The sequence below is a fragment of the Rhodothermaceae bacterium genome, assembly GCA_009838195.1.
Lineage (GTDB): Bacteria > Bacteroidota > Rhodothermia > Rhodothermales > Bin80 > Bin80.
The window spans coordinates 57,672-115,342 of the sequence record VXSC01000032.1; the positions used below are offsets into that span (position 1 = coordinate 57,672).

Below are 57,671 nucleotides of genomic sequence, written 5' to 3' on the forward strand. Positions count from 1 at the left end.
GGGTATTCCAGCTCAATCATCGCAGGAATCGGATACCCCTCGTCTCTGATCAGTTGCAGTACTTCGGCAATCGGAGTATCTCCCATACCCCAGGAAACATTGTCCTGCCCGTTTTCAGGGCTTTTTCGATCCTTGAGATGTAAATGGGCAATTCGATCGTGGTATTGCTGGATAACTGGGATCGGAGATGTCCCCAATGCAGCGACATAGTGGCCGATATCTAGATTGAGCATATTGTTTGGCGAATGTGCCAAATACTCATCAAAACTAAAATCTTCGTTGGCTACCTGCAGATGATTATGCATGCTATTAAGCAAACCATGTTTGGATGCAATGGGGGCCATTCGCTCGGATGAACTGGCGGAGATTTCGAAGGAGATTCCACGAGCCCCAATTGCTTTTGCGGCACGGTACGCATAATCAATATCTTCGTCCGACCAGTTGGGGTTGCCCAATTTCAAGATATCAACCTCAACACCTGCATCCCTATACATTTCTCCTAACTCTGTAAATTTTTCGATCGGAGCGCTGCGACGCCACTTCTGGAGTTCCAACTCGGCTTCTCTCCTTGCATCCATATAGGCAGTCCTTTCCTCCGATGTCATGGAGTCGAGACGACGCCAAGGCGAGCCTCCTGACGGGGCACCGGCATATCTCTCGGCGGGGGTCCCCATTAACTCTACCGTATCGAGTCCGAGCGTTTTCATATATCCAAGAATTTCTTCCGCACTATCAGGAATCTGGCGAAAGCTATAGGATATCGCGCCGATCTTTACAGCAGAAGGAGTTGCCAATAGCTGACGTGGAGCAACCGCGATTCCGGTAACTGCCGTGGCAATTTTCAGAAAATCACGGCGGTTAAATATCGTATTCATGGTGGGACAGAGTTTGTTATTGAGTTAGGAGAGAAGTTACTGAATCTATTGGCAAACAGCAACGACGGACTCATGAGTATGTATGATTAACGCCCCCTCCCGTTGGCATGACCAATTCGTTCAGGCTGAAGCGTGTGGGCTGAAGTAATGTATTAGGAAAAGACTATCCCCTGTGAGTTCCATCAATTCAGCGAAGAGTAAAGCAAACCATTAGAATATTGTTGAAGTTACTCACCAACAGGACTGTAGCTGCGAACTGAAATTTGAGGATATGGTGAGATGCGAGTAGTATACAAATGATCTTTTGAGATCGCCCTAATTATCGGCAATGAATCACCGATATACACTGCCTCCCCGGTGTGAGATAGCATGATATAAGACCGAAGTGCCGCGTATCTCTCTCCTCCCCCGTGAATACTCTCAGGCGTGAAAGAGGCGACCTGAACAATCACATATTTTTCAGGCAAAGAGACAACTCCGACTACCTGATCATACGTGCTGGAAAGTATACCCACTGATATTTGAGATCGTCCTGAGTTTCCACGTTTGTTTTCTTCAACCTCAAGTGGCTCAAAATTTGAGACTCTTGCTACCCATTGAATGTCCCCTTCAAGTGAATAGCCATAGATCATTGGAAGCAACCGAGGAGCATATATGATCCTTCTAGGTTGTCTCGAACATGCTATGTGTCCTTCACCGAAGGTAAGTTGCACCGCAGTAGATGGGGAATTGTATATGGTACCAAAAGAGCCTGAGCGATTTCCATCCGATGAATAAGAAAAGATCGAATTGGAAGATTCTCCAAGAAAAGTGCCATGAACGTAGACAATCCCATCCTGCTTGCAAAGTCCAACTGGAGAAACAGATAGGGTCATTGTCTGTCCCAACTGATGTGCATTACCAACTCGATTGAAAATTGTCTTGCGGTAAGCTTTATCGACTACATAAATTCGTCCTGTAGAGTCAACTTCCATACCCCGAGGCTTGAAAAACTCACCCGGACCTCTACCCTCACTCCCCACTGAATAGAGAAATACACCCTCCGGGTTAAATATTCTCACCTCACTGTATTGCGCATCCAGTATATATACATTCCCATTGGAATCCAATTTGATATCGGAAATCTGGCTGAACATCTCGTATGGTTCTCCATTCTCTACTCCAAGTGTCAGGATCTCTGTTGATGACAGCAGATTCTGACCTAATTCTCTGGCATCTTGGAGATCTTTGGAATCATAGTCGCGTGAATCAAGATCATGACTATCCTCAATACCAGGAATCAGGCTTGGAATTGGATGAATGATTTTCTGAGTTTCCGCAGAAGCTCTAGATGAGCTCAGAAGAATCAGTAATGCACCAAAGAGAAATGACGTTGAGTAGTGAATTTTTTCCATTAAAACCATCGTTATTGGAGAGTTAACATGACATTGACCCTTGGTTGACTTTGAAGATCCCTCTTTCTTGTGTGAGAGATTTTACCCGTTCTTCAAGAGCGAATAGCACCCGGTCCGCTACCCGTTTAAAGGCAACGAGGTTTCACACAGGTCCATAGCCTCAATCAGGTGACAGACCATCCCATTGCTGCTTGATCAGTCATTCGCCGGCTCAGCACTCTTTAGATAGTACAGTGCAGGCAATTCGCGAAGTTCCTGAGCGATATCCAAACCGTACCCCACGATAAATTCCCCGCTGGAAATAAAGCCCACATGATCCACTTCAATTGGACTCCCTTTTACCTTCACAAGGGAAACGATGGTAACGGACTTTGGCCCATACTTGGAAAGTTGCTGGCGTACATATGTCAGCGTTCGACCTGAGTCGACAACATCTTCAACCAGAATTACATGTTGATCGTGAAGGGGCACTGTCGGGGGCATGATCTCTTGTATGGACTGGTTGCTTGTCATTCGGTCACCATAGGAACTCAAGCGCCAGAAGTCAACGACGCAGGGAAGTTTTATGGCGCGTACCAAGTCTGCTGTAAAGATGAATGCTCCCTGCATTAAGCCGATCACAATCGGGCGGTGTCCCCGATGCGTACGGGTTAATATTTGTCCGATTTCCCGAACACGCACTGCAATAGCATCGGCATCCTTGAACAGCTTCAGACGCCGGCCATGAATGATTTCAGTTTCGTTCAAAATAGAGTCTAGCATAGTTTCGAGTTGCATCCATGATCCGAAATGTATGCGAGAGGCGATATCCAACAACCCATACAATTTCGCCCTTACTGCACACCACAATTGTGTCTTTTCGCTTGGAGGCTGGAACACCTATATCCGTTAACAGGTCGCTAACCTTTTTTGTACCCTCCATTCCCAGGGGGCGGATTCGATCCCCCGGTCTCCAGTTACGAACCGTCAAAGGTACAGTTAGTCGATCTGCGTCAAGCCAGGCTTCATCCGAACCGCGGAGATTGCCTGGTTTAGTGTGAGACAGATCAAGTCCAATCTGTCCTTCGGGAATGGCTACGGAGCTGGAATCCCCAAAGAGCTTTAATCTTTCCATTGGCTTGTGGTCAATGGAGTCCGAAAATGTGAGATAGTTTCGATCCCTCCATATCGCTCCCCCACCTACCTCAACCCGCTTCCCTGACTGCATGTGAATCAGAGCCATGACTCTCTGCGCCATTGCTTCATCGGCCGGAGCCCGTGGGATCCAATGACGCAGTCCTTCAATCACCAATCGCTGCGCTAATACATTGGGAATTTGCTCCAGATAGGTAATATCTAGCGATTGTCCCTCGGAGGCAGCATCAAAGTTCTCCGCAATTGCCGGAGCAATGAACTCGTCAACCCATTGTCCGACGAGATTAGCGCTGCGAGCAAGTGCCTCGGCATTCAAATGCGGCATCACCTTGGTGCGCAACCTAGACCGCAGATACTTTTCATCCTGGTTGCTCATATCTTCGCGCCACTCAAGATGCCGGGCCTCGGCATAAGCACGAATGGAGTCTCTGGTTTCAGTAAGTAATGGTCGAATCAGATTGCATGATGCTTCCAAACACCGTACTGGACGCATTCCCACCATCCCTTCCAAGCCTGTGCCACGATTGAGGTTGATGAGTAAGGATTCGGCCTGATCGTCACAATGATGCCCTACCGCAACACTTGTGATCTGCCGCTCAGAAGCTGTTTTTGTAAATAGAGAATACCGTATCTCGCGGGCGGCCATTTGCACCGAGCGCTTGGTACCGGCAGCATGAGAACGTGCAGGAACTTGACGGACGTGGAGTTTCAGCCTCCGCTGAGCACATAGGTCACGTACAAATTTTTCATCCTCATCTGAGTCAGAACCACGTAATTGAAAATTTACGTGAATAACTTCACACCCGAATCCGAGGCCATTCAACACATCCAGAAGCACAACCGAATCAACTCCTCCGCTGACTCCAATCAGGATCCGCTCGCCAGCCGCCACCTGACAGGTATGCTTCATATAAGCTGCGACCCGATCACGGAATGATTTCATCAGGCTCCCCATGATCTGCCATTCGCTGGTCGAACCGTCTGTTCAACTCTTCAAGTGTAACTCGAATAAGCGTTGGCTTTCCCCCCGGAGTACGGTAGGGTTCGTTACATTCAAAAAGACGGTCAATCAGTGTCCTCATCTCCTCATCACTCAACTTTACTCCTGGCTGTATCGCACCGCGTGTGGCGAGACTACGGGCCATTTTCTCCTCTGCCGGAAGAGGGGCTAACTCCGTCTCAGAACTCTCCTTATATCCATCAAGAATAGACTGAAGAAGCTCTTTTTCCGCCCCGACTCGTATGTGTGAGGGTACTCCACGGACGGTCACCGTACGGTTTTCAGAGATTGAATAATCAAACCCAAGTGCTTTTGCCAGTGGATCCAGTTCACGTAAGAGCTGACAGTCCTGCTGCGTCAAACAGATCAAGTGATGAAACAGGAGTTGTTGTGACAAACCTGCCCCCGAGCGTAGATCTTCTAAAGCATTCTCAAAGAGGATCCGTTGATGGGCAGCATACTGATCTACCACCAGGATCCCATTACTGAGTTGCGTGAGAATGTAAGAATCCTGTAGCTGCCATAAAAACCCAGACGGCTTGGGGTCCGCTCCGCTGGGCAACCGGCTCGGCTCCACTTCATAGACAATTGAAGTCTGATGACCATGCAAGGCTGGCAACTCATCCGCACGGGCCGGTGGACTCCAAGAACTGGATGAATCTGATCGTTCCTGCTGAAAACTCAACGAGGAAACTGCACCGGGGTGCTGAGGAATCAACTCAGCGACCCCCAAGGCTCTCCTGCAGATCGCCTGTATAAAATTATAGACTCCCCGGTCATCATCAAATCGAACCTCAATCTTTGAAGGGTGCACATTCACATCAACATTCCGGGGATCAACATTTAGGAATAGTGCATACGCAGGCTTTTGCCCCTCTGGAAGAATCGCATCATACGCTGACCTGATTGCATGATTTAAGCTGGGGCTTTTGATCGGCCTCCCATTCACAAATAGATATTGATTTTTCCGGGATTTTCGCGCATGCTCAGGATGTGTCAGAAATCCCGATGCAGAGATATAGCTGGTTCCTTCATCGACCTGCACAAGGTGTCGAGCCACTTTAGATCCGAGGACCACACGGAGACGTTCCCGGAGTGCATCCAGAAAATTCTCGGCGCGTGATCCGGCAAGCCGATACACCTCTTGTTTTTCATGCTCTAATCTAAATGCAGTCCATGGGTTTGCCAAGGCGCAGGTAACAAAAACTTCCGATATATGCCGGAATTCTGTGGTTGGTGCTTTTAGGAAACTCCGCCGCGCCGGGACATTGAAGAAGAGATTCCGAACATTAATCGTTGTCCCCACAGCTGTGGCACACGGAGAGGTTTCAATGACTTCCCCCCCTTCAATGCGCACATGAGTCCCCTCCGTGCCTTCCTGCCTCTTTGTCTTCAATGATACTTGGGCAATCGCGGCGATTGATGCTAAAGCTTCGCCTCGAAAACCCAGCGTTCGGATATTTTCTAAATCCTCAGCCTGCGCAATCTTACTGGTTGCATGACGCTCAAAGCACTGAGCAGCATCCTGTGAGCTCATCCCGGTCCCGTTATCTCTGACCTGGATCAGGTTACTCCCAGATGCTTTGATCAAGACAGAAATGTCTGTCGCACCTGCATCAATTGCATTCTCAAGCAATTCCTTGACCGCCGATGCAGGGCGCTGAACAACCTCACCAGCTGCAATCTTATTGGCCAGCTCAATAGGCATTCGCCTGATTTGCGCCGCTTGCTCCATGAATGCTGATCTAACGTCCGAGTGCGTTGTAGATATAAAAGGCAGTAAGCAATAGTGCCAAGAGATAAAAAAGAGCGATCGGACTGCGTCGACGACGGACACGACTCTGAATTCTCATGCGCCGCTTCAAACTATCATCCTTCCTAGGATCATAATAACGAGGCGTATAATCAAATTTTCTCGGTCGTACTTTACGCCCAAATAAGAGGCCCATATTAGAATTGGCTAGCGATGAAAACAATATACATATACGCTAAGGGAGCCGCTACGATCATACCATCAAAGCGATCCAGAATCCCTCCATGGCCCGGCAAGATAACGCCGGAATCTTTTACTCCTGCTACCCGCTTAAACCGGCTTTCAGCCAGGTCTCCAACCGCACCGGAGAGGGTACAAACCATCCCCAGAATAATCAAATGAGCGATACTCAGCGGCATTTCAACGGTTGCATTCAAAATAAACACTGCCAGGATAGCTCCTCCGATTCCACCGAGGAACCCTTCCCAGGTTTTGCCAGGAGAAATCGTTGGTGCTAATGGGTTTTTACCAAAAAAAGATCCTGCAAAGAATGCGAAAATATCACTCGCCCACACAAGCATCAGCACAGTGACGGTAAGCACTAACGCTTCCTGTTCAGTATACCCTGGGATTGTACGTAGATCGGTTAAAAATGCTAACAGAGTAGTCGGGTAGACTGCACCGGAAAGTGTTGCCCCCAAACGCATCAGGGGTTGCCGGGTTTTGGTGAAGGTGCACCACAAAACCAGGCCGACAACAGGGACCGCACTAAGCAGGAATATATTGGGAACTAAAGCCCGCAGTGACAGACCCGCACCTAGCAATAACCCTGTAATGATCCACGCCTGGACCCCGCATCGCTCATAGAGTTGATATAATTCAACCTGCCCCACAAGTGCTATCACCAACACCGCAATTCCAAAGTACCATGGCCCAAGCCATGCAGAGCCAACCAATAAGAATGCCCCAATCGAACCGGTAAACAAACGAGTCAATATCTGTGACATTCGTCCCCCTCCCCCCTACTTGTTCTTTAGTGCTTCCTGGGTCAATTCTTCATCAGTGAGCGATTGTTTGGAAAGGATCTCCAATGCTGAGTTCTCCATGGATTTTGGCACCAACACTCTTACCTTCGCCAAGTAGCCGTGGGTTAAATTGAACGCATGGTCCCGCTGGTTCAATATGACCGATGGGATGTCTGCATCTTCCAGACGGGCATGCACTAAAGCGGCTTCGTAGTCCGTACCACTACGAAAGACCTCCGTCCAGTCATCTAAATGGCTCTGCCTCTGCCCATGGCTTTGATGAATGAATCTGATACAGATTAAAAAAGCAAGCGCACCACCCACAATCAATGACCACGGAATGCTCTCTGGATCAGAAATGGATGTTGATCCCCACTCAGATACAACCAGCGACAACCCGTTGTTCAGAAAATGCAGAACCACCGGAATCAATAAGCTCCCCGTACGCCAGGTAACATATGCGAGATAACAGCCCAATAGAGCAAGTGGTAGCACTTGCGTAAGTCTTAAATGAAACAAACCAAAAAGGAAACCGGTGAATAGTATTCCTCCGACAATTCCCATTCCCCGCTCCGCACGCCTTTGGACAAACCCTCGGAAAAATACTTCTTCAAAAATCGCAGGCGTTGCCGCAACAAAAACCAGGTTCAGGTAGAAGTTTCCACCTCCGGAAGCAAGCCAATCCACGATTTCCATTTGCTGCTCTTCCAATGTCTGAAGAAATTCGGGTAATGGAAGCTGCTCGTTGAAGATCCCAAGACCCAGAACAATCGGAAGCAGGCAGAAAAAGCCCACGATACACAGTACTAACTCTTTCACCGTACACCGGGAAATACGCAAATAACTTGTCAGCTGGGAAGAATCCAGCCAACTTGCAAGGATTGCGATCCCGCCAAGCCCCAATGCCAACCCAATTGCATTCGCCCCGAGTAGAGCACTCCCATATTCGGCGAGTACAGCCTGTTGATTCGCAACTAGGTCCTGGAGTTCAACCCCTCCCAATGCGAGAAGAATGACGGAAGCGAGGTTGCCGATGAACAGATATGCAATCAGTCCAACGAACACCCATAGTGCTAGGACTGCAAACGTGGGCCATTTACCCGATACGCCATCAAAAAGAATCGGGCCACTCGGAGAATCTGCTTGGTCTAATTCTGCATCCACAAGGGGACGGTTCGATTTATCGAAAAATTTATCGGCCATTGAAACGTTTCAGGCTAATTGTACATTAGAGAGGCATGCGCCCGTAGCTCAGCTGGATAGAGCGTCTGCCTCCGGAGCAGAAGGCCAGAGGTTCGAATCCTCTCGGGCGTACCCTCCCGGTCTGAATTTACGTCTCAATTTGTCCTTCCGAGGATGCAACCAAGGTTGCCACCGTTGCATCTCCTGTTACATTACATACAGTTCGACACATATCAAGTATTCGGTCAACTCCCAGAATCAAAGCAATTCCCGCCGCAGGAACCCCGACCGATTGCAATATGATAATCAGCATAATAATCCCAGCACTTGGCACTGCTGCAGTCCCAATTGAGGCAAGAACGGCCAGTAGAATAATTTCAATCTGATCCATAAACCCTAATGCAATACCCAGCGTCTGGGCGATAAACACAGCGGCGACTGCCTGATAAAGGGCCGTACCATCCATATTGATTGTAGCTCCAAGTGGCAACACAAACGAAGATACCTCCTCACTGACCCCCAGATTATTCTCAACGCGGTCCATCGTTACAGGAAGCGTTGCCCCACTTGAGGAGGTACTGAAAGCAACCAACTGCGCGGGAGCAATCCCCTTGACGAATTTCTTGATCCCCAATGGGGTGAAGAACTTGATCAGGGATCCATAAGTGATCACTACCTGCAGAATAAGACCGGCCAACACGACCAGCATGTAGAAACCGAGTGCTCCCAGGAGGCTCCACAGCTCGCTCAGGTTATCACCCGAAATCAAACTGACGGTGTCTGCAAGAAGAGCAAACACACCAAGCGGTGCGATCCACATGATGATTTCCACAAGCTTAATGACGGCTGCGGTCAGGCTCTCAAAGAAGCCCAGTAGCGGCCGTGCTTTCTCCTGTGGAACCAAGAGTAATGCGATCCCGAACAACACGGAAATCAAAACTATTTGCAGCATGTTGCGATTATTCGAGGCCGCTGCTGCAATATTTCGGGGTACCATGTCTACAAACGCCTGAAGCGGGCCACGTTCCTCGGCTGAAGCAGCACTCTCCTGACGCTCTTCTGCCATATCGCTCCATTCGGCTTGCAATTCGGTACGTACATCTTCGGGAACAGTATCACCGGGACGTACGATATTGACAAGAATTAAGCCAATAATCAGCGCAAAAACGGTCGTACCGATGTAGATTGCAATCGTCTTGCCACCGATACGCGCAAGCTTACGTGTGTCTGAAAGTGAGGAGATCCCAGTGATGATGGATCCCAAAACAAGTGGCACCGCAATCATAAACAGGGAATTCAAAAATATATCCCCGAATGGGCTGATCCAATTTTGCGTGAATTCTCCCCATCCCATCGCGGCGGAAAGAATCCCATACCCCAATCCCAATACAAGACCGAGGATAATCCAGATGTGCAACTGTTTTTGCCAATTCATAATGTCAGATAAATTGCTGTGGTTGGTCTAATATAACAACGCAGGGTCAACCTACTTTTAGTCTGGAAGGTTTTTAGAGATTCATCATCGAGTGACGTCACTATTGGTCAAGAATAAAACTCAGACGGGGCGCAATGTACGTTCTACCTTGCATATCGTCCAGCAACCCGAGACTCATTTGTACACGACGGTTGTGTAACCGGGCGAAGATAGCTGCATCCACCGCAGCAATCACATGATTCGCGATCAGTAATGTGGTAATTCGGGAGGCTCGTCGCAGGTATGTATTTGCATCCGCATGATTGTCCGCATAACGATAAAACCGGGAAGATACATGCACCTTGGCATCTCCCGACTCACCCGTTTCCGGTTCAATGGAGGGAATGAACTCTCCATTCTCATCAATCCAAGTCACCTGACCATCCCGCATGAGGGCAACATAATCATCCCATCCTGGAGCATACTGGAAATATTTGCCGATTAATTCATAATACTGCTGCTCCCCAAAAAACGGTAATACATGCGAAAACGCAGCTCCCGTACTCCCGTTATACACAACGCCCTCCACTCGTCGAATTTCCTGAATAAGGGAGCGGATCGCCAACTGTTCCGATTGAGACCAGATATCTGGATTCGCAAGATTAATGCTTGAGAGTAGCGGAGAAATTTCTATTGGTGCAGCGGTGACAGGCTGTCCGCCTGGCAAGTGATTCAAGTATTGCATGTAATCATTCAACCAGGATGCATATCGGACCGGGCTCCAGTGGGCGTGCGCTTCCATTTGATAAGCATCTCTGCCATCTGTGCCTTTCTGACGCCAAGATCTATATAAAAGAAGCACTGTAGCTTCTCCAGCAACAGCAACGGCCGCCTTGATCCAGCTGCGGTTATAGGCTTGACCTGCACCGGGAACGATCGCAGACATGCCAAACGCGAGGGGAACACTTTTTCGTGAACTTGAAAACAATGCCTCCAAACTATCGGCCGTCGGCTGTGCCTGCACATTGGTACTGACGCAACCGCCAAATACAAGCACAAATAAAATATATCGCATGGCGTTATGACTCAAGAGCGGCCAGCCATGGAGTAACCAAATTTTCGAAATATGCAAAGTTGCCCGCACCACGAATGCGTTCCCGAATCATCCCCGTGCCATCAATCACGTACGAGACCGGACGTCCAAACGCAAGCTCATTTTGGAACGATTCCGGCAAATCTTCCAGCTTCACATAGCCTGACACGGTCTCCTCTGGTAACAGATCCGTGTACAACTGGAGTTCTTCTAAGGCTTCATCTGATATGGTTAAAACCACCAGCCCCTTGTCATGATAGGCAACCTGAAGTGCATCAAGTTCAGGCAACTCGGTGATACAAGGCTGACACCAGGTTGCCCAGAAATTCAGTAGAACTACACGGCCACTGTAATCGGCGATGTTCCTCTTTTCCTGGTTGGAGACCAACTGGAATTCAAAGGGTTCGGCATAGGTGGACGGGAGTGCGGTGCTGGAATGTTCTTGGTGGGTCCAGACAAGCGCAATGGTCAGGCCCGACAAGCACACAAGCAAGACGCACATGATCGTGACCATCCACTGCACCGCCCCTTGAGGGATCGGGTATGGGTTTTTGCGCAGGGCAAAATAAATGATCCCAACGCCGACTGCAATAAACAGAAAAGAAAAAACAAGTATGAGCGTCATGTGATTTTACCTAGCCTCAAAAATCAAACCCGAATAGAACCCCAAAGTGCCATTGAACCTGCTTTCCATAATTCACGCTTGGCTGTGAGGTGATGAATGCATCATCCAACTGAACCTCAAATGAATCTGCTCCGTACGTCGCACTCACAAACAGCGCCGTAGGCAAGAGATAGTAACTTCCCATCATCAAGCGAAGTTCGGCTCCAATATCTTTGCGAAGTGCGCGGCTTTCTGGTTGAACCCGTGCCCCATCCGCATAGAGCCGCAGGAATGCTTTATCCAAATAAATCGGCCCAATTTGGCGCTTGATATCTGGTAAGAGCGGCAAGAGCCACGATGCTTGCAACCACAGAGTTTCCGTTCCTCCCAATCCATAAAAAGGATAACCCCGGGCTCCTGAAAGCCCCCCTACATACTCGAAATAAAATGAATCTGCACGCCTGCCAAACAACGTTGATGCGTGCATTTTCATGTTCAGTCCATGTGATGTGCCATAAATTTGTCCAGGTAAGCGGATGCCACCTTCCAGATCCACTCTCAGGCGGTGAAGAATACTGGTATTGTACACGGGAACCAGCTGGCCATCTCGAATATCGAATCGATCCAGAAGACGCCCGGTTTCCCGATGATAGGATGCGGTCATGCGGATCCCAGTTCGCATGATATCGGATTCACGATGTGCACGCTGCAATTCGAAATACACATTCGCCATGTAGCTGCGCCCAATATAGTAGCGCGACGAAGTGCTCGGGATCCAGTCCGCTAATTCTTTCGAGTAAAACCGGTTGGTGGTCACGCGGTAAGGACTGTAGCGGTATCCCACTTCCAATAAGGTACTCCGATGGACCTTGCTGCGCAAATAGACATTGCCTTCCCATAGACCATAGGTTAAGTCTGCATTGGTGGTTTCCTGCAGGCATGCGGTACAGGGATGCTCCTCAATTGACAACCCGTTTTCTACGCTACGCTGAATATTATAAAGCTGAATAGATACCTGGGGAGACCATCGTTTGGGGATGAGCCGGAACCCTCTGGCATAATCAAACTGAAGGAATGCATCCCGTTCTAGTGCCAATAAATTGGCGGGTGCAAAAAATTGGCCGTCTCCATGGGATCCCGGGCCAATCAACAACCCGCCAAATAGACTCATGCCCTCTAGAATTTCCCTGGAAGAGAGATAGGTGCCAAACTTGAGATTTCGCCAGAAGGTCTCCGCTCTACCCCGAATGCGTCCTTCCAGTTCACGCTCTACATATTGGTCCAGCCGGATGACCGGCGAAATCGCGAAATCTGTGAACGCAGCCCCGTACGGTGAAACGTGCAATGAATCGGCTCCCAGGTAAATGTCCTCAGCCATTGCACTGGCAAGCTCATCCATCGTCAGTGCCCTTACATCTGCGTCGCTTGCCGGGTCATGGGACGAGGGCATCTTCGTGATAAATTCTGGGGGTGTATAGGAGGCTGTAGAGTTTGGGATGCCGGGATTTTCTAGCAGAGCAATTTTGTATCCATCCCACTCGTATGTGGCGTAGACAAGTGTGCCATCTGGCCTCATATCCGGCATAAATGCTCCACCGATCACCTGGGTCAACTGCCCAGACGTATCTCCATCCATCTGATAGATATTATAGATTCCATTCGCATCCGAGGCATAGTACAGAATCCCGTTGGCCACCATAGGTGAGCGTTCGTCTGCGATGGTTTGTACGACGGGGACAGAGTCGGAACCATCCACTCTAATACGCCACAAGTCGTTGCCATGCTTGCCTGGCTCAAGCCTTGCAAAATAGATCCAGTCACCATCCCATGTCGGGCCGGTCACCTGCGTGCCATTGGCAAATTGTGTAACCGGCATGGTCTCACCCGTGTCGACATCAAGAAGCCATACATTGCTCGTTCCGTCATTGGAGGTGACATAAGCAATTCTGGTTCCAGTAGAGTCCCAAGCGGGCTGCGACGCCCGTGCATCGCGTGTGAGTTGCGTGGATGTCTCTGTATCCAGTTCGATCACATGAAGGTCTGTATAGAGAAAACCCTCCGCGGTGATTCGCTGTTTTGCGTAGGCAAGTGCATTGCCATCTGGTCTCCATGCCGCTGCACCCGTGACTCCAGATTTGACCCGATGCCCTAGAGAGCAGATATAATCACCGACCATGCTCCCCAGATCATGGGCAAGAACCGAATCCGTGCTTAAATCCCGTACATACAGAGTTACCCGGCTGAAGTGTTCGCCCTTATTGGAGATGTATGCAAGTTTGGAACCGTCTGGAGAAAATCGCGGAAAGTAATTCGCAAATCCATCCGGCTCAATGATCGTTCCCTCCACGGGAGACGCTTCAATCGGCGTGATTGCTTTACGATATGCCTGCTCCAACTCCTGAAGCCACTGATCATAAACCTCTTTCCCCTTCACTCCTGTTGCCAACTCAATCGCTTCCTCTACACGCCAAGTACCCCACCGGCGCAAGTTATTGGTGATTTCAGATAAGACCTCATCCCCATATTTGTTCGCCAGGTAGAGGGTAAAGGCAAAACCATAGTTATAGACGCCCTCACGCATGAGACTGCTTTTGGAATAAAAACTGCCGAGTTCACTCAGACTGAGTGTTTTATTCTCCAGGACCCGGGTCCGCAGCAACATATCTCTATGCGAATCCCACTGATCATAGTGCGCGTGATCGTGCTGATACTGTGCGGTCCCTTCTGCCAACCATGCTGGATTACTTAGCCCGACAACGGGATAACTTACAAGTACATTGGGGTAACCATACAAGACATCCGGGCGACGCACATTTTCGTAATCCAGGACCTGGAGATAACCAAATGGTATCGCCCGGGGTAGTTTCATTGCTGCCTGGACTTGTACAATGTGCGTGAACTCGTGCGTGATCACATTGCGCATCCAGTCATGTGCCCCACGCAATGATGAGTTAAGTGCCGGTGCCCAAATTTCAATTTTATTGTCAAAAAAGAACGCCGCACCGTTCGAATAATCCTCATAGTCTTTAAGGATGATGTGCACTTTCTCATCCGGCTCATACCCGTACATCTTCGTGATCGGCCCATAAACTTCCTCCGCCACACGTGCAGCAACCTGCGCCGACCGACTTGATCCCCTGCCTTCTTCATCCAGGTGAAACAGTACTACAAAATTCTCGGTCTCAATCTGGTACCAGTCAAGAGTTGGCCGGCTAAAATCCACAAGAGACGGTGAAACCTGTGCATGCACTTGTGCAAGGAATCCTAGCGCTACAATCATGACTGCACACCACTTCATCGAATAATCGCAAGCTTAATCAAGCGTGAATCCGTCGCCCCTGAGATGGATCGTGCCTTCACCCTGGCATAGTATATACCACTCGCTGCATCGGTCGTCCAAAGGGTTTCATACGGAACACCTGCTGAAGTAGTGAAGGTGATTGAATCAATCAATGATCCCGCCGCATCTACAACTGTAACTGATACATCGGAGGATTCCTTGGTCATGCACCGAAAAAACGTAGATCCGTCCCGAATTGGGTTCGGCCAGTTATAAGTTTCCGTTGCACTGAGGAGCGATGTGGTTTCAGCAATCTGTCTGTCTAAAGCAACAAAGCTTGTATTTTGCGGTCCACCGTATTTCTCCGACCAAAGCACACGGTCAATGTCGTTGAGTCTATAGCTGCGCAGCACGCCTGCGTTAGTAACAACCGTTAAGCTGTCTCCAGAAAGCAGGGGCACCGCTTCCAAGGAAAATCCAGCAGACAAGGGGAAACCCGAGACCATCTCTCCATCCTTCCCCAGGTCCATTGCATAGATATTGCCATCCGTGGCGGTAACGATAAGCACAACCGATTCACCCGATTCGTAAACAAGCGGAGAGCTGGTTGCCCGGGCACCAATCTGAATGGGAAATGGAGGCAGTAAAGCACCTCCCTGAGAAAACGCAACCACTTTGTTGCCTACCGTGGTGACAATGTCAAGTACTCCGTCTTGATTAAGATCTGCCATGGCGACTGCCTTGGAAAAAAGATCTTCTCCGAAGTAAGCAGCAGCGGCAATTCGGATTACAATACCGTCGGGCTGCAAGAAGAGCAAATCCCTAGAACGTGGAATCGCCCCCCAAAGCCCCGTTCGATCCCGTCCCATCACTGGAGCCCCTGCATCATGATCAAGCTGATATGTCCATACTGGAGGCGCGTCAAGTGGTCCTGCCTGTGACTGCCCAAAAACATAAATACCCTCATCTGTTGCGGCGATACCCAAGGCTGGGTCATTGAGGCTGTAGGATTGGATGCTCTCCGTGATTCGAAGAACTTCGGAGCGATCCGAACCCGTGAATTGAACATAGTGTGCATCCGCATGATATACGACAGGGCTAAACGCTACAAGCTGTGTCGGAAGCACGATTGACTGAGCAAGTTCCAGCCCCTGATTCGTGATTGCATAGCGCTTGAATGTCGAACCTGCGCCGCCTTCTTTGTCAATAGTGGCAATATTTGTGGCACTAAATGCTGGTCGCACCTGTGCATTCATACGACCTATGCCTGGAACCACAACCTCACTCCCTGTAAAGACTACACCATAATTTGCAATTGAACTGACACTACCTTCTGCGTCAGCTTGCACTTCCAAAAAAGTAGATCCCAGGTCCGTTACGGATCCGTCATGGCTCTTTCGGAATGAAAAGGACATGATGGAGCCTGATTCCGAAAAGTCTTCGATAATCAGGAAGCTGTCTCCTCCCCCATTCGTTCGACTGTCAGGATTCGTATCTGGCCCAAACCGATTCTCATAGAGGGGAATGATTCGCCCGGAAGGAAGTGACACGCTCGAGGGATTGCCTTCAAAATAAAAGTCAAACGGAGCCCCTACGTTTCCATCAAATCCAATATCCTGAGCTCCATCGGCCTCTTCTATATCTACTGCCAATCTGCTACGATTATTGTTGCCCGCATGTGCAAACTGACGCTCATCAACATGCCAGATCAGAATTCCCCCATTGTACTGCTCTTGATCGGAGTCCCAACCAGGCAGAGCAAAATCGTACGAATTTGCCTGGGTCACGACTCCACCCTGAAATCCCTCTATGTTGAACCGATTAAAATCATCCCGTACTTCGGGAATGGTTTGTGTCGAAAATGCTCCGTCTTTAAATACTTGTAACGTAAGTCCCCGATTGCCCGGATCACGAACACGGTTTTCTAGGAGGAAGTATTCGGCTCTAGAAATCTCTATCCTAGCGACCTCCCCGGCCATCAATTCATATGACCCTGGATTTTGAATTTCCTTTGGATCTACCCACCCCAATGCCGTACGTGTCCATGCACTGGGCAGTGGCGGGAATAACCCACCATATGCAAAAATTCCCAAAGGATCCATCAGCCCAAACGGGCCAATCACAGATTCTCCTGTATCCGTGTTAAATAGGTCTGGCACTCCCAGATAGCTCATAAAGCTTGCCGCCAAAAGTCCATTGATGGACAGCTCCAGTAAGAAAGCTTCATCGGTGATTGCATTCAACCCTGAACGCGTTTCTGTGCGTGGGATAATCATTGAATGATTTACTGGAATTCCCTTAAAGCTTACTTCACCGGCTCCCAGCCTAGCAAGTAATTCGGAACCCATGAAGATTGACGGTAGATCCTGCGGAGTTTTGTCCAGCGTGGTCCCAATCAGCTCAATGTCACGCCCAACCCCCGCATGAAACAAGATGAAGGCCGTCTTTCCATGCTCAAGTTGCATGGGATCAAACGCGCTTATCTGATCTGCCTCATTCCAGGAATCACGGACCAGTGCAGCCAACTTGACAATCTCCGCATCACTTTCCGATTCCTCTCCAATCGGGCTGTAACTTGCCATTTGATGCTCCAACCGGATAATTTCTGGTACCAGATAAGTAGAAATCGTGGTATTGCCTGCGCTGGCAATGCCGACGTAATGCTCCAGAAAATCAAGATGAGCCTGAAAATAGGCCGCATCGTGTGGGAGCGGATCCACCTTGGGTTCAAGAGGAAACTGAAGCCCGGAAAATGTCCCATCACCCGTGGTAAAGCGCGAGGTATCGGGAGCAAACTCAACGCGAAGAGCGACCACATTGTAATGTGGATCGGCTGGTTGAACAATCTGAGCCTGGACCTGAGGCAAAGATAAGAGGCCAAACACCCAGGTAAGGAGCCACCTCATCCCGCTGCGGCCTTGATCCGTGCTAACGCGCAAAGTTCAGAAGGAGTGAGAAACGCATGGTATCCGAAAGCGGATGATTTTCCTTCATCGCATATACGTACGAAAAATCAACCCCGACAATATTATACCGGATCCCGGCCCCAAAAGTCAGAAACTCTCTGTTTCCGTTGTAAGGATTTTCGTAAAAATATCCGCCACGGGCAGCGAACAAGTTATTATACCAGTATTCAAAGCCAACCGACAATAGCAGTTGGTCAATCACCGATAAGCTACGGAACTCCTGCTCTTCACTGTTTACAGCAGACGTCAGGATTTCAATGGGAGTCCATGCAGAGAAAATTGCGCGATAAAATGGATCCGAGGAAAAGGTTGGGATACAGGTTTCTGGATCGGACGGGTCAATACATTCCTCAGAAACTCGCTGCCGAACAAGAATTTTTGAAGCATCCGTCGCCAGCGTGATCTTGTTATAGGCATCAAACTCCAGCGTCAAGGCCTGCCCAAAGCGCAGCAGGGTCGGAATCGGGTCCGCCTGTTCACTGTCCGAATACTGAATCTTGGGCCCCATATTGGCAAGGTTGAACCCGAGATTATATTGTCCAGCTACGGTACCGAGATAGAACTCTGGAAATTTGTACAACGCAGCAATGTCCACTCCTACGGAAACACCCGGACGTGACTGCTGTGCGCCAACGCTGACACTGGCCAGATTCGATCTGATCCAACGCACACCGGTACCAAGCGAAAGATTCTCGGTTACCTTGAACCCATACGAAACCCCTACAGACAGATCATACGAGCGAAATGTCCCCAGCGGGGTATTGATTTCATCTCGATGTTCGTGCTCCCCAAGATTGAGGAAAGTGACATGGGCACCAACGGTCCCCCAGTTTTTGATATGATGCTTCGCAACCAGGTACTCGAAAAAGAGATCGGAGGTGAGCTCGGGCAACCAGTTACTGTGTGTCAGTGCAACCTCGGTACCTACCTGATCGGCCAATCCGGCAGGATTCCAGAACAAAGCGTTCGCATTGTCTGCAACCGCCACACCTGCATTCCCCATGCCGGCAGCCCTGCTATCGGGCTCGATCATGAGAAATACGACCGCTGCCGCCCCTGTCTGGGCACTGGCGTTCTGAGCCAAGCTGCTACCAGCAACCAGAATCAAAAGTGTGAGAATATGAATAGATCTGAATGTGTGGCTTTTCATACCGTTAAATCTTGTGAGGAAAAAGTTCTGTCGACTGTCTTTAGCGCACGACGGCTAATTTTTCAATGATCTCAGCAACATGCCGCGCCTCAGCTCCCATCGTCTCTGCTCTCAACTTGTATAAGTACACGCCGGGAGAGAGTCTTGCATAATCGTTATCCAATCCATCCCATAAAATTTGCATTGGTCCTGCAGGCAACAACTCTTCCGTTTCCAAGGTTCGTATGGGTCTTCCTGCAAGAGTATACACCCGAACGCGTACTTTAACCGGCGTACCCGGCACTTGGTTGTGTTCAAACACAAAACGTGTTGGTCCGGTCGTTGGATTCGGGTAATTAAATACGTTTCTGATCACCAGTTCTTCCGTATCCGTAACAACAAAGTCCAACGTGGACTCTCCTGAGTTGTTGAGCACATCCCATGCCCGAAGACTGAGCGTGTGTGGTCCTGGGGGAAGTGCTTCCTCAAATGAATAAGAAACAGATCCGCTCTGAAAAGAATCTTCGTCACTCTCATAACGGTTCCCAATATTGATTGCATCTAGTTCATTCTCATCAAGAACAAGCAACATCTCGTGACCGACCCCTGCTCCTACGGTGTTGATTCCACTTTCATCGTAGATACGCGCAAAAAGTTGGGGTTGGGTAGGTGCCAATCCTCCACTAGTAAACGTTTCATCACCAAGAAATAGGTCAATCTCGGGTCCTTCCACATCATGCGCTGTATCGTCTGAAGTCCCACCAACAATAAATTGTTCCGAATAGCCATTTACATGCTCCGAGGCACCCTGTGCATAGAGCGTGATTTTTCCAGGCTTATTTGCGTACGATATATCTTTAGGAACCACAAATCGTGCCATGAACTCACCATTGACGACTCTTGTCCTACCTCGCCAAATGAGATCTTCCCGCACCTCGTAGTATGGCTGTGGCATATACCAGAACAGTTCTCGCGGGATTAGCACCTGTCTCAATGCATCAAACACGATTAGTGACACCGTACCGTCAAAGGATGTATCCCTTGTACCATCCGGCTTGCGGACTTCACCTTTTAGTTCAATCCGCTCCAAAGCACGCATTTTTCCCGTCGTAGTATGGAGATCTTCTCCATTGATGTGAGTAATTGTGGCATGATCAGCCGGTAGCCCCAATCGCAGAGTCGGGTCGCCAAGAAGGTTGAATTTACGGTTATTGCCCTCGTATCCTACCCGTCTGTTCTTGGTTCGTCGCAATGCATCTCCCAGGCGGGGAAGCAAATGATCCGGTTCACGCTGAAAGAGTTCCTCGTTGAGGGCTACATTCATTCCTACATTGAGCGTCGTTTCAGTTCCCGATGTATACACCGTGCGTACTGTAGTCAAGAGCGCAATGGCACCACCCGCAGGATTTAGAAGCAATTCCTCTGCGCCTGTTTGCTCATTTCCCAAATCCCATCTCCCAAAGGAACAGGTTGCCGTAATGAATACGGGGAGAGCATCATAATTCTGAAGACTGCGAGAATCCTCAACGGTAAATAAATTTTCCTGTGCGAGTGCCCGCTCTCCCCCATGTCCACTGAAATTTACCACCAATGTACCTTCATCAATGGAAGACAGTAAATCTTGACGCGCCTTGGGGATGCGCCAGGTATTCAAGAACTCCCGGTTGTACGAGATCGCGTAGATCTTCTGCTGGTTGATCTCTGGAGCCAACTTTTTTACTGCAACCGCAACCACATCAGTATTTTGTGTATGTAGATCACGGTCGTTCTGAAGTCCCGCCGTTCCCGTGGGGCCATCATCTGCCAAAAATAGATAGCGGTTCCGCCATTGACCGTAGGTCGCAGGATTCTCATAGTGAATAATCTTGTCGATCATTAACTGGGCTTCATCCACCGTATGTACAGTAAAGCGCCCGATCCCCACATCAACACGTTCATTCAGATGGGCATTCACACCGTCGAATGTATACTGCACATATGGCCACAGCCCTTCATTATCGTCTAACAGTCCGAAATAATCATCGGTCGTATAGGACGTTTGGGGATTCCATGACTCCTCGGTTTCGAACGGTGGAATCAGATTCGGAAATGTTGTCGATGCGTCCAGATTTCGATAGTCAAAATGTCCGTCGCCAAACAGGAGTACATATTTAAGGAGCCGCTCCTCATCGGGACTCCTGTCATAAATGAATTTCAAGTAATCTCTAAGCCCGCGTATATCTTGTTGACCACCCGAGAACTCATTGTAGATTTGATTGATATCAACGACCTCAACAGTCATTCCCTCTGCTCTACGGCGATCCGCCAACGCTCTTGCTTGATCGAAAAACTGGCTTGGAGAAACAATGACAAAATCCGGCCAAGACTGAATCCCATGAAGGTTCTGAGCTGCCACATTGCATGCGGAACCACACACTTCAACCGCATTCAGCGATTGAACCTGATCGGATGTGAACGCAATCAACTCCCGGGGTTGATCAGGAGACATGGCAGTTGCCTGGACTAGGAAAGTACTCCCTTGCGGCTCAACGCCCAGCCAGTGATAGCCTCCGGGTTCGGTGACATCAAGAACAATCGGGGTTGAATTGAACCCTTGCAGGACGAATGTAAAGGTTCCTACTTCGGCCAGAGGGGTATTGAATTGGAGTGGGGCTTCTCCCGCCTGTAATACTTTTGGGTAGAATATGCGTACCCAATCGAGAGCAGCCTGAGGCCCCCCTATCTGTTCCTCAAGATCAGCCGTCAGGGTGATGGCCTGGTTCGCCGTCACCGTTTGCTCAAACTCCGTAATTCCTGAACGGGCAATTGAATTGGTTGCGACGTTGCCAACTGGCCCGTAATTGACACTGTGGAGAATACGGCTCTCATCTCTATAATGCAGACTAGCCGCAGGGTTGCTCTGTATGGCTGCCCGAATCTGGTATCTTAATATGCCACTGCCCAATCCGGGTAGTTGGCTATCTTGAAGTATGGTACGCCCTGGACCTGCCCCTGGTATAAGTGCACTCACCCAAGTATGACCGGAATGCCCCCCTTCCCGCCCCCACAGGTACTCATCCAGATCTACAAAAAAGCGCCCATTTACTTCTGAAAGTACGGCCATAACGGGGCTGTCCGTATAGTTCTCCTGTACGTAGGCCTGACTTTCAGCGGTCCCAATATCCAAGAAGTAATAATTGGTGGAGTCAAACGGATGTACATAGTGAGTCCATTCCCGAATGAGTTCTCCGTTCTGGTCCAAAATCGGTCGTCCCCTGGGGTCCGTCAACTGTTTGCTGTACCACCCTCTTGGCCCTTTGCCGTAGAACCATACCGCATCCCCTTCATCAAAACTCCCATCTCCTCCCCCCTGTACAAAAACCTGATTCTCCGCCAAATCTGCAATCCGGGGTGCACTGTTTAGAGCAGGAACCGGCGCCCCTCCATTCCCAAATACTCGGATCTGATCTGGATCAATGTTTCCCACGGAAGCCCCCAGCCCTGGCAAGGACTCAAGAAACGTACGGTCAATCCGATACATTCCTGTCTCGGAGATGGCAATCTTGAAAAATCCCCCATCCGCCAGAACGCTCCGATTTACGTCAAGATGTGGGTTGTCCGATGCGTCATAGCGCCGAATTGGTTCCTGCGAAACAGGATAGGTGACCTCAATGCGCATTCGTCTATAACGTCGCAATCGCTCTGAGGCCAAATCATATGTCACGAGCCGAGCGAGCAAGGTAGCCACCGGCCGTTTTCGAGAAAGCCCCAATCCAACAATTGTCGCCGCCTCGCCGCCAACCCCTTCAATCGGGTCAAACGGGTATTCATCGTACTCTGCCCCCAGCACGCGAACCGAAGGCTGCACCAGAGAGGGAAGATCCATCGCCTCCGAAATCTCTAAGAGCCCACCTACAGATGGCTCCGCATCTCCCCATTCCGCATTCAATTCATAAAGGCTGCGGCCCGGCTCAGATTCAATAAGGCGCAGAGACGCATCCTGTGCTGCAACTGGTATGGAGTTCCCAGTTACTAACAGGAATAAAACGGCAATTATCTTTACCCGATACACCAGTCTAGAAAAACGCCTAAAGGCACTTAATTAAGCTATTGATTCGCACGACTGCAGGTCGCACCTATACACTGGGTAGCTTTTTTCAGGTAATAAAAAATCTTGGGTGAGAGACCAAGTTTACTCGCGCATCCTCTGAGTGTTCCTCAAATCAGAATATCTCCGCCAGCGATCTAGGCATGCAGGTAGCAATGCCTTTCTCCGTTTCATGTAAGCTGGCGACAGTAACTTCGAGATCGTGCTCAAAAAATAGTTGCCATTGATGTTCCAGTGCCTCGCGAAGAAACACCTCCTTTTCCTTCATCGTGATCAGCGGTTGAACATCATAAGCCATAACCCAGGGACCTCGCAAATGATGAACCGTTGGTAAAAGGTCGGCACAAAATACAAGGGAACCCTCCCTTCCACTGACCTTGACCAACTGCTGCGCGGTCGTGTGTCCATTCATCACTAAAAGATCTATCCCTGGAAAAATACTCCCTCCACCAGGATGTGTTTTTAGCTGTCCTGATGCAGCCAACGGCTCAAAATTATGGACGAAAAAAGACGCTCTTTCACGGATATTGGGGTTTCTAGCTACCTCTAGGTGATGCTGCTGCAAATGATAGATGGCATTTTTGAATTTGGGGACGATTCGGGAACCCCTGCGATCTGTACTTCCACCCGCGTGATCAAAGTGCAGATGTGTCAAAATGACATCTGTAACATCATCAACACTAAACCCTGCCTTTTTGAGAGAGGCTTCCAATAAGCATCCCTCCAATGCATAGATATCTCTAAACCGCTGGTCATACTTGTTACCAGCACCATTATCAATGAGAACGAGGCGTCCATCCCCTTCAAGAAGGAGCGATCTCATTGACATCCGGATACGATTGCGATCATCCGGTGGGATCCGGCGCTCCCATAGTACGCGTGGAATAATCCCAAACATTGCGCCCCCATCAAGTCTGAAGCGACCGCACTCAATCGTGTGCAGAGTATAGGGTCCAATCTGTGACATTAACGCTAACTTTTTTCGGGAGGGAAGTCCTTGAAATGTCCATTTGACATTACCCGCTGACGGATTTCCCATTTTTCAACAACCTTGGGGATCAACTCCGCAAGGTATTCACTTAAGAACTGAACCCGCTCGCTCTCGCACTGTACTTCGAGTAAGCCCTGACGTTGATCAAGTGACAATCCACAATTTCGCCCGATTAGCCATGAGACTGAATGCTCGGATTGGTAGTATTGAGGATCTACCGTTCGACCAGCAATTTCCAAAAGTTTAATATGCTGTGCAATCAGTTGCTCTTTTTTGATCAGAGATACCACTTCGGTTGTATCATTGTACTGCTCTACAACTCCCTGCTGATATGCCTTGGCTCTATCTATTCGGATAATTTGAACTCGATGAATTCCTTCAGCTTGGATATCAACTCGGCCATCAGCATATTGCGCGAGAACATGTTCAATATGAGCGACACAGCCAATTTCACTTATCTGTCTGTCATTACCACGTACAATCACAAACGGCACATCCTTAGCCAAGCAGCTGGCGACCATCTCCTTGTAGCGCGGCTCAAATATATGCAGATTTTTCCGCTCGCCTGGATACAATACGGTTTCCAGAAGAAAAAGCCCCAGCTTTTTTGGTATATCGGCGCTCATAGTGAGTTCGTATGAGGGTATCGCGTGTGTGTTTCCTTTCTATGATCTGCTGAATCATGTATCGGCTTCTATTTCTTGGCCTTCTTATTGCACCAATCTCGCTTGCGGATTGTATAGCACAAAGTGGGTTTGGAGGCATGAACCAACTGTCAGAAAAGCTTGTGGAGCAGCGCTGGCAGACTCATAGACAGCTTGATGTTATGGGTGGAGTATCGCTAATTGGTGCGCAGTGGAGAGGTCTTGCGTTACTGAACTTGGAGGCAGCCAATTACCCTTTTGCACTGCGACTGCGTGGAAGTGCGAGACAGGGACCTCTTGGACGTTATGTCCCCGACTGGGACGAAGCCTATGATTTCTTGCGTCTCATTCAGTTTGCCCGCGTTCAGGCAGATAACCATTATGCCCGTATCGGCCCGATTCGAGATATGCGCCACGGGATCGGACATGTGGTCAATCATTTTAGTTCATCTGTCTCCTGGGATGCAAGAACTATTGGAGCTGAACTGGCGTGGACTAGAGGGATCTTTGAATTCAGTGGTTTCACGGCAGACGTACTATTTAACAACTTGGTTGGTGCAAGAGCAAGTCTTGACCTCCCGTATACCAGTGAATTGGGAATTAACTATTCCAATCATCATCCTACCAATTTGACAGCATGGAGTATCGATTTACAGAGCGAACTGTTTGAGACAGGGCGTATCGCCTTTGCTCCCTATGTCAGCTACGCATGGTATACACGATATGGGGATGGGTTGGCATTTGGTGCTGATGTAAGAAGCTTGGGTTTTCTGGATATATTAAGCTTTCGGATAAGAGTCGGGGCTTTCTACAACAGTCGCCATTTCATCCCGGGCTATATAGGAACTCTGTTTAGTGTGAACAACTCCCAGAATCGCATCATCCGTAGTGGAGCAGATTTACAGAGAATCGCATCGGGAGATTTTGCAGGTTTACTTCTTCAGGAAGCTCGCGGCGTCAACGATCTACTCACAGAATTTGAGCTCCAGATCAGGGATACATTCTGGATTGCCTATAGCTGGCGGCGGCATTATGGCGCCCAGCGGCTTAGCGAACTTTACTTCCGACTATTCATGAAGGCGGGTGACTATTTTAATCTTGAGGTTGGCGTTGATCGCTTGGGAGAACGTACATTCGCAGATGTATTCACGGCTTTTTCTGAACAAAGCGCGCTCATTTTTGCCACCGTCCTCCGTATTAGAGGATCAATCTTCCTTCGCACAGAGGCCCGATACACCTTTGAACCTATTGATCCTGTACCCCATTATTTGGTTCAGAGACGCTTTGAACCGACCTTGGGAATTCGTGTGAGTCTTTAGGGAATATGAAGTATAAAGCTTCGTGATCTTCGAAAACCTTGGATCCACAACATTGTGGGGGTTATTGCAACTTCCGCCTAGTCCAAGAATTCCTCGCCCAGTTCCGGTACGTCACTGAAATCGATGTTCTCGCTCTTAGCGACCATGATCTACTCCAGCGTGAGGAGCACTTCGCGGCGCTCATCGACCCACAGGAGTTGATATGCAAGCTCACGCTTGCATATTCTGAGGAATTATATTATATTGGGTCATGTGGACATCTATCGCGCAATCGCTGACCGAACTAGGCGGGCCATCCTGGATGAGCTCGTGAATCGGTCGGGTCAATCGCTTTTCGAGCTTTGTGCACGCCTGATCATGAAACACGGCATTAGTTCCTCGCGACAGGCGGTCTCGCAACACCTAGATGTCCTGGAAGCCGTCGGGCTCATTCGCACGAGACGCGTGGGGAGGTCGAAGCTCCACTGGTTCGTGGGCGCCCCACTCAAGGCAATCAGGAAGCGATGGCCGATTTCAACGGACGAGGACACTTCACACTCAGCAGACGAAAACATCAAGAAATGAGAATCAACCTAGCTGGCGTCTTTGTGGACGACCAACAGAAGGCACTTAGTTTCTACACAGAAACACTTGGCTTTCGGCTCAAACACAACATCCCCCTGGGAGAATACGCATGGATCACCGTGGTATCCGAGGAGGCTCCAGAGGGGACCGAATTGGTGCTTGAGCCTGCTGAACACCCCGCAGTTGGCCCGTTCAGGAAGGCGCTCGTGGAGGACGGGATCCCCTACACCGCCTTCGCGGTCGACGATGTCAGAGCCGAGCACGACCGTCTCGTGGCGAAAGATGTGCGATTCGTGCAGCCGCCAACCGACCTAGGGAATGTCATAATCGCAGTCTTCGACGATACATGCGGCAACCTGATCCAGATCATGGAGGAGAAGACTCAACCGTGACGCTCGTGAGATTAACCACGAATGACCTCTCACGAGTTTGTAGATAGCGGACTACGAAACACCTTCACTCATTTCAATCATACGCTCAATTGGTCTGAGCGCACGTTTGCGGATAGATTCTTCCATGCGAATTTCGGGCAATTCGTAATGCATACAGGTGTATAGTTTCTCGAGCGTGTTCAGACGCATATGTGGACACTGGCTGCAGTTACATCCGCTTTCAGGGGGGGCGGGAATAAAATGTTTGTGGGGGGAATCTTTTCGCATCTGATGCAGAATTCCCTCTTCCGTGGCGATGATAAAGGAATCTCCCTCATCCTCGCGTGCAAAACGGCGGATTGCGCTGGTCGAACCAACAAAATCAGCATGCCGGAGGACCGCCTCCTCGCATTCTGGATGGGCCAATACCTTGGCTGCAGGAAATTCAATTTTCAACGCAAGCAGTTTCCGCTCACTGAAGGTCTCATGAACAATGCAAACCCCATCCCAGATTTTTAATTTGCGCCCTGTCTTCCGTTCAAGCCAGCGACCCAGGTTTCGGTCAGGAGCAAAAATGACCGGCTGAGATTCCGGTATCATTCGTAGTAAGTGCTCTGCATTGGTCGATGTGCAGATAATGTCACTTCTGGCCTTCACTGCAGCGGAACAGTTGATGTAGGACATAACCAGATGATCTGAGTACTGATCACAAAAAACTTGGAATTCATCCGCCGGACACGTATCTGCCAAGGAGCAGCCCGCATTCAGATCTGGAAGTAAAACCTTCTTTTCAGGGCTTAGAATTTTTGCGGTCTCGGCCATAAAATGAACCCCAGCAAACACAATAATATCCGCCGAAGTTGCCGCTGCCTGCCGGGAAAGACCTAATGAATCTCCAATAAAATCAGCGACATCCTGAATTGCAGGCTCCTGATAATAATGCGCAAGCAGGATAGCATTCTTCTCCTTCTTGAGGGCCTCAATCTCCTCATAGAGATCCAGAGCTTGATCCACAGGGTCATCAATGAACCCGATCTGCTCCAATCGACTATCCAGAATATCTTGTGGTACAGGCATGATTCTAAGCTAACATGACACCGCCTGCATCTGCGTATCCACTCTGGCTAACGATCCAAGTGTATTTTTGTGCCGAAATACAACTCAACCATCAGTCATATCCGTACAATAGCAACTGGGGCTCAGTTTTCGTGGAGCCGGCCATCCTGCAATACCAGGATACGGTCACACAATTCACTCAGAGCAGGATTATGGGTGGCGATCACAAAAGCCTGGTTATGAGTCCGGCTCAGGTTGAGTAATTCTTCGTGGAGCATACCAGCGGTTTTTGTATCTAAACTGCCGGTGGGCTCGTCCGCAAGAACCAGTGCTGGCTGATTCATTAATGCACGTGCAACAGCTACGCGCTGCTGCTCTCCGCCCGAAAGCTCTGACGGACGATGGTTTAGACGCGACTGAAGCCCTAATTGCTCAAGAAGAATTGTCGCCCTCTGCTGAGCCTTTTGCAGTGCTTCGCCACCAATCAGTGCTGGCATTGCCACGTTCTCCAGCGCACTGAACTCGGGAAGTAAATGGTGGAATTGAAAGATGAAACCAACCGACTGATTTCTCCAGCGGCTAAGTAGATCATCATTCTGTTGAAAAATATCCTGTCCACCATATGATATGGTCCCTTGATCTGGTCGGTCCAGAGCACCCAACAAATGGAGTAATGTCGTTTTGCCCGTTCCGCTGTCTCCAATGACCGCAACCACTTCACCAGCATTCACCGTCAGAGATACTCCTTGTAACACTTCTAGTCTCCCCCCAGAGCCCGTCTCGAACCCTTTATGCAAATTTATTGCGATTAAGCGGGGCGACATTAAAAAAATCGCGTATTAACTACGTTGGCAAACTTTGAACCAAACGTATACGTGAAGGCAATACTGGTACTGACATAATAGTCAGTAGCAAGTTCACGCTGCTGCAAGAGAATGTCTTCCAGCAACAGCTCTCCTCTTGGCAGAGAGAGTTGATCCTGAATCATTTCAAAACTTCCCTCAAGCTCCAGAGAAAATCCCTGAAAAAGACGTACGGAAATATTCGCAAAAAACTCCGCCCGTCGTTTTGATGGATCATGTAGATATTGAGAGCCCTCCAGTCCGCTGAAAATATCTCCCCAGGGGCGACGAATTGCAACCGTAGCATCCAACTCATGACGGGGCAACCATTCCTGTGTCTTGCCGAAAATCGTTGTCTCAAAATAATCTACGTACTGTATGCCAATTCGGTAAACAAATGTAATGGCGCGACGTGTTGCAACCTCGTATGGGAATAAACTGTACTCGATCCCCGGAACGAAATAAACCCAATGCTTCAGATTTCGATCATCGCGAGTCACATAGTCTAGAAAGACTCCTGTTGACCAATGCGGTCCCAGACTGCGGATCAAATAGCTATCCAGTCCATGTCGGGTGATACTTCTACGCACCGCCGCTCTGCCCTCCCGTTGAATCCGTACCAGATCATAATTGAAATATGGCCGAATTCGCGCCTTCCACTCCTCACTTCGATGATCGGCGAAAAAACCCCACCGCGAATCAAACACCGTACGATTAGATTCTAAATCTAATTCAAAATCTCCACCATACAGATTAAAGACCCAGTGTCTCCACGGATCCTGGCTTAATAATTCCTCCGCTTCAGACTCCCCTCTCGTTACATAGGCAAGTGAAAAAATATCTGTACTCGCCCCTTGACCAAGAAAGGGTGCCAAACCCAGTCGAAGAGCTTCATTGATAATTGCCCTCCTCTCTTCTCGTGATGTATCCTGGTCAAAAACTCGGACTAGGTTCAATTCTGACCCCTCTAATGATCCAAGGCCGATGAAGGACAAGTCGTACTGCCGACCACTAAGCACAGTAAAACTGCTGGTTACAAAGATATGTACGTCGGCTTGATTGGGGTCTCGAACATAGTTGACAAAATCCAATTCTGTACGGATATGAGTTTCTTCACATCGATCACAATCAAGAAAGACACTCAGTCTCTCGCCAACGCCGTTCTGGCCCATAACTTCAGCCGGAATCAACATCAGGAATCCAAGCACAGTGAGTAGATAAACCTTAAGCATCCCGTTCAAGATTGTAATGTTTTATTCTCGTGTGCAGATGTGAGCGTTGAATCCCAATTTTTTTTGCTGTCTGGCTCACATTCCAATTGTTTTCCTCCAGCTTCTGCTGAAGGAACAGACGTTCTGTGTGATCACGGAAGTCCGCAAGTTTACCATAATGCTTAGCCATTGTATGAATCTGATCTTCCTCAGAAGATGCGGGCACGACCAAGTTCTCCACGTCCGACAGGGTTACGGTATCCGTTTCACTCAGAATCATTAGACGTTCAACCACATTGCTGACTTCCCGGACATTCCCGCGCCATGACAACGACGCGAGTTTGTTGATTGCCTCGCTGGTAAAGATTTTAGGTGGAAGTCCATTTCGTTTTGACAGCCGGGAAGCGAAATGGTCAATTAGCATCGACACATCCCCGGTCCGCTCTCTAATTGGAGGCATATTCAGAAGGATCACACTCAGTCTGTGATATAAATCTTCCCGAAATTTCCCCTCGTCAATAGCGACGCGTAGATCCTTGTTCGTCGCAGCAACCACACGGACATCTACATTGATCGTACGCTCCCCACCTACCCTGGTAAGTTTGTTTTCCTGCAGAACCCTCAGAACTTTTGCCTGAGCGGGCATGCTCATGTCACCAATCTCATCAAGAAATAGTGTGCCACTGTGTGCTTGTTCAAATTTTCCGATTCGCTGGCGGTTCGCACCTGTAAACGAGCCTTTTTCATGACCAAACAACTCACTTTCGATAAGTTCTGAGGGGATTGCGGCGCAATTCACTGCGACCATTGGCCCTTCCCTGCGGAGACTTTGAGTATGGATCCAGCGCGCTGCCAATTCTTTTCCTGTACCAGGCTCCCCGGTGATGAGTACCCGGGCCTCGGTAGGACCAACACGTTCGATCAATTCTTTCACCGCATGCATGGCCCGACTATCACCCAACATAGGCACAAGAACACTCCCCTGTTGCTGCTTCAAGGCTTGTCGCAACCGCCGATTCTCAATCACCAGCTTTCCTCGCTCAACCGCAGAACGAACGGTAACCAAAAGATGTTGTAGGTCTGGCGGCTTTTCGATGAAATGGAACGCCCCAGATTGCGTGGCTTCTACAGCGGTCTTGATATCTGCATGACCACTGATCATAATTACAGGTAACTCCGGCCATGTCTCCACACATGTAGCCAGAACCTGCAACCCATCCTGCTTTGGCATTTTAATGTCCAGAAGAACCACATCAAATGTGGATTTTCTGAGCTTATTTAACGCTTCTTCGCCATCCGTTGCTTCTTCAACCACAAGGTCTTCGTACTCCAGGATCTCCCGAAGTGTCCTTCGAATACTTACCTCGTCATCGACAACCAGCACACGGGATGCAGACATTCCTATTTACTGAAGAGCCAGCACAAGACCTAACATATAGTCAAATTCATCGACTAGATCTGTTTCCGGGTATCGCTCTTTCGCTTCAAGAATTATCTCTTCTGCGGTATCCAATTCGCCGGATTCCACATAAGCCCGCGCGGCTGAGCGCAGATAATACGGGCTCTGCACTTGATTATCGTCCATCTCAGCGGCACGTTTGAAGAGGTCTGCTGCAAGTGAATAATCCCCCTGCATCTCATGAATTGCGGCACGGCCGGCCGTTGCACTGGCTCCGAGAAAATCGTCACTCGCGTTGAAATTTTCAAACTGCTCCAAGGCCTGCTCGTACTCTTCTAATTCAAAAAGGGCGTTGCCTGCATAAAATCTGGCAGTATTCCCGGCAGGGCTACTTCCATAGCGATCAATAATATCCAGAAGCCCTAGCGTTTCGCCACTACCATCCAAAGCCACCTGATATTCTCCCCTTTCGTACTCAAGAATAATGGCTCCCAGGCGTTCCTGAGCCTGCGTATTCCGCTCACCCTGGATGTAATTAAATCCAAATATTCCCGCGATAACCGCAATAACACCAATAGCGATGCCAGTAAAGACATTCCGGTTTCCATAATAGGCCGCCAATATGGGAGTGTACCAGCTTTTGCTTGATTCAGCCCGTTGACTGCCTCTTTGTCCTGTCACTCCTTTCGGAGCTTTCATTTTTGCCATTCTACAATTCTACGTTTGAGTGACTCAAGGAAGTATCTCCTTGCAAAATCTTCATGTAATTGAGATACCATCTAATCCTCATCCAATTTCGGATGATCAAACCTTCTACGATTCTGACTGGGTTCGTTCTAACATGCAGAACAAGCCTGGAAGCCAGCCCATGTAATCATTTTTTGTACTTGTTCGTTTTACCGTCTTTTGTGAAAAATGCTCAATCTGAAAACCTTCAGCTGATCTATCGAAACTTGGAAGAATAGATCCGTGGGTTTTCTTGCTCAACTTTGTCCTATTCAAAAACAACTTAATTAACCTAAGAATGGCTTATAAACTTGCAATCAATGGCTTCGGTCGTATTGGCCGTCTCGCGCTTCGTTCGATCTTAGAGCGCAACATTACGGCATTTGATGTCGTTGCGGTAAACGATTTGACGGATGCAGCCACACTTGCACACCTATTCAAATATGATTCAGTTCACGGCAAATGGCCGGGAAACGTCTCCATAGACGGAAATAGTCTGTCTATTGGCAACCACAAAATCCCCGTCCTCAGTGAACGCGATCCTGCGAATTTGCCCTGGTCTGACCTCGACTGTGATATTGTCATCGAATCAACCGGATTTTTTCGGAGTCGCGACACAGCTGCAAAGCATATTGGAGCTGGTGCCAAAAAAGTCGTTATTTCTGCCCCCGCCAAGGATCAAGTCGATGCAACGGTCGTGCTCGGAGTGAATGACCATATCCTAACGGGACAAGAAGAAATCATCTCTAATGCCAGTTGTACGACCAACTGTATCGCCCCAATGATTAAGGTGGTCGACGATGCCTTTGGAATTCAGGGTGGTTTGATGACAACCGTGCATGCTTATACAGGCGGCCAGAAATTACTGGATGCTCCGCATGGCGATCTAAGACGTGCACGGGCTGCTGCCTATTCCATTGTACCAACGACCACCGGTGCCGCAAAAGCCGTGGGCTTGGTCCTCCCTCATATGCAGGGAAAACTTGATGGAATGGCACTCAGAGTTCCGATCCCAAGTGGCTCTCTGACTGACCTTACCGTCCAGGTCAATGCTTCCCCGAGCAAAGAAGAGGTCAATGCTGCATTTCATGCCGCGGCCAATGGAGCCCTGCAAGAAGTCATGGAGTTCTGCACGGACCCCATTGTATCCATTGACATCGTTCACAATCCTCACTCTGTGATTTTTGACAGCCTGGCAACAATGGTTCAGGGCAATACGGTCAAGGTCTTGGGCTGGTACGATAATGAATGGGGATATGCCAATCGGGTCGTCGACATTGCCGCCTTATTGATGAAAAAAGCTGGCTGAGGTCAGCATCACCACTGATGCCGAAATTAACCCTCAAAGATTTAGATCTGCCCGGAAAGTGTGTACTGGTACGCGTGGACTTCAATGTACCTCTGCAATTATCTGAGAAGACCAGTTGCTATGAAGTAGTTGACGACACGCGTATCCGCGCTGCTTTGCCTACCATCCAAACAATCACGCAGGCAGGCGGGAAAGCCGTACTCTTAAGCCATTTGGGACGCCCGAAAGGGCAGCCTGATCCACAATACAGTCTGGCACCGGTTGCCGATTGTTTGAGCGAGCTCTTGGGTACGACTCCACGATTTTCGAGCGAAACAATTGGACCCGTCGTGCAGAAAACCGTTCGCAACATGCCGAACGGTAGCGTAATCCTGCTTGAAAACACCCGCTATTTCCCCGGAGAAACGAAAAATGATCCAGACTTTGCGGCAGAGCTGGCAAAACTCGGAGATCTCTTCGTAAATGATGCCTTTGGAACCGCCCACAGGGCGCACGCCTCAAATGTTGGGGTCGCGAGTCACCTCTCTCTGGCTGCTGCCGGACATTTGCTGGAAAAAGAATTGGTGCAATTGGGGCATGCCCTAAAGGCCCCTACTCCACCTACGGTTGCCCTTTTAGGAGGAGCAAAGGTATCTGATAAGATTGGAGTAATCACGAATCTACTGGAGATTGTGGACCATATCCTGATCGGCGGGGCGATGGCGTATACGTTCCTAAAAGCAAAGGGAATACCCATCGGTAGCTCCCTCGTAGAAGAAGATCGTCTGAGTGATGCCCTGGCGATGCTGGACAGAGCTCAAGGAAAACTCCTTCTTCCCAGCGATCACATTGTCAGTACTGCCCTGGATGCATCGGAGGAATCGAAAACCGTGTCAGGAAGCATTGAAGATGGATTTATGGGGCTAGATATTGGTCCGGAAACCGTTCATACTTACACCCAGAAAGTCCAGAATGCCAACACCTGCATCTGGAATGGCCCCATGGGGGTGTTTGAGGTGCCGTCGTTTGCGTCTGGAACCAAAGCCATGGCACAAGCGATGGCTTCAGCGACCCGCAATGGCGCAGTAACGATTATCGGCGGAGGGGATTCCGTGGCCGCTATCAAACAGTTACATCTGCATACAGAAGTGACGCATGTATCTACCGGCGGCGGTGCCATGCTGCAATTCCTTGAAGGAAAATCCCTTCCTGGCCTAGATGCGCTGACCGATCAAGCCTAAGTTCTTGCGGGTTTTGCTGGAATTTTGATCCAAAAACCGCTGGTCTTGTAAGTCGCGGGTAGGATATAATCCCTCTTCCTATCTTTCTGATGGATCTGCCTCTGAATTCTGATCCCAATAAATATAGTCTGTATATTTCTGGTGTCCCGGAGTAAGACAAGGAGGTGTAATAATGGATCGTCGTGAATTCGTCCGAAAGGCTGCCCTAGTTTCTGCTGTTGGCCCGTTTATACGTACACCTCCACGCATTCAACGATATCGGGTTGGACTAATTGGTTCCGGCTGGTGGGGAATGAACATCCTCCGCACCGCCATTGCCTCGGGCACTACAGATCCGGTTGCACTCTGCGATGTGGATGACACACATCTCCAACAAGCGGCGGATGAGATTGCGCAAATGACAGGATCACGCCCCGCAGTCTATCGGGACCACGAGGCGTTGTTTATGGAGCAGAACTGTGATATCGCGATTATTGCCACACCGGATCACTGGCACGCACTTCCTGCCATCACTGCCATAAATGCCGGGGCTCATGTCTACCTCGAAAAACCAGTCAGTCATACAATTGACGAGGGGAAGGCAATCCTGAGAGCGGCTCGACTACAGGACCGGATTGTACAAGTTGGTACTCATCGCCGCGTCTCGTCCCATAATTTATCCGCTCGTAATTTTTACAAGGCCGGCAGGGTCGGCAGAGTTGGCATGGTTCGCGCCTTCGTACATTACGGTGGCAACCGAGGAGAGACCGTACCCGACACTGCAATTCCAGAAGGCCTAGACTGGGATCGCTGGATTGGCCCAGCGCCCTACCGACCCTTTAATCGTTCCATTCACCCGCGTGGCTTCCGGCAATACCTGGATTTTGCAAATGGACAATTGGGCGACTGGGGAATCCATTGGCTTGATCAAATCCTCTGGTTCATGGATGAAGAGCCCTTCCCTCATACGATTACCTCTACCGGGGGAAGGCATATCCGTGAAGATTCAAGCGATGCACCAGATACTCAGGTTGCTACGTTTGCCTTTGAGAAATACACCGCGACTTGGGAGCATCGTCTCTACGGTGCAAATAGCTCGGAAAAATCCAATATCGGCTGCTATTTTTATGGAACCAAGGGTATTCTGCACCTCGGGTGGCTGGATGGTTGGACCTTTTATCCCAGCAATTCCCGCGATTCGACTGTTCACGAAGAAGCAGTCTTGGATCAGCCAGACAGTCAAAATATTCGCGCCCTATGGGATGACCTCATCCGTTCTATCGAATCTTCAAGTACACCAGCATGTGACATTGAATATGGATACCGGGCAACCAACATGTGTCTCGCGGCGATGATTGCCCTCAAAGTCAAACGTGCAATCCACTGGAATCACGTCCAGGATACTATCATTGGGGATCCTGCGGCGCAGGCACTCATGCGCCGACCGTACCGAGAGCCATGGACCTATCCAGAGATTTGATCTTACCGCGAACGATGCCCCCATCAGGGTCGAAACCGGAATTCTTCCCTTCCAGTACGCTCAACCGATAAGCTCTGTTGCAACTGCCTCCCCTAGCTCAGGAATCCACGCGTTCAAGGAGCCACGCAGTGTAGAGAAGTCCACTCCAGTAGGGTCGGATTAGCCGCAGGCCGGCATTATGACAGATCTGCCGGATTCGATCTGGGCCAACATAAGCAATACCGGCTTCAAGCCTTTTGAGAAGACGCTCCTTTTTCTTGCCAGTATACCCTCTAAGATCCATGTATCGTATCCATGCATCATAGAACAACTCGAAATAAGGTTCGGATTGATCTCCATGTAAATCGAAAAGGATGACGGTTCCGCCAGGCTTAACACGCTGTGCAATACTCTGCATGAACGCATCCTTGGATCCATCATCCGATAGAAAATGCATTACATTTATGGCAGTCGCCGCATCAAATTGATGGCCGATCTCAAGTTCGTGGGTATATACGTTGTGAAACCGCACACGTGAGGATACCCCTAAATGCTCGGCGACCTGCTGTGAATATTCAACCATAGACCGGGACGGATCTACGCAGTCAAATTCCCATCCACTTACCGATGGAGCGAACACTTCAATTTCCCGACCAGTACCACATCCTACAATCAGTATCTGGGCCTTTGAACCTAACCGCTCTTGGAGAAGCGCTAAGGTGGCAACGAAAAGTTCATCATAGCCTGGGATCACCCGACTGGCGAGTTCTTTGTACTCCTCGCCATAATCTCCATCAAAATTAAATGCTTTCGGATCTTTCACTTATCTTCCCTGTGAATGGTTTAAGCTTAGTTTGAAGCCAGCTAAATTTTCTGAAAAATGGCAAACATTATTCTCTCACCAGATTGGGCGCTAAAGGAAAGCACCTGCACAACAAGGGCAGCATATACGAATCGACGCAAGTTTGTTCAATCTCTCGGGCTAGGTGCAATAGGGTTTGCCGCTTTTGGAGGATGTTCGGCACAAAGCCGGAATATGGTTGACGGTCCTTTGGATAAAATCCCAGACAATGCGCCACGTGACGGATTTCCCGCGCAAAGGAATGAATCCTACGCCGTTCCCGAGAGGGAAGTGACCGAACGCCTCGTTGCTTCATCTTACAATAATTTCTATGAATTCATTAATCAGGGAGATCTGAAGAATGTGTGGCCACTGGTGGATGACTATATACCCTTCCCGTGGACATTACAGGTACGAGGGCAGGTTGAAAAGAGACAGACTTGGGATCTGACACAGTTGATCAAATCCATGCCTCTTGAAGAACGTGTCTATCGCTTTAGATGCGTGGAGGCTTGGTCCATGACAATCCCCTGGACAGGATTCCCGCTTTCCAGTCTGATCAATAAGTGTAACCCGAGGTCATCGGCAACGCACGTTAAATTCACATGTGTCGATCGTCCAGATCAGCTGCCCGGACAAAAGAAAGCTACCTGGTACCCCTGGCCATACTTTGAAGCGTTACGGATGGACGAGGCGATGAATGAGTTGGCCTTTGTCGCGGTTGGCATGTATGGGGAGCCTCTTCCGAAGCAGAACGGTTCACCTCTTCGACTAGTCCTGCCTTGGAAATATGGCTACAAGGGCCCTAAAGCCATTACTCATATTGAGTTTACGCGCAAGCAACCTGGTACTTTCTGGAATGAATTGCAGCCTAGGGAGTATGGATTTCTCTCCAATGTCAATCCCAATATTCCCCACCCTCGCTGGAGTCAGGCGTCAGAACGCTTTCTGCCGAGCGAAGATGTAGAAAGACGAATCCGCACGCAGTTATTCAATGGATACGATGAATGGGTTGGGGATTTATATCCCGATGAACCGCGCTCTCCTGCCGGCCCAATTATTCGATAACCCTCAATTCTACCCGCGGCGAAGCGACCGATTCCAAAAATAAGCCAGCACCCCTGAGAGGATTGCCCCTATCAGGCTGATACCCATCTGAGACGCTGCGATGAGCCAGTGAGCCGGCATCAAGCGATCAATCACAATTTCCTGCGACGCTCCCGGTCGCACATGCACACGGAGTGAGTCCTGCCCCTTCACGCGAGACCAAAGAGATTGAGGGAGTGACATTCTTTGGCGATCAATCGTTTGGCCATCGGGTAAGGTTACCTGAAGGTTGATGTACCCATAGGTTACGTCTGCGCGATTTGTCACATCAAACTCCTTCACTTTTGCGATTGCAGGTACACCTTGATTCCATGTCTCTCTTAACTGTACAGCAACTAGGCCCTGATTCACGGCCAAACAGACCAGTATGAATGGGATTCCCCAAAAAATCCTCGCGATTACTCTTACCATCAGGATCCCAATTCCTCAGCTTAGGAATAAGTATGGCTTCCACGTCTCTTCAATATAGCCGACATAGTCACGAATAAACATGACATGGCTGGGTCGAAACGGTTTCCGGTAGAGAGGCATATTTGCCTCTTCAGGAGTTCGGTCTCCTTTCCGGTTATTACAGGCAATGCACGCAGCGACCAAGTTGGTCCAATGATCTTTCCCGCCTCGAGATCTGGGTAAAACATGATCCACCGTTAGTGAGTCACGTCGATTACAATACTGGCATCTGTGACCATCTCTGCGAATTACATTTTTGCGAGATAACATGATATTCCGATACGGGACACGTACATATCCCCGGAGCCGTACAATACTCGGACAGGGCAGTTTGATCGAAGGGGATCGAAGGAAATAGTCTGGCACACTCTCAACAAGGTCCGCTTTGTTCAAGTGAACAAGCACCACCGCTCGACGCACCGTACAGACCGTCAGAGCACTGTAGTCATGATTTAGTACAAGCACATGCGCCTTCATCCGACCTGCGGATTGGGTGCTGAAACGCACATGCTACAGACTTGGAATACTTGAGTAGCGAAGATCTTAGGGGTAACTTGGCGCAGTTAAATCAGGTAAGCGCCGGATTGCTCCAAACATAAAATATTTCTCAATCGAATTCCAGTACCTCTACACAGTCTCCCCTCTGTATGACACCTGTGCTTTCTGGAACCAAATTTTCTCCGAAGTACACCTTCCCATCCCTTTTTCGAAAACTGCTCAATGTACGCAGCGGTTCCTTGCCCCGTAAAGCCGTGTCCTGATCCACCGTTGTGATGGCACATCGCGTGCAAGGCTTCACAACGGAAAAAACGATGTCCCCAATTCGGATCCGCTTCCAGGTGTCTTCACCAAATGGACGATCTCCAGAGACAACCACATTCGGTCTGAACCGCCCCATCGGAATAGGGGTGGATAACTTCCTGTTTAAGGCTAGAAGAGAGGCCTTTGTGGTACAGAGCAAAGGATACCCGTCAACGAAGGAGACTGTAGTCCCTGGCTTGGCATAGGCAGGATCTGCCAATCGTGAATTGGTGTCATACATGTGTACCAGGCGAACTGTGCGCTCGAGAAAAGTACTCAGCCACACATTAACCTGATCGGAAGCTACCCGCGCAATAACGGAATCCCGCCATATTGAGACCTGAAGGATCGGGGCCGTTTCTCCAGGAACGTCTACGAATATGCTCTCCTGTCCGAATGCAGATAGCATGACCTTTTCCCCAGGCTGAGGTACAGCCTGAATCAATGACATGTGCGGAATTGTTCTCTGGGTAAGAAAATTAGCCTCATCATCAACGATCATCCAGCGCCGATCTCCAGCAAGCCCCCAGGGTTTTACTTCTGCGCGTATCTGTGTGACGCGATGTGTAGACTTGATTGGATATATATACAACTCCTCGAGAATCATGATAATGTGTCGAATCGGTTCATAGAACGATTCAATCTACTTGACATTCCCAAAATAAAAATGCAAAAGTCCTGCAAAACAAACAAAAATCGCTAACTTGCAGAAATTCTTGAATTTTATTGAACATGGAAACTACCGTACCGTCTACAGATATTCGATATGAACCGAATGAAACCCCGCCACTGCCTCTTACCATTGGCCTGGGTTTTCAAATGGCACTCCTAAGTATTGCCGGTATCGTGCTGACCCCAGCCGTTGTGATTCGTGCTGGAGGCGGAAGTGACGAGTACCTAGCTTGGGCCGTTTTTGCTGCAGTAGTGGTCAGCGGAATTTCCACCATCCTCCAGGCTTTAGGGAAATTCAGAATTGGCGCCGGCTATGTCCTGCTCATGGGAACGTCAGGAGCGTTTATTGGAATTTGTATTGGGGCGTTAAATGAAAGTGGTCCAGCCACTATGGCGGCCTTGGTGATCGTTTCCTCACTCCTTCAACTTCTCTTTGCCACCAAGCTTTCCAAGTTCAGGCGAGTCCTGACTCCCACGGTGACGGGCACAGTCATTATGCTTATCGCTGTGACCGTCATGCCCATCTTGTTCGAAATGATGAGTCAGATTCCGGAAGGAACCTCCTTGTCAGGAGCAGCCGTTAGTGTAGGTACTGCGCTGATCATCATGGTCCTCCTCGCAATCAAGGCAAGGGGGATCCTTCGGCTATGGGCACCAATGATTGGCGTTCTCGCTGGAACTATTGTCTCCGGTTTTTATGGCCTTTATGATGTCCAATCTATTCAAGATGCCGAATGGATTGGAATTCCCTCCATAGCAGGGTGGCCGGGTATGGACCTAACGTTTAGCCCCATCTTCTGGGCTTTCCTCCCCGCCTTTATTTTTGTTACCATGATCGGGGCCATTGAGACGGTCGGAGATTCGATCGCAATCCAGCGGGTCTCTTGGCGAAACCCTCGCGCATCGGATTTTCGTACGGTACAGGGAGCACTCATGGCTGACGGGATCGGCAACTTTCTCTCGGGAGTCACGGCAACGATTCCCAACACAACTTACTCCAGCTCCGTCTCAGTGGTTGAACTGACCGGCGTTGCTTCCAAGGCTTGCGGAGTTGCGATTGGGATCATCTTCATTTTTCTGTCGGTGAATCCCAAATTCCTTGCCGCAATTCTTGCAATCCCCGCGCCCGTAGTGGGTGCGTTCGTGACCGTTTTGATTGCGATGCTCTTTGTGCTGGGGATGAAGATTGTGATTCAGGACGGAATTAACTATCGAAGTGGGTTGATTTGCGGGATCTCATTCTGGATTGGATCTGGGCTTCAAAATCGCGCCATTTTTCCAGAATTTTTTGACGGCTTGGCTGCTGGGGCATTCGAAAATGGAATGGTGAGCGGTGGACTCATTGCCATTTTACTGACAATTCTGTCCGAACTGACTTTCAAGGCCCGGAAACGTATTCAAACGAGCCTGAGCGTTGATGCACTTCCCGAACTGCAAGCCTTCATTCGCAAATTTTCCAAAAGCCATTCCTGGTCATCCGGTTTCACAATTCGCGTTGAGGGGGCAGTTGAGGAAGCACTCCTGATCTTATGTAGCCAAACCGACCCAGACATAAAAGATGGGGTCCTTCAACTGATGATCAAAGGGGAATCAGATCGGGCGACTTTAGAATTTGTCGCTGCAGATTCTACCGAAAATCTTCAGGATCGAATTGCACTTATGGGATCCGATATCTCCTCCGTAAATCTTGAAAGAGATATATCCCTCCGAATGCTGAAACACCTGACCACCTCTGTACGCCATGAGCGTTATCATGGGACCGAGATCATCGTTCTGGAAGTACACAAGTCAACTGCAATCCCTAACGAGATTGCAGTCTAATGGGCGAGGCCAACTAAACCTTGAGTTCCAGCACCGGCTTGACCCTCTTGATCGGGGGCTGGCTGGGAGCTGAATCGCCTCCTGCAGACTGCTCAATGTCAGCACTAATTGAGGCTTGCAGTTCTTCCAGTTCACTCTTGGAGCCGACCACAATATCGCGGAATCGACGTTGTCCCGTTCCGGCTGGAATCAAGTGGCCAACAATTACATTTTCCTTGAGTCCGTAAAGCGGGTCAACTTTCGCTGCGATTGCTGCCTCTGTGAGCACCTTGGTAGTTTCCTGGAATGAGGCGGCCGATATGAACGAGTCAGTCGCAAGAGCTGCCTGCGTGATCCCCAAAAGTATTGGTTCCCCAACAGCGGGCTGCGCTTCACGTACAGTAACCTCTTTGATATCCCGTCGCTTCATTTCTGAATTCACCTCTCGCAGCTGGCGTCGATCTACCAGAGAACCGATACGCAGTCCCGAGTCTCCTGCATCCGTAACCACAAACTTGTCATAAAGGGCATCGTTGAGCTCTTCAAGCTGGAATCGTGCGATTCCTTCCTCTTCCAGAAGTGTTGTATCGCCTGGATCGGTAACACGTATTTTCTGCATCATCTGACGCACAATTACTTCAATGTGCTTGTCATTGATGGCAACCCCCTGCAACCTGTATACCTCCTGAATCTCATTCACGAGATATTCCTGCACTGCTCGAGCACCTTTAATTCGAAGGATATCCCTTGGGGAAATCTGTCCATCCGAAAGCGCATCCCCGGCACGAACAAAATCATGCTCATTGACCAGAATATGCTTCTGCAGCGAAACAAGATAGGAGTGCTCATCTATCCCATCACGACTCGTGACGATAACTTCCTGTGCACCACGCTTCCTGCCACCAAAACTCACTACCCCATCAATCTCGCTGACTACAGCAGCGTCGGTTGGTGTCCGTGCTTCAAAAAGTTCAGTCACACGAGGCAAGCCACCTGTAATATCACGAGTCCTGGCCGACTGCCTCGGGATTTTTGCCAATACTTCGCCCGCCTGCACAAAATCTCCCTCATTCACCTGTAATCGTGCACGAACCGGCAACGGATATTCCCGATGACTATCGTCATCCATAAATACCCGAAGTGCAGGAGTGAGTGAACGCTCTCTGCTCTCAATAATTACCTTATCCTTTCGGCCAATGAACTTGTCAGATTCTTCCCGTAATGTTGTGCCTTCAATAATGTCCTGGAATTGGATAGAGCCAGACACTTCAGATAAAATCACACTATTGTAGGGATCCCAACCGGCAAGAACCGCGTCCTTATCCACCATTTCCCCATCTGATACAAGGACTTCGGCACCAAACGGAATGATGGACGCAAACAGCTGTCGATTTTCCTCGTCAACGATGCGAATCTCACCTTGTCGGGTGAGAACAATTTCCGCTGGGCCATCGGCACTCTCAAGTGAAACCGTGCGCAAATTTTCAAAGACCACCCGGCCTCCGAATTTGCTTCTGATTGTGCTGTCTGCCTCAATCCGACTGGCGGTCCCACCAACGTGAAACGTACGCAGGGTCAGCTGTGTACCTGGTTCACCAATGGATTGTGCTGCCACAATACCGACTGCCTCCCCCGACTCCACAAGCCGCCCGGTACCCAGGTTACGCCCATAACACAAAGAACATGTGCCCCGCTTCTCTTCGCAGGTAAGGACGGAACGAATTTCTACCCGTTCAATGCTGGTTCCCGCAATATGCTTGGCCTTTTCTTCATCAATCATCTCATTGGCAAGCACAATCACTTGATCCGTAAGTGGATCACGCACATCATGCAATGATACGCGGCCAAGAATCCGGTCCGCTAGTGGTTCCACGACCGTCTCATTGTCCTTGAGTGAAGTAATTCCAATCCCTCGCAATGTACCGCAGTCATATGACGTAATCGTCACATCCTGTGCTACATCTACAAGACGACGAGTCAAATAACCGGCATCCGCAGTTTTGAGGGCCGTATCTGCAAGGCCTTTTCGTGCACCGTGTGTTGAGATGAAGTACTCCAGCACCGACAATCCTTCCTTGAAATTTGACACAATCGGGTTTTCGATGATCTCGCCTGCAGAGCCAACCAAGCTTTTTTGCGGCTTCGCCATAAGCCCACGCATTCCCCCCAATTGCCGGATCTGCTCTTTTGAACCACGAGCGCCTGAATCCGCCATCATGTAGATTGCATTAAAGCCATCTTCATGCTCTTTCAGCGTATCAAAGAGAACCTCAGATACGCTATTGTTCGTCCGGGTCCAGATATCTATAACCTTGTTATAGCGCTCATTATCAGTGATATAGCCTTCCTCGTAATTATCATAGGCCTTGGCAACCTCGGTCTCCGCCGTGTTGATGAGGTCCATCTTTTTATCTGGAACAACGATGTCTGCCAGTGAAAAGGTGAGTCCAGCCGTTGTCGCACGCTCAAAGCCAGCCCGCTTAATTTCATCCAGAAAACGAGCAGTCTGTGGGAAGTCTGTCGCCGTCAATACCTCTCCGATGATACGCCTCAGATTCTTTTTCGTCAGCACATCATTGATATAGGGCACACCATCCGGCACAACTTCATTAAACAATACGCGGCCGACCGTTGTATCGATGACCTCTCCCGTACTCAATCGGACCTTGATTTTGGCATGAACATCAACCATTTGCTGATCAAAGGCCTGTCGGACCTCTGATAAAGAGGAAAGCTTCATCCCCTCCCCTTTGCAACCCGAACGTGATTTTGTCAGGTAGTACAGACCAAGAACCATATCCTGTGTCGGTACTGTAATGGGACCACCATGAGCTGGCGAGAGGATGTTGTGGCTTGACAACATCAAAATCATTGCCTCCATGCATGCATCATGCCCCAATGGGACATGAACAGCCATCTGGTCCCCATCAAAGTCAGCATTAAATGCCGTACACACAAGGGGATGTAGCTGGATCGCTTTTCCTTCTGTCAGGACCGGCTGGAATGCCTGAAAACCCAGTCGATGGAGCGTGGGTGCTCGGTTCAGCATAACCGGACGTCCCTGAATTACTTTTTCCAGAATGTCCCAGACCTCTGACGTTCGTTTGTCAACGATCTTCTTGGCACTTTTCACGGTTTTGACAATGCCTCGCTCAATCAGCTTTCTGATCACAAATGGCTTAAATAACTCGACAGCCATTTCTTTCGGGATACCACACTGGTGCAAATCAAGCTCCGGGCCTACCACAATGACGGAGCGCCCAGAGTAGTCTACGCGTTTCCCCAACAGATTCTGGCGGAAGCGTCCCTGCTTCCCCTTGAGCATATCCGAAAGGCTTTTTAATGCCCGATTCGAATCGCTGCGCACTGCATTTACCTTTCGGGAATTATCAAATAGACTGTCCACAGCCTCCTGAAGCATCCGTTTTTCATTCCGCAGTATCACTTCCGGCGCTTTAATATCAATCAGGCGTTGCAGCCTGTTGTTGCGAATGATCACTCGGCGGTAAAGATCATTCAGGTCACTCGTAGCAAACCTGCCACCTTCCAGGGGAACCAGAGGGCGTAGCTCAGGCGGAATTACAGGAATCACACGCAGGACCATCCACTCTGGATAATTATCTAACCGCCGATTCGCATCTCTGAAGGCCTCCACCACAGTCAGACGCTTAATCGCATCTGCTTTGCGCTGCTGGCTGCTTTCCGTCTTGATCTGAAATCTGAGCTCATGCGAAAGCTCTTCCAATCGAAGGCGCTTCAACATAAATTCAATCGCCTCACCCCCGATCATCGCAATAAACTTCTCGGGATCATCATCAGAGAGACGATTATTGTCTTCTCTGATCTTGTACAGGATCTCGTAATAGTCCTCTTCTTTCAGAAGTTGGTTGTCCTCAATTCCATGTTCAGCGGCGCACCCGGCCTGGACAACCACATATTCCTCAAAGTAAATGACTTTCTCCAGCTTCTTCGTCCGAATATTGAGCAGGTGCCCAATCTTGTTCGGCATAGTACGGAAGTACCAGATATGCACAACAGGAACAGACAAGGCAATATGCCCCATGCGCTCACGTCGCACACTCTTTTGGGTCACTTCCACACCACAGCGATCACAAATAATTCCCTTGTAGCGAATGCGTTTGTACTTGCTGCAGTAGCACTCCCAATCTTTGACGGGACCAAAAATGCGCTCGCAGAACAGCCCATCCTTCTCGGGCTTAAAACTGCGATAATTAATCGTCTCCGGCTTAAGAACCTCACCATGACTCCGATCCAGAATTGTCTCTGGCGAAGCAAGGTTAATGGTGATGGATGAAAAAGCTTTACTCTGTGATGGGGTATTCCCGTACGGCATAATGCGGTCAACCTGGCTATTTAGAGTTGAATGGGTAACGACCAATCTTACTGGTCAAGTGACACCTCGAGACCGAGTCCCTGAAGCTCCCGGACGAGCACGTTAAAGCTCTCCGGGATACCAGCCGATGGCATATTCTCACCCTTAACGATACATTCATATGCCTTTGATCGGCCATGAACGTCATCACTCTTATAGGTGAGCATCTCCTGTAATACATTGGAAGCTCCATAGGCATACATTGCCCAGACTTCCATTTCTCCCAACCGCTGACCACCAAACTGTGCCTTACCTCCCAGCGGTTGCTGGGTGATGAGGCTATACGGGCCAATGGAGCGGGCATGAATTTTATCGTCGACTAAATGGCTAAGCTTCAGCATATAAATTTGGCCAACCGTTGTCTTTTGGTCGAACGGTTCCCCCGTCAAGCCATCATACAACTGCGTCCTTCCGTCCACGGGTAAACCTGCTTCCTCCATATTTTCGATCAGGTCTTGCATCGTTGGCCCATCGAAACTTGGCGTTGCAAAGCGCTTCCCTAGCTTCGCACCTGCCCAGCCAAGAAGGGTCTCATAAATCTGCCCCAAATTCATTCGGGAGGGGACTCCAAGAGGGTTGAGTACGATATCAACCGGCGTACCATCCTCAAGGAATGGCATGTCTTCCACCGGAACAATACGAGCTACTACCCCCTTGTTGCCGTGTCGCCCGGCCATCTTATCTCCTACCTGAATCTTACGCTTCTTGGCCACATAGACTTTAGCGAGTTGGACAATTCCTGGAGAGAGTTCGTCTCCCATTTGTGCCCGATGGCGCTCACGTTTGAATTTGGCATCAATCTGATCGAAGGCTTTATTGAAATTCTCAAACAACTTCTTCAGATGATTGTCTGCCCCGCGTTTCCCTTTCACTGAGAAATGTGGATTCAACTCATATGGTTGGACATCCTTAAAGTCTGATTCCAGAATTTTTGCACCTTCCGACACGACAATTTCGCCGTGCTGAGACTCAAGATTAGTTTTTGCAGTGCATCCCTTCGAAAGTTCAAAAAATTTCTCCGAGAATTCCACTTGCAACTTCGTTAATTCACGCTCGAAGGTATTTTCGATCTCGGCAAGTTGCTGATGTTCGCGTTTCTTTGATTCAGGATCGGAACTGCGTCGACTGAAGAGTTGTGTGTCAATGACCACACCTTCCATCCCAGGAGGTGCTTTCAATGAAGCATCCTTCACATCACCTGCCTTATCACCAAAGATTGCTCTAAGTAGCTTTTCTTCAGGAGTGGGATCGGTCTCCCCCTTTGGAGTGATCTTCCCGACAATGATATCCCCTGCCTTTACCTCCGCACCAACTCGTACGATTCCACGCTCATCCAGATCTTTGGTCGCTTCAACCGACACATTGGGAATCTCGCGTGTAAGCTCCTCCTGTCCGCGCTTCGTCTCTCTGACCTGTAGATCAAAGGCTTCAATATGCACGGAAGTAAAGACATCCTCTGAAACGAGGCGTTCGGAGAGTACGATTGCATCCTCAAAGTTGTAGCCTCGCCAAGGCATAAAGGCTACCAATACATTCTTACCAAGTGCCAGCTCTCCATTCTCGGTTCCAAAGCCATCCGTCAGAACCGTACCCTCTTCCACTTTCTGGCCGACCTTGACGATCGGCTTCTGATTGATACACGTGTCCTGATTCGTACGCCGGAACTTAGTAAGCATATATTCGGTCACCGGCTCCTTGAATGCTACTTTCTGTTCGACAGCAGACTGGTTATACCGAATTACAATCCGTGTCGAATCAACATACTCAACGACCCCTTTTCCTTCAGCGACTAGGGCAGCTCGCGAATCTCTTGCGACGCGCCCTTCCAATCCTGTACCCACGATTGGTGCCTCCGCACGAAGCAACGGAACCGCTTGTCGCTGCATGTTTGATCCCATCAACGCACGGTTTGCATCGTCATGTTCAAGAAATGGAATAATTGACGCGCTCGGCGAAACAATCTGATTTGGAGCGATATCCATGAACTGAATCCGCTCCGGTCGTTCCGACGGAAATTCTCCTCGATGGCGACACCGCACCAATTCATCCAGAAAGCAGCCGTCCTCATCAATGCGGGCATTAGCCTGCGCAATGACTGCTTCATCTTCCTCCTCTGCAGAGAGATAGACAATGGAATCGGTTACTTTGCTATCGTCGACCCGCCGATAGGGCGTTTCAATGAACCCGAAATGATTGATTCGTCCATGCACACAAAGTGAAGAGATCAGTCCAATATTCGGACCTTCCGGGGTTTCAATCGGGCAAAGCCGTCCGTAGTGTGTGTAGTGTACGTCACGAACTTCAAATCCGGCACGTTCCCGTGTCAGTCCTCCGGGACCTAATGCCGACATCCGGCGCTTATGTGTTAACTCAGCCAATGGATTCGTTTGATCCATATACTGACTCAGCTGGTTTGTACCAAAGAACGTGTTGATTACACTCGAAATCGTCTTTGCATTGACCAGATCCTGAGGCGTCAACGAATCTGCATCCCGCGCATTCATTCGCTCACGAATCGTGCGAGCCATGCGAGCCAACCCAAGCGAAAACTGGGCTCCCAATTGCTCTCCCACCGTACGTACTCGCCGGTTGCTCAGGTGGTCAATATCATCCAGTCCGGTTTGTTCAGAGCGTAACTCCAGCAGCCTGCGGATAATGGTAACAATATCTTCTTGCGTGAGCGTGACGGTTTCCGGGGGGACATTCAGCCCTAGGCGCTTGTTGATACGATAGCGTCCGACTGCTCCCAGGTCATATCGCTTCTCATTGAAAATGAGTCGGTCAAGTATATTTTTGGCCGCGTCAGAGTCCGGAGGATCACTATCGCGCAGCACCCGATACAGCTCTTCCAGTGCTTCCGACTGGTTACTTGCCGGATCGCGCCTGAGCGTCTTGATCAATGTGCTGATATCCAAGACACCATCATCATCTTCCTCATGCAGCAGGTAGACCTGATCTACCTTGTAGTTCCGTAGAGCAGTCCAGTCTTCCTCTTCAAGTTCATGATCTGCAGGCAAGATGACTCGATTGATCTTTTCTTCAATGATCTCACCCGTTGCCTGATTGATGTACTCAATCACATCGCCAGTTTCTTTGTCAATGTGCTCAATCATCTCACCGGTTTGTTTGTCAATAACTTCAACAAACTCACCTACGTCACGCGACTGATACTCGATGTCAAAACCGGTTTCACGTTCTTTATACCCAAGAAGCTCACCCGTTTTTTCGTCAATCACACGGATGGGAACAACTTTTCGAGTTACATCGAATGCCAACTTCGAGCCAATCAATTTTTTGAACTCCCGCTTAAGGGTTGTGCTCGCACCTTTTGCCAGATCAAACAAACGAATGACCTCATCCGTCTCTCCAAACCCCATCGCCCGCAAGAGCGTCGTTACTGGTAACTTCCTCTTACGGTCAATGTACGCCCACATCACATTCTGCACATCCGTGGAGAATTCGATCCAGGAGCCCCGGAACGGGATAATGCGTGCAGAAAAGAGCTCTGTCCCATTAGGGTGAATTGCACGTCCAAAGAATACACCAGGACTCCGGTGCAACTGCGAAACAACAACGCGTTCCGCACCATTGATCACAAACGAGCCGCGCGAAGTCATCGCGGGCAAATCTCCTAGGTATACTTCTTGCTCAACTGCCTCTTCCGCCTCGTCCTCGTTTTCGTCCTCCTTTGCAGAAAGCCGCAGGGTCGCTTTGAGAGGGATTGCGTAATTCAATCCCTGTGCAAGACATTCCTCAATCGAATGCTTTGAGGCACCAAGCGAGTAATCAATAAACTCCAGGATATAGCGACCCTTGGTATCCTCAATCGGAAAATGACTCAAAAAGATTTGTTGCAATCCTTTTTCTTCCGAGCGCTGATCAGGGGGAAGCTTTGCTTGTACAAAGTCCTCGTAAGATTCAAGTTGTACACCCAAGAAATCCGGGTAATCCAAAACGGGACGCGAGCGAGCGAAGTTGACTCGCGTTGCATGCTGGCCATTCTTATTGGACATGTATGCCTAGGGGCTGGTAATAAATGTGGTCACCGGCAAACAGTTTGCCAGGAGCGGTGCTCAGGTGTTGCTGAGAGGATCAAACCTACTTAATTTCGATCTCGGCACCTGCGGCTTCGAGACGTGTTTTTATTTCGTTGGCTTCTTCTTTTGAAGCACCCTCCTTGACGGGAGCAGGTACGCTGTCAACCAATGCCTTCGCTTCTTTCAAGCCCAGTCCAGTGATCGCGCGCACCTCTTTGATGACCCCGATCTTACTGCTTCCAAAGCCGCTGAGAACGACATCAAAAGCGGTCTGCTCTTCAGCAGCGTCATCTTGGCCGCCACCAGCGCCTGGAGCGGCCACCGCCACCGCCGCAGCGGCGGGCTTAATGCCATACTCCGTCTCCAGGAGGGAAGCCAGATCGCTGGCTTCTTTGATTGTAAGGGATACCAACTGTTCAGCTAATTCTTTTAATTCTGCCATGATTTCATAAGTTTTCCGGCGGCGGTCTCAGCCGGCAAAAGCTGCGCCGCAGATTAAGGGGTTATGGCTGTTTAAGCCTCGTCACGGTCTTGCAATGATTCCAGGATCGCTATCAGATGGCTCCCCTGAGATTCAATTGCGGACACAACATTTTGGATTGGTGAAAGCAAAAGTGTTACCACTTCACCCAATAACTCCTCTTTGGACTTCAGAGAAGCTAATGCATCAATCTGACTCCCCTCAAAAAGGACTCCATCCACGATGGCAGCTCTTAGTTTGGGGAGATCTTGATTAGATTTTTTTCTGAATGTCTTGATCGCTCGCGCTGCAGCACTCGGCTCAACACTAATCGCTACCGCGGTAGGACCAAACAAATAGTCAAACGCCGCATCATAGCCACCGGTACTCTTCATCGCACGCTTCAACAGCGTGTTTTTGACTACGCGGTACTCCACCCCAGCATCACGCAAGACTTGGCGTAAATGACTGACCTCTTCCACATTGAGTCCCTTGTAATCAGTCACGTAAACTGAAGGATTATCCTCCAGCTTTTCTGTTAAAAGCGCAACTTCTTCTTCTTTTTGAGCTCTGGTCACGGACATCTATTTATCGAGCAACATTAATGGCTTCCGCGCACGATATTTCGACGGCGGGCCCCATACTGGTGGATAAGGTGATCGAACGAACATATGCACCCTTTGCGGATGCGGGGCGCAGGCGCAACACTTCCATCAGAAATGCCCGTGCATTTTCTTCAATCTGGGTTGCTGAAAAAGATACACGCCCGATCCCGGTGTGCAGGTTCCCCTGCTTATCAACGCGAAAATCTATCTTCCCAGCCTTGACGGCCTTCACTGCGCCAGCAACATCCATCGTAACCGTTCCGCTTTTGGGATTAGGCATCAGTCCCCTTGGACCCAGTACCCGCCCTAGGCGGCCGATCTTGGACATTACGTTTGGAGTGGCAATCACTACATCAATATCTGTCCAGCCCTCCTGAATGCGCTTAACATAGTCATCCAGACCTACGTGATCCGCTCCAGCAGATGTAGCTTCTTCCTGTTTGTCAGGACTTGCAAGGACAAGAACCCGGATTTCTTTTCCTGTTCCATGGGGTAACGCCACACTCCCACGAACCATCTGGTCAGCATGACGTGGATCCACACCAAGTCGTAGGTCCAAATCTACTGATTCGTCAAACTTCGCAGTCTTAATACTCTTGAGTACGTCTGCAGCCTCTTGCAATGTGAATGGACCACCCCCTGCCTCCTGAATCACCTTCGAAGCATTCTGATAACGTTTTCCTTTCCTTGCCATTGTAGTACTACAATTAAATAATTTCCTACAGATCTACTTGCCGGAGATAAGCAATACCTAAGCCGGACGTCCCGTCACAATAATTCCCATTGACCGAGCAGTCCCGGCAATCATAGCCGCCCCTTTATCCAGATCAAACGCGTTCAGGTCATCCATTTTTTTCTGTGCAATATCACGGCAAGTATCCCAGGTCACGGTACCAACTTTATTGCGGATGGAATCATCTGCACCCTTGTTGGCATCAATCGCCTGCAACAAAAGCACTGCAGCAGGGGGACTTTTGACGATGAAGGAGAAGGACTTGTCTGCATAGACACTGATCACCACGGGAAGCACCAGCCCCATGCGATCCTTGGTTGCCGCATTGAACTGATTACAAAAATCCATGATATTCAAGCCGTATTGCCCGAGTGCGGGGCCAATGGGTGGAGCCGGATTCGCCTGCCCAGCCTTGACTTGAAGCTTGATAAGGTTTTCAACGGGTTTTCCTGCAGCCATAATTGATCTTTGGGTAAGCACGGAAATTTAGGCGTAGCCCGATGTTACGGATACAAATCAACTGGGTTCCCAATTTCTGAGGACTCTCGAAAATATTTCTATTCTTCAGGAGTGATCTGTAAATAATCCAATTCAACCGGGGTTTTTCGACCGAAGATGGAGACCATCACCCGGACTTTCATTTTATCTGGATATACATCATCCACGACTCCAGAAAAATTATTGAATGGACCATCAATCACGCGAATCGAATCACCCGTTGCATAGGGGATTTCCGGTTTATCCCCCGCCTCTCTGGCCTCATCAATGCGGCCGAGAATCCGATTGATATCCTCCTCTAATAGCGGCTCTGGATGGTCGCGTGTAGGCAACCATTTGATCGCCTCCCTCTTTTGCTTGAAGATTTGCTCTTTGAATACATGAACCAGCTGCTTATCAAGTGCAGCATTCACCAGCATATAACCAGGGAGATCCGTTTTTTCACGCGTGCGCTTTTTTCCACCGCGCATGACAAAGACATTCTGGGTTGGGATCAGAATTTCCCGGACCTGATCACCAAGACCTTCGTGCTCGATGGTCTCAATGATATACTCTTTCACCTTTTTCTCATGCCCCGAGAACGTCTGCAGGGCATACCACCTGAATTCGGGTTTCAGTGACCGATTCATGTTCGTCTATAAAAATATTAACCTGGGTAGATCAAATCGAGGATTCGGCTAATCACTCGATCTGCACCAAAAATGAATAATGCAAGCACAAAGCTGGCCACGAGCGTGATCACCGTATGATTGATCAACTCTCTTCTTTGAGGCCAACTGGCCTTGCGCATCTCTGTAGCGACTTCTTCGAGGTAACTCCGAGTTTTGACAGCTAATTTCTTCATTTACTCTACTGTTTGGCACGGGTGGTAGGACTTGAACCCACAACCTGCGGTTTTGGAGACCGCTGCTCTGCCAGTTGAGCTACACCCGTTTATTCGTATGATATTTAGTCAAGAATTTTGGTGACGACACCGGCACCGACTGTCCGGCCGCCCTCACGGATTGCAAACCGAAGCCCCTGCTCCATCGCCACCGGCTGAATCAACTTCACCTTGAACTGCGTGTTATCCCCTGGCATCACCATCTCCGTCCCCGACGGCAACTCAATGTCCCCCGTCACATCCGTCGTTCGAAAATAAAACTGCGGTCGATACCCCGGGAAAAAGGGCGTATGACGCCCCCCCTCGTCCTTGCTCAACACATACACCTCACACGTAAACTCCCGATGTGGCTTGATCGAACCCGGATGAACAATCACCTGACCTCGCTCCACGCCATCCTTCGCGATCCCCCGAAGCAATAACCCCACATTATCCCCCGCCTGGCCTTCATCCAAAATCTTCCTGAACATCTCCACCCCTGTCACTGTCGTATCCGTCTTTTCTTCCCGAATCCCCACAATCTCCACCTTCTCCCCCGTGCGGACGATCCCGCGCTCCACGCGACCGGTCGCCACTGTCCCACGACCCGTGATCGAAAATACATCCTCCACCGGCATCAAAAACGGCTTGTCCTTGTCCCGCTCCGGTGTCGGTACATAATTATCCACGGCCTTCATCAACGATAACACCGTCTCTTCCCACTCCGACTCTCCGTTCAATGCCCCCAAGGCAGAACCCTGAACCACCGGAATGTCATCCCCCGGAAATTCATAAGCATCCAGTAACTCACGGATCTCCATCTCCACCAACTCCAACAACTCTTCGTCATCCACCAAATCCACCTTGTTCATGAACACCACGATGTACGGTACTCCCACCTGACGCGCCAGCAAAATGTGCTCCCGCGTCTGGGGCATCGGGCCATCCGATGCATCCACCACCAAGATCGCCCCGTCCATCTGCGCTGCGCCCGTCACCATGTTCTTCACATAGTCCGCGTGGCCCGGACAGTCCACATGTGCGTAGTGACGGTTCCCCGTCTCGTATTCCACATGCGCCGTCGCGATCGTGATCCCGCGCTCGCGCTCCTCCGGGGCATTGTCAATCGAATCAAACGAACGGATCTCCGTCCCTCCGTAACGATCATTCAACACGCGCGTGATTGCCGCCGTCAACGTCGTCTTCCCGTGGTCCACATGTCCGATCGTCCCCACGTTCACATGGGGCTTCGTACGCTGAAAAACTTCCTTTGCCATTGTTTAGCTGATAATCTAGTTGGTCAATGCAGAGCCGCCTCTCGGATTTGAACCGAGGCCCCCTTCCTTACCATGGAAGTGCTCTACCCCTGAGCTAAGGCGGCCATTAAAAACAATTGAGCGGGAGACGAGGCTCGAACTCGCGACATTCAGCTTGGAAGGCTGATGCTCTACCAACTGAGCTACTCCCGCTGGGGTGGGCAGGGAAGGATTCGAACCTCCGAAGACTAAGTCAGCAGATTTACAGTCTGCCCCCGTTGGCCACTTGGGTACCTGCCCAATGCAAAAACTGGTTGTATTGTTGAAAATTATTCGCTCTTATGTCTTTCAGGTTTATTAAAACATCATACAGAGCTGGCGAAGGGACTTGAACCCCCGACCTGCTGATTACAAATCAGCTGCTCTACCAACTGAGCTACGCCAGCAGCAAAGCCCCATTACACTACAGCCTACGGTTATACGCAACAAATATAAAATAGTCAACCTTTCTGGCGAATTCGTCGAATTGCTTTATACAACTGCCAGACAAGAAACAGAAAAATCAGTACTGAGATCACTCGTCCATAACGTGCTATATAGTCAACCACGCGTTCCCATTCATCCCCGACAACATACCCCAGTACAGCGATCAGTGTCACCCAGACCGCTGCGCTCAGAGAAGCCAGAAGCCCCACAGGCAAAGCCGGCATTCGATTCATGCCGACTGTAAAGGCGATAACTGTGCGTGCTCCACTCAAGAACCGATTCGCTGCAACGACCGTGTATCCCCAAGTCTGGAGCCAATTTTGAATGCGGGAAACTGATTCACTCGGCAGCCAGCGTAGCGCACGTGATTCAAGGAGTCTTGGTCCACCATAGCGCCCGATATAATACATGCACATAAAGCCAAGAATGCCTCCCAGTGTACTAAATGCGATCACCGGGAAAATGGCCATCGGGCCAATTGCTGCCAGATATCCCGCAAAAACGACAAGTACATCCCCTGGAATTGGAGGAAAGACATTCTCCAACCAAGCAATGAAAAAAACCAATGTATATCCCCAGATTACCGGAACTTCCGTCGTCCTTTCCAGAAGTTCAGCAAAGAACTGTTCCATCGCTAACCTATTGCCTAGCAGATCCTGTAAGCAGACACACTGCCCAGGCTGCGGCTGCTTCCTCACGTCCGACGATGCCCAGTTTCTCGGAGGTCGTGGCTTTGACTGATATTTGATTCTGGTCTATGGCCAGATCCTCGGCAATGACCTGCCTCATCCGGTCGATATAAGAACGCAGCTTCGGGCGCTCGAGAGCGACCGAAGCGTCTATATTGACAGGTTCATATCCTGCACCCAACACCATCTCTTTCACCTTGCGAAGCAGTATACGACTATCTACCCCCTTCCAGCGTGTGTCAGAATCGGAAAAATGCATCCCGATATCCCCCAATGCTGCTGCACCCAGGAGAGCGTCGCAGATGGCATGCAGCAATACGTCAGCATCCGAGTGCCCCGCCAACCCCTTTGAATGAGGGATCTCTGTCCCACCAATGATCAGAGGTCGATCCTCGACGAGTTGATGAACATCATACCCAATCCCTACTCTAGTACTCATCGTATCAGGTTCTTTTTTTCCACATCTGCTGTGCCCATTCCCAGTCGGACTGTGTGGTGATTTTGACGTTCCACCGATCTCCCTCCACGATTTGAACAGACTGTCCAATGTGTCCCATTAAAGCAACATCATCGGTAGCCTGTGAAATGCCCTCCACCTGACAAAATGCCCGCTGCAGAAGATCATACTTAAATCCCTGTGGCGTTTGCATTGCATAAAGCCCGTCGCGAGAAATTGTTTTAGTAAAAGAGCCATCTTCCCCGTAACGCACGGTATCCGTCACCGGCATTGCAACTGCAGCAGCACCTGCGATCTTTGCAGATTCAATCACCTTCGTGATAATCTGCGCAGAAATAAACGGACGTGCAGCATCGTGAACCAGCACGATATTTGTGGATTCGTTAACCACCTTCAATCCGGCCTCCACAGATTTTTGCCTAGTTGCACCTCCTGCTACTACCTGATAGGGTTTTTCCAACGGTGTAAGTATTCCTTCTATCACATCGAGGTTCTTCGGCGGCCCAACGACCACGAGAAAGGAAACACCGGGATGTCGGTCAAAAACCTGCGCAGTATGAAGCAGCATCGGAGCGTCACCCAAAAGGCGCATCTGCTTAGGTAAGCCGCCTAAACGTGAACCCGATCCTGCTGCTGGAATGATCACAGCAACCATCAATCAGATGATCAACATGGCATCACCAAAGGAAAACAGGCGATACTTTTCTTTGATAGCAACCTCGTAGGCTTCCCTAAGAAGCTCATAGCCCGTAAATGCAGCCGTAAGCATCATAAGCGTACTGGCTGGCATATGGAAATTAGTGATCAGCCGCTCGGTAACGGCAAATTCGTAGGGAGGATAGATAAACTTATCGGTCCAGCCTGACTTGGCTTTCAGGTGACGGGACACTGTCAAACTAGTTTCTACGGCCCGGACTACAGTTGTCCCACAAATAGTCACGTGGTTGACACTTGAATCTAGTGCCCCATTCACGGCATCCGCCGTGACTTCCGGCACTGAATAGTATTCAGAGTTCATTCGATGCTTGGTCAGGTCTTCAACACCGACATAACTAAACGTACCTAGCCCGACATGTAAAGTTATGGGGACAACCTGAATCCCTTTTTCGATGAGTTCATTCACGAGCCTGGGGGTGAAATGCAGTCCCGCAGTCGGCGCGGCGACGGCCCCGCGATGTTTAGCAAAAATCGTCTGATAGCGGGCAACATCTGCCGCCTCCACTTCCCTTTTTATATAAGGTGGTAGCGGTGTGATCCCCTCCTCGTCAATCATACGATAGAGCAACTCATTATCCCCGTCACAATCAAAACGGATCGTGCGGCCGCGGGAAGTTGTGTTATCAATGACCTCGGCCGCCAGCCCGTTGCTGAAAAAAAGTTTGTTCCCAATCCGGATCTTGCGAGCAGGGTCAACGATGACATCCCAAAGTCTACTCTGAGAGTTGAGTTCCCTCAACAGAAAGACTTCAATCTCTGCACCAGTCTTTTCTTTTTTGCC

47 protein-coding genes and 6 tRNA genes (2 of these 53 cut by a window edge) are annotated in these 57,671 nt (G+C 49.5%); 9 read left to right on the top strand and 44 right to left on the bottom strand.

Annotated elements, in window-relative coordinates:
- From F4Y64_07330 to F4Y64_07365, 8 genes are all read right to left on the bottom strand, one after another.
- Positions 1-875, bottom strand: the 5' portion of a protein-coding gene (locus F4Y64_07330; GenBank protein MXX97413.1) for a sugar phosphate isomerase/epimerase. It extends 76 nt beyond the left edge of the window; only the first 875 of its 951 coding nucleotides appear in the window; it begins with the start codon at positions 873-875; its stop codon lies beyond the left edge, outside the window.
- Positions 876-1,102: 227 nt separating this feature from the next.
- Complete coding sequence (locus F4Y64_07335) at positions 1,103-2,278, bottom strand: 6-bladed beta-propeller (protein MXX97414.1); 1,176 nt, start codon at positions 2,276-2,278, stop codon at positions 1,103-1,105.
- Between the two features lie 186 nt (positions 2,279-2,464).
- Positions 2,465-3,046: a hypoxanthine phosphoribosyltransferase gene (locus F4Y64_07340; protein MXX97415.1), complete on the bottom strand. Its 582-nt coding sequence runs from the start codon at positions 3,044-3,046 to the stop codon at positions 2,465-2,467.
- Complete coding sequence (gene tilS, locus F4Y64_07345) at positions 3,003-4,358, bottom strand: tRNA lysidine(34) synthetase TilS (GenBank protein ID MXX97416.1); 1,356 nt, start codon at positions 4,356-4,358, stop codon at positions 3,003-3,005. The genes F4Y64_07340 and tilS overlap by 44 nt, the downstream gene beginning before the upstream one ends.
- Complete coding sequence (gene mutL, locus F4Y64_07350) at positions 4,330-6,138, bottom strand: DNA mismatch repair endonuclease MutL (GenBank protein MXX97417.1); 1,809 nt, start codon at positions 6,136-6,138, stop codon at positions 4,330-4,332. The genes tilS and mutL overlap by 29 nt, the downstream gene beginning before the upstream one ends.
- A 10-nt stretch (positions 6,139-6,148) precedes the next feature.
- Positions 6,149-6,352: a hypothetical protein gene (locus F4Y64_07355; GenBank protein MXX97418.1), complete on the bottom strand. Its 204-nt coding sequence runs from the start codon at positions 6,350-6,352 to the stop codon at positions 6,149-6,151.
- A 1-nt stretch (position 6,353) separates the two neighbouring features.
- Complete coding sequence (locus F4Y64_07360) at positions 6,354-7,163, bottom strand: phosphatidate cytidylyltransferase (GenBank protein ID MXX97419.1); 810 nt, start codon at positions 7,161-7,163, stop codon at positions 6,354-6,356.
- A gap of 15 nt (positions 7,164-7,178) precedes the next feature.
- Complete coding sequence (locus tag F4Y64_07365; GenBank protein MXX97420.1) at positions 7,179-8,384, bottom strand: CPBP family intramembrane metalloprotease; 1,206 nt, start codon at positions 8,382-8,384, stop codon at positions 7,179-7,181.
- A 37-nt stretch (positions 8,385-8,421) separates the two neighbouring features.
- Here F4Y64_07365 and F4Y64_07370 point away from each other — a divergent pair.
- A tRNA-Arg gene (locus F4Y64_07370) sits at positions 8,422-8,495 on the top strand.
- Between the two features lie 16 nt (positions 8,496-8,511).
- Here the strand turns inward: F4Y64_07370 and F4Y64_07375 are convergent.
- The 9 genes from F4Y64_07375 to F4Y64_07415 form a co-directional block, all read right to left on the bottom strand.
- Positions 8,512-9,798, bottom strand: coding sequence for a dicarboxylate/amino acid:cation symporter (locus tag F4Y64_07375; GenBank protein MXX97421.1), 1,287 nt, complete (start codon positions 9,796-9,798; stop codon positions 8,512-8,514).
- A gap of 100 nt (positions 9,799-9,898) precedes the next feature.
- Positions 9,899-10,852 (bottom strand): hypothetical protein, encoded by a 954-nt coding sequence (locus F4Y64_07380; protein ID MXX97422.1) that lies wholly within the window; start codon positions 10,850-10,852, stop codon positions 9,899-9,901.
- 4 nt (positions 10,853-10,856) lie between these two features.
- A complete protein-coding gene (locus F4Y64_07385) occupies positions 10,857-11,495 on the bottom strand; it encodes a TlpA family protein disulfide reductase (GenBank protein MXX97423.1) in 639 nt (212 codons plus the stop codon).
- A gap of 16 nt (positions 11,496-11,511) precedes the next feature.
- Positions 11,512-14,772: a hypothetical protein gene (locus tag F4Y64_07390; protein ID MXX97424.1), complete on the bottom strand. Its 3,261-nt coding sequence runs from the start codon at positions 14,770-14,772 to the stop codon at positions 11,512-11,514.
- Entirely contained in the window at positions 14,769-17,660 is a 2,892-nt protein-coding gene (locus F4Y64_07395; protein ID MXX97425.1) for a hypothetical protein, read from the bottom strand. The genes F4Y64_07390 and F4Y64_07395 overlap by 4 nt, the downstream gene beginning before the upstream one ends.
- A 22-nt stretch (positions 17,661-17,682) precedes the next feature.
- Positions 17,683-18,870, bottom strand: a complete 1,188-nt coding sequence (porV, locus tag F4Y64_07400) for a type IX secretion system outer membrane channel protein PorV (GenBank protein ID MXX97426.1) — start codon at positions 18,868-18,870, stop codon at positions 17,683-17,685.
- A 40-nt stretch (positions 18,871-18,910) separates the two neighbouring features.
- Positions 18,911-22,900: a type IX secretion system sortase PorU gene (gene porU / locus F4Y64_07405; protein MXX97427.1), complete on the bottom strand. Its 3,990-nt coding sequence runs from the start codon at positions 22,898-22,900 to the stop codon at positions 18,911-18,913.
- A gap of 151 nt (positions 22,901-23,051) precedes the next feature.
- Entirely contained in the window at positions 23,052-23,903 is an 852-nt protein-coding gene (locus F4Y64_07410; protein MXX97428.1) for an MBL fold metallo-hydrolase, read from the bottom strand.
- A 5-nt stretch (positions 23,904-23,908) separates the two neighbouring features.
- The gene (locus F4Y64_07415; GenBank protein MXX97429.1) at positions 23,909-24,553 is read right to left on the bottom strand and encodes an ATP-dependent protease; all 645 of its coding nucleotides are present in this window, start codon (positions 24,551-24,553) and stop codon (positions 23,909-23,911) included.
- Positions 24,554-24,609: 56 nt separating this feature from the next.
- Here F4Y64_07415 and F4Y64_07420 point away from each other — a divergent pair, with 56 nt between their 5' ends.
- From F4Y64_07420 to F4Y64_07430, 3 genes are all read left to right on the top strand, one after another.
- Positions 24,610-25,890, top strand: coding sequence for a hypothetical protein (locus F4Y64_07420; protein ID MXX97430.1), 1,281 nt, complete (start codon positions 24,610-24,612; stop codon positions 25,888-25,890).
- 240 nt (positions 25,891-26,130) lie between these two features.
- Positions 26,131-26,454, top strand: coding sequence for a helix-turn-helix transcriptional regulator (locus F4Y64_07425; GenBank protein ID MXX97431.1), 324 nt, complete (start codon positions 26,131-26,133; stop codon positions 26,452-26,454).
- On the top strand, positions 26,451-26,846 hold the full coding sequence (locus tag F4Y64_07430) for a VOC family protein (GenBank protein MXX97432.1): 396 nt from the start codon (positions 26,451-26,453) through the stop codon (positions 26,844-26,846). The genes F4Y64_07425 and F4Y64_07430 overlap by 4 nt, the downstream gene beginning before the upstream one ends.
- 51 nt (positions 26,847-26,897) lie before the next feature.
- Here the strand turns inward: F4Y64_07430 and nadA are convergent, their stop codons facing one another.
- The 5 genes from nadA to F4Y64_07455 all read right to left on the bottom strand — a co-directional run bounded on the left by nadA (position 26,898) and on the right by F4Y64_07455 (position 32,041).
- Entirely contained in the window at positions 26,898-27,902 is a 1,005-nt protein-coding gene (gene nadA / locus F4Y64_07435; protein ID MXX97433.1) for a quinolinate synthase NadA, read from the bottom strand.
- Positions 27,903-28,024: 122 nt separating this feature from the next.
- Positions 28,025-28,705 carry an ABC transporter ATP-binding protein gene (locus F4Y64_07440; GenBank protein ID MXX97434.1) on the bottom strand — a complete coding sequence of 227 codons (681 nt, stop codon included), beginning with the start codon at positions 28,703-28,705 and terminating at the stop codon, positions 28,025-28,027.
- Positions 28,705-29,955 (bottom strand): hypothetical protein, encoded by a 1,251-nt coding sequence (locus F4Y64_07445; protein MXX97435.1) that lies wholly within the window; start codon positions 29,953-29,955, stop codon positions 28,705-28,707. The genes F4Y64_07440 and F4Y64_07445 overlap by 1 nt, the downstream gene beginning before the upstream one ends.
- The gene (locus tag F4Y64_07450; GenBank protein ID MXX97436.1) at positions 29,948-31,333 is read right to left on the bottom strand and encodes a sigma-54-dependent Fis family transcriptional regulator; all 1,386 of its coding nucleotides are present in this window, start codon (positions 31,331-31,333) and stop codon (positions 29,948-29,950) included. The genes F4Y64_07445 and F4Y64_07450 overlap by 8 nt, the downstream gene beginning before the upstream one ends.
- 6 nt (positions 31,334-31,339) lie before the next feature.
- A complete protein-coding gene (locus F4Y64_07455; GenBank protein ID MXX97437.1) occupies positions 31,340-32,041 on the bottom strand; it encodes a tetratricopeptide repeat protein in 702 nt (233 codons plus the stop codon).
- Positions 32,042-32,357: 316 nt separating this feature from the next.
- On the opposite strand from F4Y64_07455, the gene gap reads away from it, so the two are divergent.
- The 3 genes from gap (at position 32,358) to F4Y64_07470 (ending at position 36,047) form a co-directional block, all read left to right on the top strand.
- Positions 32,358-33,368 (top strand): type I glyceraldehyde-3-phosphate dehydrogenase, encoded by a 1,011-nt coding sequence (gene gap / locus F4Y64_07460; GenBank protein MXX97438.1) that lies wholly within the window; start codon positions 32,358-32,360, stop codon positions 33,366-33,368.
- Positions 33,369-33,385: 17 nt separating this feature from the next.
- Positions 33,386-34,588, top strand: a complete 1,203-nt coding sequence (locus tag F4Y64_07465) for a phosphoglycerate kinase (GenBank protein MXX97439.1) — start codon at positions 33,386-33,388, stop codon at positions 34,586-34,588.
- Positions 34,589-34,760: 172 nt separating this feature from the next.
- On the top strand, positions 34,761-36,047 hold the full coding sequence (locus F4Y64_07470; protein ID MXX97440.1) for a Gfo/Idh/MocA family oxidoreductase: 1,287 nt from the start codon (positions 34,761-34,763) through the stop codon (positions 36,045-36,047).
- 97 nt (positions 36,048-36,144) lie between these two features.
- On the opposite strand, the gene F4Y64_07475 is transcribed toward F4Y64_07470, so the two are convergent.
- Positions 36,145-36,849: a class I SAM-dependent methyltransferase gene (locus F4Y64_07475; protein ID MXX97441.1), complete on the bottom strand. Its 705-nt coding sequence runs from the start codon at positions 36,847-36,849 to the stop codon at positions 36,145-36,147.
- Between the two features lie 57 nt (positions 36,850-36,906).
- Here F4Y64_07475 and msrP point away from each other — a divergent pair, with 57 nt between their 5' ends.
- Positions 36,907-37,935 (top strand): protein-methionine-sulfoxide reductase catalytic subunit MsrP, encoded by a 1,029-nt coding sequence (gene msrP, locus F4Y64_07480; protein ID MXX97442.1) that lies wholly within the window; start codon positions 36,907-36,909, stop codon positions 37,933-37,935.
- 9 nt (positions 37,936-37,944) lie between these two features.
- Here msrP and F4Y64_07485 read toward each other — a convergent pair whose 3' ends face one another.
- The 3 genes from F4Y64_07485 to F4Y64_07495 all read right to left on the bottom strand — a co-directional run bounded on the left by F4Y64_07485 (position 37,945) and on the right by F4Y64_07495 (position 39,832).
- Entirely contained in the window at positions 37,945-38,385 is a 441-nt protein-coding gene (locus F4Y64_07485) for a DUF3592 domain-containing protein (GenBank protein MXX97443.1), read from the bottom strand.
- A 15-nt stretch (positions 38,386-38,400) separates the two neighbouring features.
- Entirely contained in the window at positions 38,401-38,901 is a 501-nt protein-coding gene (locus tag F4Y64_07490; protein ID MXX97444.1) for an HNH endonuclease, read from the bottom strand.
- Positions 38,902-39,031: 130 nt separating this feature from the next.
- Entirely contained in the window at positions 39,032-39,832 is an 801-nt protein-coding gene (locus F4Y64_07495; GenBank protein MXX97445.1) for an MOSC domain-containing protein, read from the bottom strand.
- Positions 39,833-39,957: 125 nt separating this feature from the next.
- Between F4Y64_07495 and F4Y64_07500 the strand changes: the two genes are divergently transcribed.
- A complete protein-coding gene (locus tag F4Y64_07500; GenBank protein ID MXX97446.1) occupies positions 39,958-41,718 on the top strand; it encodes a hypothetical protein in 1,761 nt (586 codons plus the stop codon).
- Positions 41,719-41,731: 13 nt separating this feature from the next.
- Here F4Y64_07500 and rpoC read toward each other — a convergent pair whose 3' ends face one another.
- The 18 genes from rpoC to queA all read right to left on the bottom strand — a co-directional run.
- Positions 41,732-46,051 carry a DNA-directed RNA polymerase subunit beta' gene (rpoC, locus tag F4Y64_07505; GenBank protein ID MXX97447.1) on the bottom strand — a complete coding sequence of 1,440 codons (4,320 nt, stop codon included), beginning with the start codon at positions 46,049-46,051 and terminating at the stop codon, positions 41,732-41,734.
- Between the two features lie 47 nt (positions 46,052-46,098).
- Positions 46,099-50,103 carry a DNA-directed RNA polymerase subunit beta gene (gene rpoB / locus F4Y64_07510; protein ID MXX97448.1) on the bottom strand — a complete coding sequence of 1,335 codons (4,005 nt, stop codon included), beginning with the start codon at positions 50,101-50,103 and terminating at the stop codon, positions 46,099-46,101.
- A gap of 85 nt (positions 50,104-50,188) precedes the next feature.
- Complete coding sequence (locus F4Y64_07515; protein ID MXX97449.1) at positions 50,189-50,569, bottom strand: 50S ribosomal protein L7/L12; 381 nt, start codon at positions 50,567-50,569, stop codon at positions 50,189-50,191.
- Between the two features lie 71 nt (positions 50,570-50,640).
- Positions 50,641-51,171 carry a 50S ribosomal protein L10 gene (locus F4Y64_07520; GenBank protein MXX97450.1) on the bottom strand — a complete coding sequence of 177 codons (531 nt, stop codon included), beginning with the start codon at positions 51,169-51,171 and terminating at the stop codon, positions 50,641-50,643.
- A 4-nt stretch (positions 51,172-51,175) separates the two neighbouring features.
- Positions 51,176-51,886, bottom strand: coding sequence for a 50S ribosomal protein L1 (locus F4Y64_07525; GenBank protein MXX97451.1), 711 nt, complete (start codon positions 51,884-51,886; stop codon positions 51,176-51,178).
- A 57-nt stretch (positions 51,887-51,943) separates the two neighbouring features.
- Positions 51,944-52,384 carry a 50S ribosomal protein L11 gene (gene rplK / locus F4Y64_07530; protein ID MXX97452.1) on the bottom strand — a complete coding sequence of 147 codons (441 nt, stop codon included), beginning with the start codon at positions 52,382-52,384 and terminating at the stop codon, positions 51,944-51,946.
- A 98-nt stretch (positions 52,385-52,482) separates the two neighbouring features.
- Positions 52,483-53,052, bottom strand: coding sequence for a transcription termination/antitermination factor NusG (gene nusG, locus F4Y64_07535; protein ID MXX97453.1), 570 nt, complete (start codon positions 53,050-53,052; stop codon positions 52,483-52,485).
- A gap of 17 nt (positions 53,053-53,069) precedes the next feature.
- Positions 53,070-53,267 (bottom strand): preprotein translocase subunit SecE, encoded by a 198-nt coding sequence (gene secE / locus F4Y64_07540; protein MXX97454.1) that lies wholly within the window; start codon positions 53,265-53,267, stop codon positions 53,070-53,072.
- Between the two features lie 13 nt (positions 53,268-53,280).
- Positions 53,281-53,356 (bottom strand) — tRNA-Trp (locus F4Y64_07545).
- A gap of 15 nt (positions 53,357-53,371) precedes the next feature.
- Complete coding sequence (gene tuf, locus F4Y64_07550) at positions 53,372-54,562, bottom strand: elongation factor Tu (protein MXX97455.1); 1,191 nt, start codon at positions 54,560-54,562, stop codon at positions 53,372-53,374.
- Between the two features lie 32 nt (positions 54,563-54,594).
- Positions 54,595-54,666: transfer RNA gene (locus F4Y64_07555), tRNA-Thr, on the bottom strand.
- Between the two features lie 15 nt (positions 54,667-54,681).
- Positions 54,682-54,754 (bottom strand) — tRNA-Gly (locus F4Y64_07560).
- A gap of 5 nt (positions 54,755-54,759) precedes the next feature.
- Positions 54,760-54,841: transfer RNA gene (locus F4Y64_07565), tRNA-Tyr, on the bottom strand.
- Between the two features lie 73 nt (positions 54,842-54,914).
- Positions 54,915-54,987, bottom strand: a tRNA-Thr gene (locus tag F4Y64_07570).
- A 54-nt stretch (positions 54,988-55,041) separates the two neighbouring features.
- Entirely contained in the window at positions 55,042-55,659 is a 618-nt protein-coding gene (locus F4Y64_07575; GenBank protein ID MXX97456.1) for a DedA family protein, read from the bottom strand.
- Positions 55,660-55,666: 7 nt separating this feature from the next.
- Positions 55,667-56,155 (bottom strand): 2-C-methyl-D-erythritol 2,4-cyclodiphosphate synthase, encoded by a 489-nt coding sequence (locus F4Y64_07580; protein MXX97457.1) that lies wholly within the window; start codon positions 56,153-56,155, stop codon positions 55,667-55,669.
- 4 nt (positions 56,156-56,159) lie between these two features.
- On the bottom strand, positions 56,160-56,828 hold the full coding sequence (gene ispD, locus F4Y64_07585) for a 2-C-methyl-D-erythritol 4-phosphate cytidylyltransferase (GenBank protein ID MXX97458.1): 669 nt from the start codon (positions 56,826-56,828) through the stop codon (positions 56,160-56,162).
- A gap of 3 nt (positions 56,829-56,831) precedes the next feature.
- A protein-coding gene (gene queA, locus F4Y64_07590) for a tRNA preQ1(34) S-adenosylmethionine ribosyltransferase-isomerase QueA (GenBank protein MXX97459.1) crosses the window boundary here: on the bottom strand, positions 56,832-57,671 show its 3' portion. Its footprint extends 231 nt past the window's final position; the window shows 840 of its 1,071 coding nt (coding positions 232-1,071); its start codon lies beyond the right edge, outside the window; its stop codon occupies positions 56,832-56,834.

Bases quoted from the DNA above. Each gene is read 5' to 3' on its own strand.
- F4Y64_07335 (MXX97414.1), bottom strand. From the start codon at position 2,278: ATGGTTTTAATGGAAAAAATTCACTACTCAACGTCATTTCTCTTTGGT.
- F4Y64_07340 (MXX97415.1), bottom strand. From the start codon at position 3,046: ATGCAACTCGAAACTATGCTAGACTCTATTTTGAACGAAACTGAAATC.
- tilS (MXX97416.1), bottom strand. From the start codon at position 4,358: ATGGGGAGCCTGATGAAATCATTCCGTGATCGGGTCGCAGCTTATATG.
- mutL (MXX97417.1), bottom strand. From the start codon at position 6,138: ATGGAGCAAGCGGCGCAAATCAGGCGAATGCCTATTGAGCTGGCCAAT.
- F4Y64_07355 (MXX97418.1), bottom strand. From the start codon at position 6,352: ATGGGCCTCTTATTTGGGCGTAAAGTACGACCGAGAAAATTTGATTAT.
- F4Y64_07360 (MXX97419.1), bottom strand. From the start codon at position 7,163: ATGTCACAGATATTGACTCGTTTGTTTACCGGTTCGATTGGGGCATTC.
- F4Y64_07365 (MXX97420.1), bottom strand. From the start codon at position 8,384: ATGGCCGATAAATTTTTCGATAAATCGAACCGTCCCCTTGTGGATGCA.
- F4Y64_07375 (MXX97421.1), bottom strand. From the start codon at position 9,798: ATGAATTGGCAAAAACAGTTGCACATCTGGATTATCCTCGGTCTTGTA.
- F4Y64_07380 (MXX97422.1), bottom strand. From the start codon at position 10,852: ATGCGATATATTTTATTTGTGCTTGTATTTGGCGGTTGCGTCAGTACC.
- F4Y64_07385 (MXX97423.1), bottom strand. From the start codon at position 11,495: ATGACGCTCATACTTGTTTTTTCTTTTCTGTTTATTGCAGTCGGCGTT.
- F4Y64_07390 (MXX97424.1), bottom strand. From the start codon at position 14,772: ATGAAGTGGTGTGCAGTCATGATTGTAGCGCTAGGATTCCTTGCACAA.
- F4Y64_07395 (MXX97425.1), bottom strand. From the start codon at position 17,660: ATGAGGTGGCTCCTTACCTGGGTGTTTGGCCTCTTATCTTTGCCTCAG.
- porV (MXX97426.1), bottom strand. From the start codon at position 18,870: ATGAAAAGCCACACATTCAGATCTATTCATATTCTCACACTTTTGATT.
- F4Y64_07410 (MXX97428.1), bottom strand. From the start codon at position 23,903: ATGTCACAGATTGGACCCTATACTCTGCACACGATTGAGTGCGGTCGC.
- F4Y64_07415 (MXX97429.1), bottom strand. From the start codon at position 24,553: ATGAGCGCCGATATACCAAAAAAGCTGGGGCTTTTTCTTCTGGAAACC.
- F4Y64_07420 (MXX97430.1), top strand. From the start codon at position 24,610: ATGTATCGGCTTCTATTTCTTGGCCTTCTTATTGCACCAATCTCGCTT.
- F4Y64_07430 (MXX97432.1), top strand. From the start codon at position 26,451: ATGAGAATCAACCTAGCTGGCGTCTTTGTGGACGACCAACAGAAGGCA.
- nadA (MXX97433.1), bottom strand. From the start codon at position 27,902: ATGCCTGTACCACAAGATATTCTGGATAGTCGATTGGAGCAGATCGGG.
- F4Y64_07440 (MXX97434.1), bottom strand. From the start codon at position 28,705: ATGTCGCCCCGCTTAATCGCAATAAATTTGCATAAAGGGTTCGAGACG.
- F4Y64_07445 (MXX97435.1), bottom strand. From the start codon at position 29,955: ATGCTTAAGGTTTATCTACTCACTGTGCTTGGATTCCTGATGTTGATT.
- F4Y64_07450 (MXX97436.1), bottom strand. From the start codon at position 31,333: ATGTCTGCATCCCGTGTGCTGGTTGTCGATGACGAGGTAAGTATTCGA.
- F4Y64_07455 (MXX97437.1), bottom strand. From the start codon at position 32,041: ATGGCAAAAATGAAAGCTCCGAAAGGAGTGACAGGACAAAGAGGCAGT.
- gap (MXX97438.1), top strand. From the start codon at position 32,358: ATGGCTTATAAACTTGCAATCAATGGCTTCGGTCGTATTGGCCGTCTC.
- F4Y64_07465 (MXX97439.1), top strand. From the start codon at position 33,386: ATGCCGAAATTAACCCTCAAAGATTTAGATCTGCCCGGAAAGTGTGTA.
- F4Y64_07470 (MXX97440.1), top strand. From the start codon at position 34,761: ATGGATCGTCGTGAATTCGTCCGAAAGGCTGCCCTAGTTTCTGCTGTT.
- msrP (MXX97442.1), top strand. From the start codon at position 36,907: ATGGCAAACATTATTCTCTCACCAGATTGGGCGCTAAAGGAAAGCACC.
- F4Y64_07485 (MXX97443.1), bottom strand. From the start codon at position 38,385: ATGGTAAGAGTAATCGCGAGGATTTTTTGGGGAATCCCATTCATACTG.
- F4Y64_07490 (MXX97444.1), bottom strand. From the start codon at position 38,901: ATGAAGGCGCATGTGCTTGTACTAAATCATGACTACAGTGCTCTGACG.
- F4Y64_07495 (MXX97445.1), bottom strand. From the start codon at position 39,832: ATGATTCTCGAGGAGTTGTATATATATCCAATCAAGTCTACACATCGC.
- F4Y64_07500 (MXX97446.1), top strand. From the start codon at position 39,958: ATGGAAACTACCGTACCGTCTACAGATATTCGATATGAACCGAATGAA.
- rpoC (MXX97447.1), bottom strand. From the start codon at position 46,051: ATGCCGTACGGGAATACCCCATCACAGAGTAAAGCTTTTTCATCCATC.
- rpoB (MXX97448.1), bottom strand. From the start codon at position 50,103: ATGTCCAATAAGAATGGCCAGCATGCAACGCGAGTCAACTTCGCTCGC.
- F4Y64_07515 (MXX97449.1), bottom strand. From the start codon at position 50,569: ATGGCAGAATTAAAAGAATTAGCTGAACAGTTGGTATCCCTTACAATC.
- F4Y64_07520 (MXX97450.1), bottom strand. From the start codon at position 51,171: ATGTCCGTGACCAGAGCTCAAAAAGAAGAAGAAGTTGCGCTTTTAACA.
- F4Y64_07525 (MXX97451.1), bottom strand. From the start codon at position 51,886: ATGGCAAGGAAAGGAAAACGTTATCAGAATGCTTCGAAGGTGATTCAG.
- rplK (MXX97452.1), bottom strand. From the start codon at position 52,384: ATGGCTGCAGGAAAACCCGTTGAAAACCTTATCAAGCTTCAAGTCAAG.
- nusG (MXX97453.1), bottom strand. From the start codon at position 53,052: ATGAATCGGTCACTGAAACCCGAATTCAGGTGGTATGCCCTGCAGACG.
- secE (MXX97454.1), bottom strand. From the start codon at position 53,267: ATGAAGAAATTAGCTGTCAAAACTCGGAGTTACCTCGAAGAAGTCGCT.
- tuf (MXX97455.1), bottom strand. From the start codon at position 54,562: ATGGCAAAGGAAGTTTTTCAGCGTACGAAGCCCCATGTGAACGTGGGG.
- F4Y64_07575 (MXX97456.1), bottom strand. From the start codon at position 55,659: ATGGAACAGTTCTTTGCTGAACTTCTGGAAAGGACGACGGAAGTTCCG.
- F4Y64_07580 (MXX97457.1), bottom strand. From the start codon at position 56,155: ATGAGTACTAGAGTAGGGATTGGGTATGATGTTCATCAACTCGTCGAG.
- ispD (MXX97458.1), bottom strand. From the start codon at position 56,828: ATGGTTGCTGTGATCATTCCAGCAGCAGGATCGGGTTCACGTTTAGGC.